The 57671-nt window shown below is 34.4% G+C and carries 56 protein-coding genes, 2 pseudogenes and 1 riboswitch (1 of these 59 running past the window's edge); of the genes and pseudogenes, 37 read left to right on the top strand and 21 right to left on the bottom strand.

Annotated features, from left to right (window positions below; all coding sequences use genetic code 11):
- From MWJ95_RS19885 to MWJ95_RS19875, 3 genes are all read right to left on the bottom strand, one after another.
- Positions 1-197, bottom strand: the 5' portion of a protein-coding gene (locus MWJ95_RS19885) for a carbon monoxide dehydrogenase (RefSeq protein WP_249107068.1). The gene continues 355 nt to the left of window position 1, outside the view; the window shows 197 of its 552 coding nt (coding positions 1-197); its start codon is at positions 195-197; its stop codon lies beyond the left edge, outside the window.
- A 559-nt stretch (positions 198-756) separates the two neighbouring features.
- Positions 757-2184, bottom strand: a complete 1428-nt coding sequence (locus tag MWJ95_RS19880; protein WP_249107067.1) for an S-layer homology domain-containing protein — start codon at positions 2182-2184, stop codon at positions 757-759.
- A gap of 19 nt (positions 2185-2203) precedes the next feature.
- Complete coding sequence (locus MWJ95_RS19875) at positions 2204-2971, bottom strand: hypothetical protein (protein WP_249107066.1); 768 nt, start codon at positions 2969-2971, stop codon at positions 2204-2206.
- Positions 2972-3654: 683 nt separating this feature from the next.
- On the opposite strand from MWJ95_RS19875, the gene MWJ95_RS19870 reads away from it, so the two are divergent.
- Together MWJ95_RS19870 and MWJ95_RS19865 are read left to right on the top strand one after the other, a co-directional pair.
- Positions 3655-4182 carry an RNA polymerase sigma factor gene (locus MWJ95_RS19870; protein ID WP_249107065.1) on the top strand — a complete coding sequence of 176 codons (528 nt, stop codon included), beginning with the start codon at positions 3655-3657 and terminating at the stop codon, positions 4180-4182.
- Positions 4175-5458 carry a hypothetical protein gene (locus MWJ95_RS19865; protein ID WP_249074435.1) on the top strand — a complete coding sequence of 428 codons (1284 nt, stop codon included), beginning with the start codon at positions 4175-4177 and terminating at the stop codon, positions 5456-5458. Before MWJ95_RS19870 ends, MWJ95_RS19865 begins: the two co-directional genes overlap by 8 nt.
- On the opposite strand, the gene MWJ95_RS19860 is transcribed toward MWJ95_RS19865, so the two are convergent.
- On the bottom strand, positions 5402-6010 hold the full coding sequence (locus MWJ95_RS19860) for a hypothetical protein (protein ID WP_249107064.1): 609 nt from the start codon (positions 6008-6010) through the stop codon (positions 5402-5404). The genes MWJ95_RS19865 and MWJ95_RS19860 overlap by 57 nt on opposite strands.
- A 320-nt stretch (positions 6011-6330) precedes the next feature.
- A complete protein-coding gene (locus MWJ95_RS19855; RefSeq protein WP_249107063.1) occupies positions 6331-7167 on the bottom strand; it encodes a DUF3888 domain-containing protein in 837 nt (278 codons plus the stop codon).
- Positions 7168-7528: 361 nt separating this feature from the next.
- Between MWJ95_RS19855 and MWJ95_RS19850 the strand changes: the two genes are divergently transcribed.
- On the top strand, positions 7529-8959 hold the full coding sequence (locus tag MWJ95_RS19850; RefSeq protein ID WP_283175790.1) for an erythromycin esterase family protein: 1431 nt from the start codon (positions 7529-7531) through the stop codon (positions 8957-8959).
- Positions 8960-9274: 315 nt separating this feature from the next.
- Here MWJ95_RS19850 and MWJ95_RS19845 read toward each other — a convergent pair whose 3' ends face one another.
- Entirely contained in the window at positions 9275-9643 is a 369-nt protein-coding gene (locus tag MWJ95_RS19845; RefSeq protein WP_249107061.1) for a DUF2750 domain-containing protein, read from the bottom strand.
- A 258-nt stretch (positions 9644-9901) separates the two neighbouring features.
- On the opposite strand from MWJ95_RS19845, the gene MWJ95_RS19840 reads away from it, so the two are divergent.
- Entirely contained in the window at positions 9902-10726 is an 825-nt protein-coding gene (locus MWJ95_RS19840; RefSeq protein WP_249107060.1) for an RNA-binding protein, read from the top strand.
- 728 nt (positions 10727-11454) lie between these two features.
- Here MWJ95_RS19840 and MWJ95_RS19835 read toward each other — a convergent pair.
- Together MWJ95_RS19835 and MWJ95_RS19830 are read right to left on the bottom strand one after the other, a co-directional pair.
- Positions 11455-11976 carry a hypothetical protein gene (locus tag MWJ95_RS19835; protein ID WP_249074428.1) on the bottom strand — a complete coding sequence of 174 codons (522 nt, stop codon included), beginning with the start codon at positions 11974-11976 and terminating at the stop codon, positions 11455-11457.
- 50 nt (positions 11977-12026) lie between these two features.
- Positions 12027-12506 carry a hypothetical protein gene (locus tag MWJ95_RS19830; RefSeq protein WP_249107059.1) on the bottom strand — a complete coding sequence of 160 codons (480 nt, stop codon included), beginning with the start codon at positions 12504-12506 and terminating at the stop codon, positions 12027-12029.
- A gap of 231 nt (positions 12507-12737) precedes the next feature.
- Here MWJ95_RS19830 and MWJ95_RS19825 point away from each other — a divergent pair, with 231 nt between their 5' ends.
- Positions 12738-13061 (top strand): hypothetical protein, encoded by a 324-nt coding sequence (locus MWJ95_RS19825; protein WP_249074426.1) that lies wholly within the window; start codon positions 12738-12740, stop codon positions 13059-13061.
- A gap of 164 nt (positions 13062-13225) precedes the next feature.
- Here the strand turns inward: MWJ95_RS19825 and MWJ95_RS19820 are convergent, their stop codons facing one another.
- The 4 genes from MWJ95_RS19820 to MWJ95_RS19805 all read right to left on the bottom strand — a co-directional run bounded on the left by MWJ95_RS19820 (position 13226) and on the right by MWJ95_RS19805 (position 14957).
- Positions 13226-13387, bottom strand: a complete 162-nt coding sequence (locus MWJ95_RS19820) for a hypothetical protein (RefSeq protein WP_249074425.1) — start codon at positions 13385-13387, stop codon at positions 13226-13228.
- A gap of 148 nt (positions 13388-13535) precedes the next feature.
- Complete coding sequence (locus MWJ95_RS19815) at positions 13536-13934, bottom strand: hypothetical protein (RefSeq protein WP_249074424.1); 399 nt, start codon at positions 13932-13934, stop codon at positions 13536-13538.
- On the bottom strand, positions 13931-14143 hold the full coding sequence (locus MWJ95_RS19810; RefSeq protein ID WP_249074423.1) for a helix-turn-helix transcriptional regulator: 213 nt from the start codon (positions 14141-14143) through the stop codon (positions 13931-13933). The genes MWJ95_RS19815 and MWJ95_RS19810 overlap by 4 nt, the downstream gene beginning before the upstream one ends.
- A gap of 331 nt (positions 14144-14474) precedes the next feature.
- On the bottom strand, positions 14475-14957 hold the full coding sequence (locus tag MWJ95_RS19805; protein ID WP_249074422.1) for a CcdC family protein: 483 nt from the start codon (positions 14955-14957) through the stop codon (positions 14475-14477).
- 262 nt (positions 14958-15219) lie between these two features.
- Between MWJ95_RS19805 and MWJ95_RS19800 the strand changes: the two genes are divergently transcribed.
- Both MWJ95_RS19800 and MWJ95_RS19795 read left to right on the top strand, forming a co-directional pair.
- Positions 15220-15390, top strand: a complete 171-nt coding sequence (locus MWJ95_RS19800) for a hypothetical protein (protein WP_249074421.1) — start codon at positions 15220-15222, stop codon at positions 15388-15390.
- A 155-nt stretch (positions 15391-15545) separates the two neighbouring features.
- A complete protein-coding gene (locus MWJ95_RS19795; protein ID WP_249107058.1) occupies positions 15546-16193 on the top strand; it encodes a hypothetical protein in 648 nt (215 codons plus the stop codon).
- Positions 16194-16363: 170 nt separating this feature from the next.
- Here the strand turns inward: MWJ95_RS19795 and MWJ95_RS19790 are convergent, their stop codons facing one another.
- Positions 16364-16627 carry a Parvovirus coat protein VP1-like protein gene (locus tag MWJ95_RS19790; protein WP_249074419.1) on the bottom strand — a complete coding sequence of 88 codons (264 nt, stop codon included), beginning with the start codon at positions 16625-16627 and terminating at the stop codon, positions 16364-16366.
- A 204-nt stretch (positions 16628-16831) separates the two neighbouring features.
- Between MWJ95_RS19790 and MWJ95_RS19785 the strand changes: the two genes are divergently transcribed.
- Positions 16832-17878, top strand: coding sequence for a DUF418 domain-containing protein (locus MWJ95_RS19785; RefSeq protein ID WP_249074418.1), 1047 nt, complete (start codon positions 16832-16834; stop codon positions 17876-17878).
- A 198-nt stretch (positions 17879-18076) separates the two neighbouring features.
- Positions 18077-18676, top strand: coding sequence for a nitroreductase family protein (locus MWJ95_RS19780; RefSeq protein ID WP_249074417.1), 600 nt, complete (start codon positions 18077-18079; stop codon positions 18674-18676).
- 352 nt (positions 18677-19028) lie between these two features.
- Here the strand turns inward: MWJ95_RS19780 and MWJ95_RS19775 are convergent, their stop codons facing one another.
- The 3 genes from MWJ95_RS19775 to MWJ95_RS19765 form a co-directional block, all read right to left on the bottom strand.
- Positions 19029-19364, bottom strand: a complete 336-nt coding sequence (locus MWJ95_RS19775) for a 2Fe-2S iron-sulfur cluster-binding protein (protein ID WP_249074416.1) — start codon at positions 19362-19364, stop codon at positions 19029-19031.
- Positions 19365-19636: 272 nt separating this feature from the next.
- Entirely contained in the window at positions 19637-20686 is a 1050-nt protein-coding gene (locus MWJ95_RS19770) for a 2,3-butanediol dehydrogenase (protein ID WP_249074415.1), read from the bottom strand.
- Positions 20687-20794: 108 nt separating this feature from the next.
- A complete protein-coding gene (locus MWJ95_RS19765) occupies positions 20795-21394 on the bottom strand; it encodes a nitroreductase family protein (RefSeq protein ID WP_249074414.1) in 600 nt (199 codons plus the stop codon).
- Positions 21395-21788: 394 nt separating this feature from the next.
- On the opposite strand from MWJ95_RS19765, the gene MWJ95_RS19760 reads away from it, so the two are divergent.
- Together MWJ95_RS19760 and MWJ95_RS19755 are read left to right on the top strand one after the other, a co-directional pair.
- Positions 21789-22478: a hypothetical protein gene (locus MWJ95_RS19760; RefSeq protein WP_249074413.1), complete on the top strand. Its 690-nt coding sequence runs from the start codon at positions 21789-21791 to the stop codon at positions 22476-22478.
- 14 nt (positions 22479-22492) lie between these two features.
- On the top strand, positions 22493-23752 hold the full coding sequence (locus MWJ95_RS19755) for a glutathionylspermidine synthase family protein (RefSeq protein WP_249107057.1): 1260 nt from the start codon (positions 22493-22495) through the stop codon (positions 23750-23752).
- A gap of 46 nt (positions 23753-23798) precedes the next feature.
- On the opposite strand, the gene MWJ95_RS19750 is transcribed toward MWJ95_RS19755, so the two are convergent.
- Entirely contained in the window at positions 23799-24272 is a 474-nt protein-coding gene (locus tag MWJ95_RS19750; RefSeq protein ID WP_249074411.1) for a YbaK/EbsC family protein, read from the bottom strand.
- 592 nt (positions 24273-24864) lie between these two features.
- Here MWJ95_RS19750 and MWJ95_RS19745 point away from each other — a divergent pair.
- From MWJ95_RS19745 to MWJ95_RS19735, 3 genes and pseudogenes are all read left to right on the top strand, one after another.
- Positions 24865-27324 (top strand): InlB B-repeat-containing protein, encoded by a 2460-nt coding sequence (locus MWJ95_RS19745; RefSeq protein ID WP_249107056.1) that lies wholly within the window; start codon positions 24865-24867, stop codon positions 27322-27324.
- Positions 27325-27769: 445 nt separating this feature from the next.
- A pseudogene (locus MWJ95_RS19740) lies at positions 27770-28067 on the top strand (hypothetical protein); the annotation flags it as partial.
- A 408-nt stretch (positions 28068-28475) separates the two neighbouring features.
- On the top strand, positions 28476-28991 hold the full coding sequence (locus MWJ95_RS19735) for a hypothetical protein (RefSeq protein ID WP_249107122.1): 516 nt from the start codon (positions 28476-28478) through the stop codon (positions 28989-28991).
- Positions 28992-29261: 270 nt separating this feature from the next.
- Here the strand turns inward: MWJ95_RS19735 and MWJ95_RS19730 are convergent, their stop codons facing one another.
- A complete protein-coding gene (locus MWJ95_RS19730) occupies positions 29262-29858 on the bottom strand; it encodes a hypothetical protein (RefSeq protein ID WP_249107055.1) in 597 nt (198 codons plus the stop codon).
- 436 nt (positions 29859-30294) lie between these two features.
- Positions 30295-30816 (bottom strand): hypothetical protein, encoded by a 522-nt coding sequence (locus MWJ95_RS19725; protein WP_249107054.1) that lies wholly within the window; start codon positions 30814-30816, stop codon positions 30295-30297.
- A 321-nt stretch (positions 30817-31137) separates the two neighbouring features.
- Here MWJ95_RS19725 and MWJ95_RS19720 point away from each other — a divergent pair, with 321 nt between their 5' ends.
- The 11 genes from MWJ95_RS19720 to MWJ95_RS19670 all read left to right on the top strand — a co-directional run bounded on the left by MWJ95_RS19720 (position 31138) and on the right by MWJ95_RS19670 (position 44210).
- The gene (locus MWJ95_RS19720; RefSeq protein WP_249107053.1) at positions 31138-31653 is read left to right on the top strand and encodes an RNA polymerase sigma factor; all 516 of its coding nucleotides are present in this window, start codon (positions 31138-31140) and stop codon (positions 31651-31653) included.
- Positions 31654-31783: 130 nt separating this feature from the next.
- Positions 31784-32395 (top strand): zf-HC2 domain-containing protein, encoded by a 612-nt coding sequence (locus tag MWJ95_RS19715; protein WP_249107052.1) that lies wholly within the window; start codon positions 31784-31786, stop codon positions 32393-32395.
- 274 nt (positions 32396-32669) lie between these two features.
- On the top strand, positions 32670-33368 hold the full coding sequence (locus MWJ95_RS19710; protein ID WP_249107051.1) for a DJ-1/PfpI family protein: 699 nt from the start codon (positions 32670-32672) through the stop codon (positions 33366-33368).
- A 633-nt stretch (positions 33369-34001) separates the two neighbouring features.
- On the top strand, positions 34002-35498 hold the full coding sequence (locus tag MWJ95_RS19705; protein ID WP_249107050.1) for a helix-turn-helix domain-containing protein: 1497 nt from the start codon (positions 34002-34004) through the stop codon (positions 35496-35498).
- 43 nt (positions 35499-35541) lie between these two features.
- Positions 35542-36837, top strand: coding sequence for a globin-coupled sensor protein (locus tag MWJ95_RS19700; RefSeq protein WP_349294163.1), 1296 nt, complete (start codon positions 35542-35544; stop codon positions 36835-36837).
- Positions 36838-36859: 22 nt separating this feature from the next.
- Complete coding sequence (locus MWJ95_RS19695; protein ID WP_249107048.1) at positions 36860-37816, top strand: HD domain-containing phosphohydrolase; 957 nt, start codon at positions 36860-36862, stop codon at positions 37814-37816.
- Positions 37817-38256: 440 nt separating this feature from the next.
- A complete protein-coding gene (locus tag MWJ95_RS19690; RefSeq protein WP_249107047.1) occupies positions 38257-38451 on the top strand; it encodes a DUF6440 family protein in 195 nt (64 codons plus the stop codon).
- 340 nt (positions 38452-38791) lie between these two features.
- Positions 38792-39094: a hypothetical protein gene (locus MWJ95_RS19685; protein WP_249074401.1), complete on the top strand. Its 303-nt coding sequence runs from the start codon at positions 38792-38794 to the stop codon at positions 39092-39094.
- Positions 39095-39387: 293 nt separating this feature from the next.
- Entirely contained in the window at positions 39388-41088 is a 1701-nt protein-coding gene (locus MWJ95_RS19680; protein WP_249107046.1) for a methyl-accepting chemotaxis protein, read from the top strand.
- A gap of 152 nt (positions 41089-41240) precedes the next feature.
- Complete coding sequence (locus MWJ95_RS19675; RefSeq protein ID WP_249107045.1) at positions 41241-43187, top strand: methyl-accepting chemotaxis protein; 1947 nt, start codon at positions 41241-41243, stop codon at positions 43185-43187.
- 324 nt (positions 43188-43511) lie between these two features.
- Positions 43512-44210 (top strand): polysaccharide deacetylase family protein, encoded by a 699-nt coding sequence (locus MWJ95_RS19670; RefSeq protein WP_249107044.1) that lies wholly within the window; start codon positions 43512-43514, stop codon positions 44208-44210.
- A 512-nt stretch (positions 44211-44722) separates the two neighbouring features.
- Here the strand turns inward: MWJ95_RS19670 and MWJ95_RS19665 are convergent.
- Positions 44723-45620, bottom strand: a pseudogene (locus MWJ95_RS19665) (alpha/beta fold hydrolase).
- 254 nt (positions 45621-45874) lie between these two features.
- On the opposite strand from MWJ95_RS19665, the gene MWJ95_RS19660 reads away from it, so the two are divergent.
- From MWJ95_RS19660 to MWJ95_RS19625, 8 genes are all read left to right on the top strand, one after another.
- The gene (locus MWJ95_RS19660) at positions 45875-46087 is read left to right on the top strand and encodes a helix-turn-helix transcriptional regulator (RefSeq protein ID WP_249074396.1); all 213 of its coding nucleotides are present in this window, start codon (positions 45875-45877) and stop codon (positions 46085-46087) included.
- Position 46088: 1 nt separating this feature from the next.
- Positions 46089-46487, top strand: a complete 399-nt coding sequence (locus tag MWJ95_RS19655; protein WP_249074395.1) for a hypothetical protein — start codon at positions 46089-46091, stop codon at positions 46485-46487.
- 403 nt (positions 46488-46890) lie between these two features.
- Positions 46891-47075, top strand: a riboswitch (Lysine riboswitch).
- A 153-nt stretch (positions 47076-47228) separates the two neighbouring features.
- The gene (locus MWJ95_RS19650; RefSeq protein WP_249074394.1) at positions 47229-47945 is read left to right on the top strand and encodes a cysteine hydrolase family protein; all 717 of its coding nucleotides are present in this window, start codon (positions 47229-47231) and stop codon (positions 47943-47945) included.
- Between the two features lie 13 nt (positions 47946-47958).
- Positions 47959-49302, top strand: a complete 1344-nt coding sequence (locus MWJ95_RS19645) for an APC family permease (RefSeq protein WP_249107043.1) — start codon at positions 47959-47961, stop codon at positions 49300-49302.
- A gap of 397 nt (positions 49303-49699) precedes the next feature.
- A complete protein-coding gene (locus tag MWJ95_RS19640) occupies positions 49700-50128 on the top strand; it encodes a hypothetical protein (protein WP_249107042.1) in 429 nt (142 codons plus the stop codon).
- Between the two features lie 206 nt (positions 50129-50334).
- Positions 50335-50694: a hypothetical protein gene (locus MWJ95_RS19635; RefSeq protein WP_249107041.1), complete on the top strand. Its 360-nt coding sequence runs from the start codon at positions 50335-50337 to the stop codon at positions 50692-50694.
- 151 nt (positions 50695-50845) lie between these two features.
- Complete coding sequence (locus MWJ95_RS19630) at positions 50846-51781, top strand: IS30 family transposase (protein WP_249107040.1); 936 nt, start codon at positions 50846-50848, stop codon at positions 51779-51781.
- 41 nt (positions 51782-51822) lie between these two features.
- Positions 51823-52299: a hypothetical protein gene (locus MWJ95_RS19625; protein ID WP_249107039.1), complete on the top strand. Its 477-nt coding sequence runs from the start codon at positions 51823-51825 to the stop codon at positions 52297-52299.
- Between the two features lie 492 nt (positions 52300-52791).
- On the opposite strand, the gene MWJ95_RS19620 is transcribed toward MWJ95_RS19625, so the two are convergent.
- Positions 52792-53322, bottom strand: coding sequence for a hypothetical protein (locus MWJ95_RS19620; RefSeq protein ID WP_249107038.1), 531 nt, complete (start codon positions 53320-53322; stop codon positions 52792-52794).
- A 542-nt stretch (positions 53323-53864) separates the two neighbouring features.
- On the opposite strand from MWJ95_RS19620, the gene MWJ95_RS19615 reads away from it, so the two are divergent.
- The 4 genes from MWJ95_RS19615 to MWJ95_RS19600 all read left to right on the top strand — a co-directional run bounded on the left by MWJ95_RS19615 (position 53865) and on the right by MWJ95_RS19600 (position 56534).
- On the top strand, positions 53865-54578 hold the full coding sequence (locus MWJ95_RS19615; RefSeq protein WP_249107037.1) for an MraY family glycosyltransferase: 714 nt from the start codon (positions 53865-53867) through the stop codon (positions 54576-54578).
- 143 nt (positions 54579-54721) lie between these two features.
- A complete protein-coding gene (locus MWJ95_RS19610; RefSeq protein WP_249107036.1) occupies positions 54722-55222 on the top strand; it encodes a DUF4275 family protein in 501 nt (166 codons plus the stop codon).
- A 91-nt stretch (positions 55223-55313) separates the two neighbouring features.
- Positions 55314-55658 carry a hypothetical protein gene (locus MWJ95_RS19605; RefSeq protein WP_249107035.1) on the top strand — a complete coding sequence of 115 codons (345 nt, stop codon included), beginning with the start codon at positions 55314-55316 and terminating at the stop codon, positions 55656-55658.
- A gap of 57 nt (positions 55659-55715) precedes the next feature.
- Positions 55716-56534, top strand: a complete 819-nt coding sequence (locus MWJ95_RS19600; protein ID WP_249074383.1) for a CPBP family intramembrane glutamic endopeptidase — start codon at positions 55716-55718, stop codon at positions 56532-56534.
- Positions 56535-57671 lie beyond the last annotated feature (1137 nt).

Below are 57671 nucleotides of genomic sequence, written 5' to 3'. Positions count from 1 at the left end.
TTAGGTAACTTTACATCACATTTAAAATGATTTTCAAATTCTTTTACTGCTGCTTTTACAGATTTATAACCAGCTTCAGTGAACCCTTCCTCAAAAGAAGGTGGAGTGTCGTTCGGATTTGCATTTACTGTTTCGCCATACAACCCATAAATAAATATACTAAATAAAACCAATAGAAGAGGAATATTTTTATTCAATTTTCATCACCCTAAATTATATTTAGGATTAGTGTGTCCTGTTCAGTTAAATTAATGCCTTCTTCGACTAACCTGCTTCGTTAGCTCAATAAGAAAAAAAGAGCTGCTTATGCAACTCAATGATCTTCAAGTAAAGCCCTCGTTAGTTTAGCAACTTGCTTTAAGCATCCTATTTTTAATAGTACAACTGTTATTAGGGTGGAGGTATAACGTATTAAAGGCTTATATGTATCACATTTAGATTATTGATACTTCATTTTAATATTAACACTAATTTCCTTTATTTGAAATTAAAATACAAAAGCACCTAAACTGCTTCATTAGCTCAATAAGAATAACTCCTTTGACTTTCGGTATCTTGATCTAAAACTCTTGCAACCGTTCGTATTATAAGGTCAATCGGAGAAATTTGGTTGACTATTTGTAATTCAGGATATTGCTTTTCAGCAAACTTGATAAAATTTATACAATCCAAAAACCCAAAAATCTTCTATGATTTGGACGGTTGAAATTGAAGAAAAGGCGCATCAGGAAACGTTGATTTCCTTTGCGCCTTTTTTTATTGAGTAATTGTTCGTGCTAAAAATACGGAGAAGTGCTGGCGTGATAATGGTTGATTCGGTTTAAAGTAGCCATTTTCGCCCGTTGTAATACCATATTGAGCTAAAATTTGTACGTATTCATAGTACCAATCCGTTTTTGACACGTCTTTAAAAGTAATAGGGAAATTTCTCTTTGGTTCTAATTCGTAAGCTTTTACTAAGATCTTCGCCATTTGTGCTCGCGTGATTGTTCCATTTGGATTAAAACCATTCGGATTTTCATCGATAATCCCGCCACTGACAAGCTTTTGGATATTCGTGTAATTTGGATGCGTAATAGGAACGTCTGGGAATGCATATGGGTTTAACATTGTTGGGATACTAGGTGCATTCGCACGAGCAATCATTGCTGCAACGTGCTGACGTTGCATTGGATTCGTTGGTTTAAACGTATTATCTTCATAGCCAGTAATAATGCCAGCTCGACGAATATTCATAATTTCTTGATAATAAGTGTGTGTTTTTGGCACATCTTTGAAATTATTCGATAATACATCATTAAATAAAAGGGTATATTCACCATCACTCATTGCAGTAGCTTTAACATAATACGTCCCTTTCTTTAATTCCTTCTCGCCACTTTGTTTAAAACGTCTACCTTCCCAAATTACTTTATTGAAAGAATCAAGTATTTGTATATTCATAGTACTCACTTGAAGAGGGTCCATTACCCAGGAAATAGTTTTTGTTTTATCGATTGTAAATGTGTAATAATCAACGTCATGACGCTGATCAAAATAGCCATACATCATGTTATTGAAGTGAACAGGGGAGGCGTTACTCCTTGTGTCGTTCTGTTCTTGTTCCGCATAGTCACTCTTTGTCGTTACTTGAATTGTATATGGGTTAGATTCAAATGTAGAAATCTCCACATAGTAAGTACCTTTGCCTAGACCTATTGAATAAATTTGTTCGCTTTTTACTTCCCCACGGTTCCATCGACCAATTTGGTAACCGTTTGCATCATAAACCGTTATAAATGCATTTGCCGGAGCGTCTAAATCAATATGGACTTCTTGGTAACCGGCTTTTTCAACATTTAATTTATAGACATTATCATTTCCTAGTCTTCCAGGTGAAATAGCACGCAATGGTGTATTAAAGGGCAGTAGCTGTGCCGTTTCAATTGAATTGTTATCTTCAATATTTGGATAAGCATTCTCTTCAAAAGATAACGTAAGTGCATACTTTTCATTATCCGATCCAGGTTCAACCTTCAAATAATAATTGCCAGGTTCTAAGCCCATTTGGAATGATTTCGCACTGCTGAATTTAAATAATTTTTTGCCACTTTTATTGTAGACGTAAAAGTTATATTCTGTTTGGCTATCTTTTTGTAAATCTATCTTTGCAAAGCCTAGCTTGGGGACTGAAAATGCAAACATATCTTCATCGGAGGAAAAGTTAGCGCTCGCAATTATTTGTTTGTTTGTTTAATGGCAGAGGTGTCGCTGTCTCAATCGTATTATTATATTCGAATTCGCTGTTTTTTGGAGCATCTGTAAATGAATATGTAAATTCGTAGTTATCACCGTGAGCTTCAATATAGTAAGTACCACTTTTAATTGGAACTGTTAAATTACCGTAATGGCCATAGCTTACCAATTTATTGTCATCGCTGTAAACGGCTAAGCTAGTTTTTGTCCCAGAAACATGTAGGTATTGATCTTTTGGTGAAGTGATTTTGAAATAGTCTACGCCAGGACCTAAATTTGTTGTACCTTTAATGGTTGTATTAGCAGGAATTTCTGGAAGTTGAGATGATATTTTATCATTCGGCTCAACGTCATATGTATGACCCGCAGTAAATCTTGCTGTAAAAGAGAAGGGAGCAGAAGGAATGTGTTCCAAAGTACTGATACGCAGTTTATAGGTCCCTGCCTTTACGCCGTATGTTACAGAACGGCCATCTATCCCAATCGTTCCCCTATCTATAAAAAGGTATAATTGTTTACCATACAGTTCAAACTCCGGATACATTTTGTTTTGAGCACCTTCAAAATCAATCGTTAAAAAACCAAGTTCTGGAATCGTAATATCGTATGTAATCCATTGATTTTGTGTTGCCGTTCCAGATATTTTTTCGTCAAGCGAAATCGATGCAGCATCAGCTGATGTAGCGAATATGGCACTAAGAACTGCCACAAGTAAATATGCGTAAATTTTTTTCATAAAATACCTCCGAAAGCCTAAATATACCTAAATATTAGCATAAACTACAAGGGATTTTGAACTGGTAAAAAATACACTTTTCGTTTGGGAATTATGAGAAACTCCTTAATCTCAAATGATTGGATGTAGGATAATTGTTTTAGCATTCCGTGGTGTTCGTGGCTAGATAGTGATAGTAGAATAACTTTTTAAAAAGACAAAAACATCTCAACTCTAAAAATCAATATAGGTGAGATGTTATGAATCAAACTTTTTTATTTAGCTTCAAATAAGAATAATTTCAAAATCGTGGATAGCCCCGCCAAATTCGTGGATAGAACTATTAAAATCGTGGATAGCCCCGCCAAATTCGTGGATAGAACTATTAAAATCATGGATAGCCCCGCCAAATTCGTGGATAGAACTATTAAAATCATGGATAGCCCCGCTAAATTCGTGGATAGAACAATCAAAATCGTGGCATGCAAAACTTTATGATGAATTAGAGGAATATATAATTCAACTTAATCGTTCATGGCGAAGATAATAATGTTTTGAGAAATCCTTCGTAATAAAATTTATTAAAAATTAATTGGAATAATAATAAATGAAATCGTAGGGAGAATATTCTTCCTACTTTTTTTGAGAAAATGTAAATTATTTAAGCTAAATCATGAACTAAATTGTCTAATGTAGAGAAGGGAGTGAGTTACATTATTCGTTTAATTAAAAAAGCTCAAAAAGGAAATGAAAAAGCCTTTTTAAAACTTTTTCAAATGTATGAAGCAGATATATATCGAATGGCATTTATTTATTTGAAGAACGAAGAGGAGGCTCTAGATATTGTACAAGAAACTGCTTATAAAGCGTTCGATAAAATTGAAAGCTTAAAAGAACCTGCGTACATTAAAACATGGCTTATTAAGATTACCATTAGTAGTTCATTGAATCGTTTAAAAAAGATAAAAAAGATTGTGCCTGTGCAAAATGAATACATAGACAATATACCGTTTGAACAGGTTGACCCTACCGTTAAAGTTTTACTAAGACAGCTATTAGAGGAATTGACAAGCGATGAAAAAGGAATTGTATTACTGAAATATTACGAGGGCTATACTTTTCAAGAAATTGCTAACACGCTCCAAATCCCATTAGGAACAGTAAAGTCAGTCCTGTATCGTGCATTGAAAAAATTACGTGTTCAAGTAGAGGAGGCAGATTTTTATGGATAAGTTAAAAGAATCAGTGGAGTCGATTCCATTGCCGAAAGATTTACACAAAAGAGCGAAAATGGGCGTTAGCCAAGTAAAGAAAAAAAAGAAGAAAATGTGGCTCATTCCAGCAGTGGCTACTGTATTTCTAGCTAGCTCTATGACAGTGGGTGCTGTAATGATTGACGATGTAAAAAATTTGCTATGGCATATTAGCCCTGAAATAGCTGCATTACTTGAACCAATAGAAAGTACTGTTGAAAATGATGGCATAAAAATGGAAATCGTTTCAGCGATGCAGGATGAAGATATGGCCGTCGTGTATGTAACAATGCAGGATGTTGAAGGAAACCGTATTGATGAAACATTGGATATTTATGATTATTCTATGTCAAAAGGACGGTCTTTTACAGTTGAAAGAATTGGTTTTGATCCTACAACGAAAACAGCCTTGGTTCGATTCATGTCGTTTAATGGGAGTAGTACCGATAACTTTAAGTTAAAAATCCGTTCTTTTTTAAGTGATAAATCAGTGTTAGAGGATGTAACATTCCCTCTGGATTTAAAAGATGTAAAAGAACAACAAACAGAGCTCTTGCCAGATGATACAATTCGTGGAAGTGGTGGAGAAGGAGCGCTTCTTGAAGAAGATGTATATGTACTACCAGCAGGTATGTTAAATATTCAAACACCACTATACGACAGAATGCGAATTAAAAATATAGGACTTCAAAATGACAAACTATACGTGCAAACAGAGTGGCCCGCCAATAATGCGATTGAACACGGAGAATTTTATTTAGTGAATCAAGCAGGTCAGAAGATTCTTCCTATAGTGGGTTATTCCTACGGGAGAGATGAACAAGGAAAACCAATTTATGCTTATAATTATGAGGAATATATATTTAATGTGAAGGATATCAATATAGCTGAGTATGAGTTGCAGGCAAAGATTTATACAGCTGGTCAATATGTGGAGGGAAATTGGGAAGCAACCTTCAAACTCGAAGAGATGAAAGGGCAGTCGGTGCCATTTGCTATGAACTTTGGTGACTGGAAAGTGAAAGAGCTGAAAGTTTCTCCACTTGGTTTAACGATTATAGGAGAAGGCGATGCGACAGAAACGGAAGAATTAACGGCTACAATTGTTAAAAAAGACGGAAGTCATAAGGAATTAAAAAGTTTAGTTTCCTTCTCTGATGAACATCAAGTGAAACTGAAGTTACTGTCAGAGGAACCATTAAAGCTCGACCAAATTAATTCCATTATGGTTAATGGAATTAAAGTGAATTTTTAATATGAATAGGGAGGTACTGGTATCAATTAGTACCCCTCTTTTAGGATCAAGTCCCACAGGTAGGTCCGTTCTACTCCGGTTACTGTAAGGATTATCGTACAGATGATAATGGTCTCCTCCAAGAAGTACCTTTTGTGTTTCAGCGTCTATTACTACAAATTTGTGCCATTCTTCCTTTTCATTTTGGTGAAAAGAACCCATAAAATATACTTGGCGATTGGGATGAATATGAGGCGAGTTTAGGTTATCCATTTTTTCTGAACCGAGTTTAGTTTTCAATTTGAATGTTAGTTCTGTATCTGCTACTTCTTTAAAGGAAACTTTTTTTCTCATACTGAATGCAGCATCTTTATACTCTTCATAGATGTTTTTATCTAATTTGCTATAGAATTCATCTTCTTCGATAAAAGATTTACTTTGATTATCTGGATATTCTAATTTAAGTGTAGAGGTTTCTAAGGCTGACGTTTTTTGGTTTAACGTTTCAGTTGGTAAAAAGGATATAAGAAGGAAACTGGATAAGACACCCAATGTTAGTAGCGTTGTTTTCATTATTTCACCTCCAGTTTTATAAGATAAACATATTATTACCCAAGCATTGTTTATTATGATAATAATTTTGCGATCACCTATAAATATGCATGAAATATTCACCAGAATTAACTAATTACGGACTTTCTTTAACTAATCTGCGTCGTTCTTCAATAAAAAAAGCCAATCCTCTTCTTGGAAAATAGCACCCGTTCGTTGAATAAGGATTATGACACAATATCTTTCAATTCCGTTAAAAATTCACTTTGAAAGCCTACTTCAAATACTACAAACTGAAACCATACACACAGATTTTATATTATTAAAAAAGCCTAACTGAATTAATCAGTAGGCTTAATTTTTTTCCATATATACCATGGTATTTTATAATCCATCTTCTTACCTTGTTTACTACTTTTGTCTGTTATTATCCAATTACCATCTTTCTTTTGTACTTTATAATTTACATTTGTCCCATCTGACTTTTTAAAGAGTATATAACCTGTGTCGTCTTTTATAAAGGTTACAGGGTCAATAACATTTTTGTCGGGTATCTTTCTCTCCGGAAGCAATATGTTGGTTACTATTTCTTCTACAATTTTAAAAAGAGAGGTAAATTCATTATTTATCTCTGTTTGGTATTGCAATTGATTGTATGTGTAAGAAGAGTATGACTCTAAATTCAAGTTAAAAGACTGTTTTATATCTGACAACGTTGCTTTATAAAATTCATTTATATCCTTTTCTAATTGATCGCCCTCATGTTGGAAGCTAATGGTTTTAACCCCAAATGGGCTTATATTAAAAGTCATTGTTTCCTTACCATAAGGAGGGTCATGTGCATGTTCAAATGTTGTGACTTGGACTTTTGTAATAAAGCTAAACTCACCCTCATGTTCTCTAGTAATACTCAGAATTTTTCCATCCATAAATTGCTTGGGATAGCCATAATAATTATCAATTTCTTTCGCTATAGAGGGGAATAGTGTTGTAATCAAAGTATCATAAATAAGCTTATAATCAGGCTGTTCACTTTGAGCATCATGATTTCCTGAAATTAATGGTAACAAAGCATCTTTGTATAAGTTTTCATTCGGTGGTTTTTCCGCAACCACTTGAAGGTTATTAATATGGATACTAAGAAAAACAAAAGATAATATTACCAGGATTTTCTTCATCGAACACTCCTTTAATAGGTTTAGTTAATGAGTATTTTTCACTGAAATCTTTAAATTATTCTTACTAAACTGCATTGTTAGCCATCCCTGAAGCGCTAAAACCAGCGCTACACCACAGAAGATGGAACTGTACTCAGAAGCATGTTCTTTTTAGTGCCAGGGATTTATTTTCATGGTAGTTGAATAACCGTAGCCAAACCTTCACTCCAATCAACTAATACAGGGCATATATTTAAAAAAAATTCTATTCACAATTTTGGTGATTAACCAAAATTATATTAATAAGTCAAATTTAAACAAAATTTAAGGGGAATTTAAGCATATCTACTTATAATTAGTCTTATACATAGGGGAGGACTGATTGAGAGTGACGAAAGGTAAGAAACGTAAGACTTTATTTTCATTAAGTATTGCTCTAACAAGCTTTGTAGCGTTTAACGGAGTATCAAATGCATCAGCAGCAGTTCCGGCAATAGAAGAGCGCATAGCGTTAGAGGATAATTCGGAAGCAACGCAAGCCCGCACATCTAATGAAGCATTGCAAGATTGGAAAAAGTGGACAAATGACCATGCTTACAGCTTGACATCCATTCAACCGGAGACAATTGGTAAACAAAAAATTCCATCAAGTAAATTTGAAGATTTAGAGATGCTTAAGCCTTTATTGCATGATAAGCGCATCGTTTTTTTAGGGGAAAGTTCCCATGGTGTAGCTGAATTTAACCTAGCAAAAACACGTATTATTCAATTTTTACACCAAGAAATGGGCTATAACGTTCTTGCCTTTGAAAGTAGTTTAGGGAATGCCATGAATGCCCAAGGTCAAATTGATAAACAAACAGCGCAACAAACGATGAAAGATGCTATTTTTCGTATATGGTGGACAAAAGAAACACTACCGTTATTTGAATATACTAAAAAAACACAGAAAACCGATAAACCATTAAAGTTAGCAGGTTTTGATATTCAACAGCAAGGTGCATTCACAAACGGCAACTGGCTACAAAATAGTCAGCTTGCGAAACGGTTAAGTGAAGTAGAGGAGCAGCTTTTTGACTGGAGTTTCGATACGGATCTAAAAGGCTACCAAAAGGCGAAACCAGGCATTATCGAAGTGTATAAACAAGTAAAATCACAAGTACAGCTTAAAGAAAAAGAGTTAAAAGCGGCTTATCCGAGCGAGCCCCATATTGTAAAGCTTATGGAACGCACTTTAGCTGACCGTATCCGTTTAGCAGATGAATTTGTAGAACTATCGATTCAAGAAAATATTGAATATGAACAAAATAAAAATGATTCTTCTTTTAAGACAACGGAATGGCGTGACCAAGCAATGATGGAAAACCTACTTTGGTTAGCAGAGGAAGTTTATCCAACTGAAAAATTCATCGTCTGGGCGCATAACGACCATATTCGTAAAGCACAATCCGAAGTAAAGGGTTCCCCTGGCTCTATAAAGTTAATGGGTGAACTTCTACCAGATATCTACAAAAAGTACAGCTATGTACTTGGTCTTTATATGGCTAGTGGGGAAATTGCAAACAATTTCAAAGAGCCTATGGCCGTTTTACCGCCAGTAAAAGGATCCATCGAGGATATTCTTTCATCGTCTAATAAACCATACACATTTATCGACTTACGAAACCGTCAAAATGAACGAGGAAACTCATGGATGTTTGAGCCACGCTTATCTTATAGCTGGGGAATGATTCAGGAAAGTCTTGTTCCGCGCGATCAATATGATGGCCTTCTGCTAATTGATAAAGTAAGTAAGCCAAATTATATAAAATGAAACTTTAATCAGTGGGGACTTTCTTCATCTCCACTGATTATTAGTTGAACGAATTGGGCATAAAATGTAGAAATAGCAGAGTGAGATAAAGAAAGAGAAGTTTACTTTAATATCAGCTGTGATAACTAAGTGGAAAGCTTAGGAAGGGATTTTAGAAGTATTTTTAGTTTTTTTAAAACAGAGAAACACCATAATAAATGTTTCTCTGTTCAATAAATGCACCTGTTAGTTCAATAAGAGACTGTACAAACTTGTCTTACTTATTATTTTCCGATTTATAGGCTATTCTTATAGTAACAGGGAGTATCCTGCTTGTTATAAATTGCGAATCATTTCCTTTATTTCATCACGTGTTTGAAGGATTGTATCGTTTTCGTTTGGGAAGATCGATATGGCACCACCGTCATTTTCAACATCAATAAGTAAATCGTCTAGAAAAATCGAAAGTGGCATGTTGAACACTTCGAATGACTCGTCTAAATTGGCAGCCATCATTTCAGCAAAGCTTCGGGTTGGCCAAACAGGTAGTATAAATGGATGGCTGTCTTCGTCTTCGAATAGTAACAAGTCGCCGTTTTCTTCGCGTAATAACCACACCTGTTCATCGGTTGCAACCATACCATAAAAATATGCAAGTCGCTTTTCTGCTGGACGATTAAAAATAAATCGTTTAATTAGTTTCATATAGGTCATTCCTTTACGGTATCATTCTAAAAAAGATATCAAATAAAAAAGTAACTATTGATTGCATAACCTTTATTCAACTATCTGATGTGCAGAGATAATAAAGTTGTTTAATTTACAATAAAGTCATTTAAAAAATAATATAGTTGTTTAAAAATCCGTCCTCCACTAACGGTGCAGTTTAGTGCAAGAAGGTGTTACCATATAAAATGGAGAATTTAACAGGAAATAACATCAAAATTGATGAGAGGTTTTGTTATGTATTTTAAATTGTTCAAAAAAAATCTTGCTATTATAATTGCCTTTTTGCTCCTTTTGTTAATGGGCTGCGAAATCCCCAAAAAAGATGTAGAAGAGAATGTTAAAAATCATTTGGAAAACTACGGAATAAAGGACTACAACATACTAAGTGCTAAAAATGATGGTGAGCGTGGTGAAAGTAAGTATGGTTATGTAGAAATCTATAAACCTTATCATGTAAATCTCAAATTAGCCTTTAATCGAGGAACAAATCAATTTATTCCTGACGAAAGTGACGATGTTTATTTACAACTATTTAAAGAAGCATATATTCAACAACATCCTGAACTTATCAAGGCGTCCAATCAGATTATCGAAAAATACCATTTAATGGATGGACCTTCAAAAAATTATTATCTTGATTTTAATATTGAAAAAGATCAAAAAAAAAGGCTAATTGATGACCTTAGAAAGAAAGAAAAAATAGACACCAATTCATTATTACCATCACTAACAAGCGATGAAAATGAATCGTTGTATCCTTTGAACAATGAGTCAGTTATTAATTTCCATTATATATTTAATGTTTACGAAAATAACAATACAATCCCGAAAGCCAGTGATATTTTAAACGATTTTAAAGAAAGTAAAGTGTTGTGTGAAGGGAAGTATTTTTTAAATATACAGGTGGTATCTTACAAACAAAATTCAGTGACTTCTTTAGGTGAAGATTATCCTGAAAACAATATTCTTTTTGTAGTCGGAAAAGATGGAAAATTTAGAGATATAAGAACATTAAAACGTACCGGATGGCTTAAGTATACCGTAGTTCCATTCCCCTAGTAATTGATGTAATAAAGTAGGTAAGAAGATTTTTATAGCTATAACACCTCTATTTAGTAACACAGTATTTTAAATTTTAGTTGTAGTACTAAGTTTAGTTTTTATGTTTCAATCTAAAAAGATAGTCCGATATTTTTTTAGGAAGGATTTTGAAATATTACACTTAAAGAAACAGGTGCTTTAGTTCAATAAGAATTAAACAACTTTATTAATGAATTTTAAGTACAAATACCTTTTAAATGTATGGAAATTAAACAACTTTAAAGAGCCTTACTACACGCTAGAGTGTAGCAAGGCTCTTATATTTTTATAATAATATTAAACAATTTTATTATCGGTTTACATCTGACCCGTTAGTATTTTTTTCTAAATTGAGGTTTTTCTTTACAAACTTTAAAGGCATATCATCTTCAGGTGGCATTACTTATTCGCCATTTAAACGATTTCAATGAGCAAGAATAGATGTTACATATTTCTTTTTTCCTTTTTGTCTTTATCGTATAAATTAAGTTATAGTTACTAGGGTTTAGTATAGTTATTGGTGGAAGTGTTTCGGCATAGTTTAACGAAACTATATTTTCTGCAAAATGTCCGACTTAGTTGGTTTTAATAAATATTATGTTTTAGTTTAGAAAAAGCCACAAAATGTTGATTTAACAACATTCGTGGCTTTTTAATGTGTTTCCAAATTTTCATTTGGGAACGTTATTTTGTATGTTTTGTATAACTTAAATAAATGTATCAATCGAACTAGATGTTGGTTTTACTTGCTGCTGTGCTTCTGCTTTTAATGCGCGCCAAGTTTCTATATAAATAGCATCAAATTCACTTTCACGACGCTGTTCTTCTCTTGTACCGATTGCATGCCAACCATTATGAGGTGAATAGGTAGAAGTAATATTCCCTCTCGCATCCTTTATCTCTAAATAGCTCATATTTCCACGCTGCATGAATGGTAATTGCCTTAACATTTGTGAGATCGAGCCTTTACGGTCAGGTGAGACTACAGATACAAAGCTGTTCTTAAGTGTCATATAGGAAGGATTTTTATGGCCACCACACTTACCATTTTCAAAGTCTTTTTTTGCCTGTGCGATAATCGCTTCCTTATATTTTTCTTCACTCATCGCCGGAGCTGATTTTGTCGGCATCGCATTTATCCCTGAAAAACTTGGCATTGAAATAGGTGTTAATTTATTTTCAACACCTAACAATTTTAATGTATCACTACTAATAGTCGGAAATCTCATCTTTATACCCCCTTTATGAGAGATCAAAAAAACTAGTTATACTATTTTTTCTAATTGTAGCTATAGTAAACGGTTAATTTAGGAGAGGAATATTTCTTCCATGAAGTACCTGCTAAAATACTTACATTTGTCCCATTATAATAAATAGACCATGTACCGTTAGCTAGTTTTCCCATAACTCCAGTAGTTATTTCAGTCTTATTAAGCGAACCCCAAGGCGCAGAAGCATAAGTGCTCATAGAATCATTTTTGATGTATACTTCATTGGAAACAATTGCTCCGTTACCTCCATATGTGAGACCACTATTGGCATCAACTACCACTTTAGTAACTACAGCGTCAGATGGTAATCCAGAAACGTTAAATGTAGCTACACTAGAATCTCCACTTGTTTGTTGAGCAAGTGTTAAACTCATTGTATCCCTAGAAGTAAACGTTTTTGAAGATGATGCAGCTAGTGTTGTAGATGTTGTAAACGAAAACATCATTATTACCACAAGCAGAAAACTAAATAGTTTCGTAAATTTCATTTCAATTATCCTCCTATGTATAAATAATTAGGATACTCAAAAAAATATTGTTATTATTAGTATTTTTTTACAGAATACCTTTTTTATATCGGATGGGTAACTAATATTTTTTAGTTATAAATTATATTTAAAGTAGCACTTGAAAGTTTTTGTAACGTTAGAAGAAATCTATTTCCAAGCATTAATGAGCATTGCTAATGAATAATTAGAGAATGAAAAGGGGATACGTTAGTGAAAAAATTTGCAATAGTATTTTCAATTATAGTCGGGGCACTTCTCCTTTATTTTGTAGGGACTTATGGGTATGTAAAGTACCAGCTTTACACAATCAAAAAAGATACTCATGAATATTTAATAAACAATAAGAATTATAGTGAAGATGATATTTATAAGATAGATTCAAAAATAGGGGTTGGAATAAAATATCAAGCAACTGTAATCTTTGAAGATGAAAAATACCATGTTTATGATTATGAGAAATCGAACGGAAAGATAAAGCAACTTTTCCCTTATCCTGAAATGGAACAGGATGATACTTATAAACATAGAGAATAGAGAAAAGGGGTCAGTTCAAAATAGAACTAGTACCTTTTTTTATGTGCGCCCGGCATGCGTATGAACTATAGGGTGCAAGTCCCGAACCACGAAGACAGAAGTAGAGGTTAGCCAAGAGCAAGGGTGTCCGTGGTGACGCGGAATCTGAAGGCAAAACACGGGTCTCATAATTCAGATTCTTTTACAAATAAGTTTTTAACTTCTTCAAATCTTTTTAAATCTGGCTTTGGTATTCCGTCTATTTCTCCCAATTCACATGCCATTTTGTACCAAGGATCAGCCATAATTGTAATTTCTTCATTGGTAGCCCATCTTGTTTCATACATTCTAACACCCCCTAACTATTAGTATATATGATTTATTTGCACCGTTAGTTCAATAAAGAAAAAAAGAGCTGCCTATGCAACTCAATGATCTTTAAGTAAAGCATCCTGTTCGTTTAAGAAGATTTCATTTTAATGGTATTCCGCAAAATTAACGATATTTTTTTGAAACAACTAATTCAGTAATAGGCATTGTTATCCAAGCAAGTCCAATTACAATAACAAGTGGAATATTTTTTATATCATTCATTGCAGTTACTTTTTCAGATACCATTAGAACAATTAGCATTAAAAACAATAATAAGTAATAGCTTATTTTAGAACTTAAAAGTGTAATATGCTTTTCCATCTCATCTTTTTCACCCTCATGTTTTCCATCCATTTCACCCCAAGTTAAGGATTGAAATAGGAAACCGATTCCTAAAAAAACAAAAAATAGTGTAGAAGCATTAATTATCTCTTTTGTAATCCATTCATAAATACCATAACCACCAATTGAAATAATTAGAACTACAGAACAAAATAGACTAACTTTTTTTACAGTTATCATTGACGCCCATCCCCTTCATATTTAAAAATAAATAATTCTTCAATAGATAGACCAAAAACATGAGACAAAGTAAATGCCAATTGTAAACTTGGGTCATACTTATCATTTTCAATAGCATTAATTGTTTGTCTGGACACTTTACATGTTTGTGCAAGTTCTTCTTGTGATAATCCCTTCGTTTTCCGATAAGCTTGAATTTTATTTTTCAATAGTATTCACCCGCAATATGTAAAGATGATTTTACATTTAATATACCATAAATTGGTGATATGTAAAGAAATCTTTACATGGGATTTGAAATAATTCTCATATGACGCTTTAACAAAATGTTAAATTAAGGGGGGCATGCCATACTCCCTTGGAAAAAGCGATATTTGAGTTTATGTGTTTTTCAATTCAACAGGATGTAGAATTGGAGAAATTGTTTCACTTGATCAGAACACTCTGCAATCGTTAAAGGTAAAGGAGATAAAAATAAATGTTTCTCTGTTCAATAAATGCTTTATTCACAAACTTATACATCTGATATTTTGGAAGGTGTTAGAGGCTGACTGTATTTTTTAGTTTAAGAACCTTTTGATACTTTATATAGCAAGCAATTCTCCAAGGAATTAAATAACAAATAACAAGTAAGAAAATTAGCATACTGAGTGTAGCTGGTTCGATAGTAGAAATATGTTGTCGAAAATAATAACGTAAAGCAATCATAATGGCGAAAGTAATGATAAAAGCAGGACTTTTCTTAGCATAAATTAAACCATCATTTCGTATTTCATAATCTGACCATAAAATAAGAGGAATGGAAAAACCTATTCCTAAAAGAATGGCTATAGATAATTGGAGGTATGTGACGTGCCCAGAAGCGTTTAGAAAAAATGAAAATCCTGGTGTTAAAAATAGAAGCGGAAGAATTATTCGCACGCCTCTTCCTTTGGTTGGTTTGTACATAGAACGGATTCTACGAACTAAAATGATCAATCCAATAATGAGAAACATAGAAGTAGCTGGTATGTCAGTTTGCATAAAAACCTCCCTGAATTATGTTTTAATATTTTTATTATTGCATAAATTCTGATAAAAACCATATTTTTCCTTTAAGAAAAATAATGGGTTGTTTTCCCGAAAATTGTTGCTGGTAAAACTAAAAGGCATAATCCAATGGGTACTTTCGCGCTTTAATTTCTACGTAAGGAAATTTATGGTACTATTGAAATGGAATATCGCCAACAATTGAATAGCGAAAGAACAGGACTGTTATGTTGGCTTTTAAGAGGGGGCATCACATATGAAATACATTAAAGGCTTATATGTATCACTTGTACTAATGATGTTTGTTGTTTTGGTTAATACAACAGTATTTGATGATGAATACTCAGGGATTGCTATGTTCGTTTGTTTAGGCATATTTATATTGGGAACAGCATTTTTTATAAATGCCAAACAATTAAAAAAATAGGATACGTTTAGCGAGTTACTAAACTAACAGGGGTTTAACTTCAAGATGGAATTTCACTGAGATCCCACCTTTTTCTTATTCAACTAACATGGCAGGATACTTTAATAGGTGTTCGAGGTTTTTGTGGAAAATTATTAAATGAGGGAGGAGCTGTTTTGAATAAATATCTTAAAATCTCACTTGGCATTTTAGGTGTCGTATTAGTAGGAATTGGAATACTTGTAGTGGCCTTTATATTAGAAATGAAACCTGATAAAGATAAAGAAGAAGAAATAAGAAATCAAGCTGAACAATATTTAGAAGAAAATTTTAATGATAACTTCGAGATATATGACACTCTGTATGATAATATGGGGAACTTTGAATTTGAATATGCTGCTAAGGTCAGAGATAAGAAAACGAATACTGAGTTTTTAGTTTATTATGATGATGATGAAACAAAACAAATGGTGGACACTTACATTGCGGATAAATGGGCAAATGACTTAAAAAGTGAAATCCGTCCTTTTATAAAAGAGAATTTTGGAGAAACATCTGATTTCTTCGTTTTCTTTACCAATGATACTATCGGGCAAGAATTAGGTATCGACCCTCTTAATCCTAAAAGTTATAAAGAGTTTGATGTTGCACCGATTATTCGTATTACTGTAACCCGTAAAAAGAGTGAAGATGACGAAAAAATCCTAAATGAATTCATAGCATTTCTAAACAGCGAAGATAAATTACAACACGGTTCAATTGCTATGAATTATATCGATGAAAAAGGTGTCATTTTAGATGATGAATGGAATAAAGATTTTTAATTAGATACTTTAATAACGGGGTGCTTTAGTTTTAAATTTTCTATTTCACTAAAATCCAAACAAAAGGCAGATTTATTCTACAAAACGTGTAGAATAAATCTGCCTTTTGTTAAGAGCAACAATCTATACGAAAACAGTCAAAAAAGAATATTGTGAGCTATTTTTACGGCTTAAAAGAACCCATTGCGCATTTCGAAGATATTGTAAAATAATCGGGCATCTCTAGCCATTTTATGATTTGCATTCATTTGGGGCCGTAAGCAATTTTGGAACATTTCATCACAATATCTCGATCTACCATATCGAGCATAACATTCGTCGTGTAATTTGCAGCATGAGTCTACAGCATTAATGGGTCTACCTGGTCCTGAACATCCTGGTCCACAGTATTTATAACCAGGGTAGCAAAAACCAAATTTGCGGTGTCTGTACATTGTCTATTCTCCTTTTTTATAAGAAATAATGGTTACTATAAAATATGAAATTTTTGCATGCAGAAGGGGATTAAAAACTAATGAAGTGAAAAAAGATGATGAAATCTATAAATGTAAGGTTACTGTAAGCTTTTAAAAAAATTTCTGTAAGGATGGGAAGCTATGATAGCCATAGTAAAGTATGAAAGATAAGGAGTTTTAAGAATGAATCCATCTGTTACTCAAAAAGAAAGAATTGTTTCCTTAGATATTATTCGAGGGCTAGCGTTATTTGGCATTTTGTTTATAAATGTAGCGGCCTACCAGGTAATAGTAGAAGGCGGACCGATGCCTGACTATAGTGGAATTAATGGTATTATTGATACGCTTATTGATATTTTTATCGAGAAGAAATTCTTTTCAATTTTTTCATTCCTCTTTGGGGTAGGTTTTTATATTTTTGCTTCACGTGCAGAAGCGCGTGGTGATAAGCCAAGATGGCGATTTGCAAGACGTTTACTAGCTTTATTGCTCATTGGCATTGTTCATATTTTTATTTTCTGGGGATCCATCCTTGCTATTTATGCAGTAATCGGTTTTTTACTGATACCTTTTTATCATGCAAAGATTTCAACAATTAGTAAATGGCTAGTTGGTATCATTACCGTTCATGTCCTTGCTATTCTTGGACAACTATTTATGCCAAATCAAGGAGCCTTTTCAACGGTTTTTGGTCTATTAGGAAATGATGCAGTGACTATTTTTATCATGTTTTTATCTGGTTTTTTAGCAGCAAAAGCTGATTGGATTAGTCATGTAAGTAACTATTCAAAACAAATAAAGTGGCTACAATTTGTGACGTTTCCACTTTTTGTTGGTATTTCAATTTGGATTTGGTTTGCATCTCAAGGTGAATATCAAAATCTAAATTCCGTTATTAGTTTAGGGGTCATTCCGACAACTTATTTATATCTAGCTTGTCTATTTGTGATGTTAGAGAATAAGAAAATTGCGAAGCTTCTTCAACCAATTGGGCGAGTGGGTCAGATGGCCTTTACAAACTATTTAGCACAAAGCTTTATTGGTCTAGCTCTTATGTCGTTCATGGGGCTTGAAGTTGTTTCACCTTCTCATGTAGTGATCATTGCTAGCTTAACTTTTACCATTCAAATTATCTTTAGTGTCATCTGGTTCCGATTCTTTCAAATGGGGCCATTTGAAAAGGTATGGCGCTTTATGACTTATGGAAGAAAAGCAGTGCCGAATAAATAATAGAGACTCCCTGGTGATTGATGTCAATCTACCAGGGAGTTTTTTGTGCTAGGATCATATGTAAAAATTATTGAATTTTATTTTCAATTCACTATTTGTATACTCTAAGATTTTTTTGGATATCATATTTTTTGAACACTAAACAGAGCAAAGATGCAATGTGAGTAAAACAATCCAGTAAATTGGGAGGAAAAAATTATGACTAAAGATTTCTACACTACACTTAAAGAAAGACGTACTTACTACGGAATTAATAAAGAGGTTAAAATATCAGATGAAAAAATTAAAGAAATTGTAGAATTTGCTGTGAAATATACTCCGTCAGCATTCAACTCTCAAACTGCACGTATTGTTGTATTATTAGGTGAGGCACATAATAAATTATGGGACATCACAACTGAAACATTAAGAAAAGTAGTTGGAGATAGTGATTTTTCTGGAACTCAACAAAAAATGGATTCCTTTAAGGCAGGCTATGGCACAGTATTATTTTTAGAAGATGAAGCTGTAGTTAAATCGCTTCAAGAGCAATTTGCTGCATATGCTGAGAACTTTCCAATTTGGTCAAATCAAGCATCAGGTATGCACCAATTAGTTGTGTGGGCAGGATTGGAAGCAGAGGGATTAGGAGCTTCTTTACAGCATTATAATCCACTAATTGATGATGAAGTGAAAAAAGAATGGAATATTCCTAGTAATTGGAAACTTATTGCGCAAATGCCCTTTGGCAATCCGACGGCATCACCAGGTGAAAAAGAATTCCAACCACTTGAAGAGCGAATGAAATTTTTTAAGTAATGTATATATACGATATCTTCTAAGCCAGTACCAAGTGGAACTGGTTTTTTCATGCATAAAAAACTGTAGATAAAGTAGTATCTTTGGCATTCAATTTAATTTTCTTTCGATTTCAAGAATCAGAAGTACAAAATTATTTTATATCCCAAGCTAGTCAGGGATCACGCTATTTGCTGATGGTGGAATGATTTTATATCCATCTTTCCAAGCTGGCCGTGGGTAAGATGCAAAAAATAGCATAAATAAAACTGGCATTGGAAAATGGGCATTTAAACCCTTTCCAATGCCTTTATTTATTCAAGAGGAAAGATTGCAATAACCAGATAACACCGCTTTTTTTATCTAAATATGGTTAATCTGCAGGTCTTGGGCCTCTATCACCCTGTGTATTTTCAGAAGTTAAAATTGGCTTGACGGTAATATCCCCATTGACACGAATTTGACAAGATAAGCGCAAGCAGTCTTCGTATAAATTCTCATCAAGATTTTTAATAGCGAAGGCGTTTTGTTCTATTTTCGAAATATCTTTGTATTCGCCAGCTAAGACTTCCACTCTACAAGTAGTACATTTTGCTTTTCCGCCACATTGATGAAATATTTCTATTCCATTATCTTCAAGTGCTAACACTAATTTTTTTCCTTCTTCTACTTCAAATGTTTTTCCTCCAAATACGGTGACAAATGGCATTTATGAATACTCCCTTCATTTTTTCCTAATTGATGGGTTTAGTATTATCAGTTTGTATTGTTCAGGCTATTTTCATACAAAAAATCATTCATTGACTGAGAGCTTAAAATCTTAGCGATAAATATCTGTTTAGCAGGTTTTTGAATGGTGGATAGCCAAAGAAGGCTTTACATATGGCAGATAACTGCGCATACCTAGCACAAATAAAAAGGGCGTGTTTTGAAAAAATCAAAACATGCCCTTATAGTAGAAAATCTTTAAATGGCAATTAACTATTCAGCTTTTACCAAAATTTTAATATGATTTCTTTCTTTTAATAGTCCTTCGAAACCTTCTTCTATTACTTCATCAAGTTTAATACGTTTCGTTACTAATTTATCAGCAGCGAAGTATCCTTGAGCCATTAAATTAATAACAGCTGGGAAAACATCACGGTATCCAATAATACCAGTAAGATTACGCTCTCTTAACACAAGATCTTGTGGGTGAATGGGTGCTTCTTTTTCGAAGATACTAACAACCATAGTTTCTCCGTTGAATTTTGTAGAATGGATTGCTTGTTTTAATACTGGCGGAACACCAGTAACTTCAAATGCAACATCTACGCCACCATTTGTAAGTTTTTGGATTTGTTCTACCGCATCACTAGTAGCGGGATCGATTGCAATTGCACCAAATTCTGACGCTTTTTCTCTACGTTGTTCAGATAATTCTACAGCATAGATTTCTGATGCACCAGCGGCTTTTAATGCTTCAATTACTAGTAGACCGATTGGACCTGTACCAAATACAGCCGCTTTATCGCCTACTTTTAATTTACTTTGTTTTACTGCGTGAAGTGCTACAGCAGATGGTTCAACAAGTGCTCCTTGTTCATATGAAACACCTTCTGGTAATTTGTGTAGCATGTGCTCTGGAACAGAAGTGAATTCAGAGAAACCACCGCCGCCTCCGGCAAGACCATAGAAGCCCATTTTTTCGCAAAGATTGTATAACCCTTGTTTACAAGGTTCACATTCACCGCAATTATAGATTGGCTCTACTGTAACACGATCGCCAACTTGTACTTTCGTTACACCTTCGCCAATTTCCACAACTTGTCCTGAGAATTCATGTCCCATAATAATCGGTGCTTTATCGCCAGTTAAAGGATGTGGTTGATCAGCAGGTATAAAAATAGGACCTGCTGTATATTCGTGTAAATCACTACCACAAATACCGCACCATTCAATTTTAAGTTTTACTTCGCCTTTATTTGCTGTAGGCTCTTCAATATTTTCTAATCGTAAATCTTTAGTGTTATGCCATCTTAATGCTTTCATTTATATTGCATCTCCTAATGAAAAAATCTTCTACGAGTCTGTTGTATTACGAAACTTTTAAACTTCTTAATCATACTGAATAAGGGTTTCTTTCTACTACTGAAATTATTATTTATAAAACTTTACACGGCCTTCAAGTGGTTGGAACTCTTTTTCACCTGGTTGTGCGATTGGATTACCAAACGGCATTTGTGCAATCAATTTCCAGTCTTTGGAGATATTCCATTCTTTTTTCACTTCGTCATCAATTAACGGATTATAGTGTTGTAAAGAGGCTCCTAGTCCTTCTGCCTCTAAACCAGCCCATACTACTAACTGATGCATTCCTGATGCTTGGTTAGACCAGATTGGGAAGTTTTCAGCATAAGAAGGGAATTGCTCTTGAAGAGATTTAACGATTGATTCGTCTTCGAAGAATAATACTGTTCCGTATCCTGATTTAAATGAATCCATTTTTTGTTGAGTTGCTGTGAAATCTCCTTCTCCAACGACATTACGTAAAATGTCAGTTGTAATATTCCATAATTTATCATGAGCTGCACCTGTTAATACAACTAAACGAGCAGTTTGAGAGTTGAAAGCTGAAGGTGTATGTTGAACAGCAAATTCAACAATTTCTTTAATTCGCTCGTCAGATACTTGTACATCTTTATTAATGCCATAGTAAGAGCGTCTTTCTTTTAAAGCAGAGTAAAATTCAATTGCCATAACTTTTGTTCCTCCTAGTAATTCCTATTCAAGTTGTGATTTCAATCTATCTTGTATGATGCTATTAAATTTACTCAGTCATTCCTGTTAAAATAGTACACAGTACAAATGAACGTTCAATTAAATATCTCTATACAATATATCTCGAACTCAAGATAATTATATTACATAAATTTTCAAAGTCAAAGACTATGCTTACTAATATTCCAAAGCTTCAAAATATTTTTTAAGACTGAAGATAATGGATGGTAAACTAAAAGAAATGGTTAATCAGCTCATTTATTGCTGATCATCGTGCGTGTGGCTTATCTTGTAGAGTAAGTAATTGTAAAAAGTGAAACCTAAAGAAGGAAATATCCGTAAAAGAGGTAACGATATAAAGGAGCGATATGAGATGGCCAAACAAATAAAAAAATACATAGCAGTCACAACAGCTTCATTTATGGCTATGCAATTAGCCGCGTGTGGGAATACAGAAACGGTTGAGGAGTCTTCTTCTACTACTGATCCTACAAATAATGTAACGGAAGAAAATAATACGACAGCAGCAGAGAATGATTTACAAAGTGTCTATGACAGTGATATGGCAAATGCATGTGATGAATGGAAGGAAAGTGATGATGGCTCGTTCGAATGTTTAGATGAGAATTCACCTCATTATGCACAGCATTTCTTTAATGGACTGATGTACGCAACTACCGGGGCATTGCTCGGAAGTGCCATTTATAAAAGTCGCAATTTAAGAAATGGTACAGAACGAGAGGATAGAAGTGGTGGTTCTGGTTCAGCAGTTCCACGTAATCATAGCAATACGAGCGACAGTAAAAATACAAATGGCATCACGACGAACGGCTCTCAAAATCCGTCGGGTACAACTTCGAGTAGCTCGAATAACACAACAACAAATAGCTCAAATTCAACTACAAGCGGTTCCAACTCTTATTCGAGTGGCAAGCGTTCATACTCAAATAGTTCAGGTTCATCTTCGAGTCAAAATTCTTATTCAAATCACTCATCATCCAGCTCAGGGAAATCAGGCTTTGGCTCAGGTGGTGCCTCTCGAGGGGGCTCTTCATCTTCTTAAAAGGAGACATCAATATGGACAATCATTTTCAACACCGCCAAGCATTTTATGCGCAATTTCCTCATTTCTTCCCTGACTTTGAGGACCTTGAGTACGCCTTATACGATGTAATGGATTTACCCAAAGAGAAAATCGATGAAATTAACTATGCATCTACTATACTTTGGAAAATATTTTTGAAGGTTGGGAAACAATTTAAGCATTTATCGGATGAACAACTTTTAGCACTAGGCATTCGTTCTGAAATGCTGCCATATATCCAATTAGATTATTTACAGCAACAATCGGTACTGGCGCGCTTCGATTTTATTTGTACAGAGGACGGACACATAAAATGTCTTGAATTAAATGGTGAAACACCATTTCTTGTCCAAGAAACCTTTGAGATCAATGAAGCGCTTTGTCAGCATTTTGGATATACCAGTCCGAATGATGTTTCGGCTTTACATAAAACGTTGTCTGGAGCACTCTTTGCGGCTATGCATTATGTAAATGATGTGAAAAAACCTAAAATCGTCATTACGGGGAAAACGGCTGTAGAAGATTATGAGGAATATTGTCAGGTACAGTTTTTAAAGAAATGTATACCTTTTGATGTGGAATATGTTCCTATACAAGAGCTAATCATTTTCTCAAGTAACACTGCGAATATAGCCCGAGGCCTTTATACGCCTGCCATGGAGAAGATTGATGTGTTGTATCGTCCTGCACACCCAGTAGAGTTTTTAATAGATGATGTATCTCCCGATGGTGATCGTATTGGTCTACAATTACTGGAACTTGTAAAAGATGGACAGCTTGCGATTATCAACGCACCCGCCGCCTACGTATTGCAATCGAAAATTTTATTATGGCTGATTTGGGAACGAAAAGACGATCCACTTCTTTTTACTGCAGAAGAACGAGCCGCTATTGAAAAGTATATGTTGCCAACATACCTTTCGGCAGAACCATTTGTGCAGGAAAACTTGCCGTTCGTCAAGAAACCAGTCTATTCACGGGAAGGGAATACTGTAGAAATTTATGCAGGGGATGGTACGAAAACAAACGCCTCTGCGTATACCCATTATGATGATAATTTGTTTATTTATCAGCAGTATGTGGAAATGCCTTCTATTACGATCAAGCTAAAGGATGGATGGCGAACAAAGAAATGGTTAATCGGCTCATTTATCGCTGATCATCGGGCCTGTGGCTTATCTTGTAGAGTGGGAAATCAAATTACAGAATGGGATTCGCACTGGTTAGCTGTTGGCTATCGGGAAGAGACCTAAAAAACGGCGAGACTTTTTAAAAAGTTTCGCCGTTTTTTATGCCCTGTTACTCGTTCCAGCCTTTGCAGACGTCCACCCATTCTTGATAGGGAGTATAGGTTTCTAGTTCAGAAATCGTCAGCTCAATGGCGGAGTTGCTGCTACCACATGCAGGGAATACCGTTGTGAAGCGTTTAAGCGATTCATCCAAATAAATAGCAACGCCCTCATTCACACCAAAAGGACAAACACCTCCAACCTCATGTCCAATCTTTTCAAGTACCTCATCTTTCCCAAGCATCTTTGCCTTTGTACCAAAGGCAGCTTTAAATTTGGCATTGTCGACTTTGGCATCGCCAGCAGCGACAATTAATATCGCGCCATCGTTCACTAGAAATGATAAGGATTTCGCAATGCGCTCAGGCTCGCACCCGAGTGCCTGTGCTGCAAGTTCAACGGTCGCTGAGCTTTCGTTTAACTCCTGTATTCTGTGCTCCACATTCCATTGCGCTAAATGTGTACGTACTTTTTCAATAGCCATATGTAGTACCTCCTTCTAATACTCATTTTATTTTAACATAATTTTCAGAATACATGGTTGTGCAAACGTTTAATGTGGAACAGTGATTTTCATGTTTTGTTAGGTATGGCTACGAAAATGAAATCCATGAACAAAAAACATGTTCAAGCGTTACATCAATGGATCAAACATTTTTATAAAAACCTCATACGCTTAATCACTATGCCCAAGTGGCTTCCTTATTAAAGCTTACTTTGCCCCTTCAAACTCTATATGACCCTCTTAAATCTCTCCTTGTCTAGTACATCTTTTAACAGCGTTATTGCTAAAATCCTAAACTAAAGATTTAGGAGTTTTCAGAATATGTCCGAAAGCAAGAAAAAGATGAATTAAGTGATTTTAGAAATGCACGCCATGCTATAATTTTGGAAACTAAGATATAAAGTGGAATTATATTTGGAGCTGTAATGAAGCTTATCAGAATATTTGTTTTGGGAGGTGATTGGTGATCAATGGTCACTTTATTAGCTTTCTTTGTTGCACAGCTGCGTTTTCTTTTACTGTAATAGCGGATGCCTAGATTAAAAGTATTAAAGAGAAGGAATCTACTAACATGAAAAAACTAAGAATAATCATGGTCATAATTTTGATAGTCTCCCAATTAACATTAAGTAATCTGCTTGTTTATGCAAGCAGCGACGGAGCAGTTTATACAACTAGGGATGTGACAAATGGTGTTGTCATAACAGGATATACAGGAGGTGGGACAGATATTGTTATTCCTGGTGAAATCAATGGTAAAACAGTTGTGGAGATTGGCTCGAATGCATTTGCGTATAAACCACTAACAAGTGTAAAAATTCCATCAAGTGTGACAATGATAGGAGAAGGTGCATTTCAGGATAATCAACTAACAAGTGTAAAAATCCCATCAAATGTGACAAGGATAGGAATAAATGCATTTAAGAATAATCAACTAACAAGTGTAGAAATCCCATCAGATGTGACATGGATAGGAATTGATGCATTTGCGGGTAATTCATTAGATTTTGTAACCTTTCAAGGAATGGATGGTTCCAGATGGAAAAGTGCTTTTACTAATCAAAGTAAGAATGGGAAGTCCTTTATGGGATGGTATGCTGATGAAGAGCGGAAGATATTGTGGGGTGACTCCGTTAACAAACCAAGGACTATTTATGCAGGGTGGAGTCCTTTGACTGTCAATTTTGATACTAATGGAGGGAGCATAGATTCATTAAAATCAGTAGTATTTGATAAATTAGTAAAAGCGCCTACCACACCAGTAAAAGAAGGGTACACTTTTACAGGTTGGTATAAAGATGAAGAGCTGACAAAAGTATGGAATTTTGACCAAGATAAAGTGAGAAAGGATCTCACGCTATACGCCAAATGGTCGAAAGAAAGCTATACCGTTACGTTTGAGGCTAATGGCGGGGACGATGTTACACCACAAACAGTGGAATATGACGAATTAGTAAAAGCGCCTGCCACTCCAGAAAAAGCAGGGTACACATTTGCAGGTTGGTATAAAGATAAAGAGCTGACAAAAGAATGGAATTTCAATCAAGATATAGTGAAAGGGAAAACCACGCTATTCACCAAATGGTCGAAAGAAAGCTATACCGTTACGTTTGAGGCTAATGGCGGGAACGATATTACACCACAAACAGTGGAATATGACGAATTAGTAAAAGCGCCTGCCACTCCAGAAAAAGCAGGGTACATATTTGCAGGTTGGTATAAAGATAAAGGGCTGACAGCAGCATGGAATTTCGATCAAGATAAAGTGAAAAATGATCTCACGCTATACGCTAAATGGTCGAAAGAAAGCAATAGCTATATCGTTACGTTTGATACGAATGGCGGGGGAGAAGTTGCATCTCAAACAGTGGGAGATAACAAACTAGTGGAAGTACTAGTTGCTCCTCATAAGGAAGGGTATACATTCGATGGCTGGTATAAAGATAAAGAACTGACTGTACCATGGGATTTCGCAAATGACGTTGTGACAAAAAATGTGACGTTGTATGCGAAATGGATCAATAACACATCAGGAGGAGGAACTGGCGGAGGTTCATCTAACTATAAAGTCACTTTTGACGCCAATAGTGGAAGTGAAGTGCCATCACAAACGGTTCGTTATAACGACCTTGTGAAAGTCCCAACTACGCCAGTAAAAGAGGGCTATACATTCGACGGCTGGTATAAGGATGCAGAGCTTAAAAATGTATGGGAATTTGCGCAAGATAGAGTAACGGCAGACCTAACATTATATGCGAAATGGACAAAGGATCATGTGTCAGAAGGTAGTTATACAGTGACGTTTGATGCAAATGGAGGTAGTGAAGTTCCTTCGCAAACAGTGGCAGATAAAGCTTTAGTGAATGCTCCTGCCAAACCAACGAAGAAAGGCCATATATTGATCGGCTGGTATACAAATAAAGAATTCACAAAAGCATGGGACTTTGCAAAAGATGTAGTCACAGAAGACGTCACGTTATATGCTCGTTGGATGCAGGAGAGTACTAGCTGTGACATTACTTTCAAGGATATTGATCGTAACTGGGCACAAGATATGATTCAAGAAGTAGCGAATCGCTGCATTATTAAAGGCTATCCAGATGGCACTTTCCGACCAAATGATAAGATCCAACGTCAACATGTGGTACTGATGATGGACCGTGCTTTACAACCAACACCAATACGAGGTGCTGTAGCATTTTCGGATGTACCGAAAAGCCATGTCTATTATGAACAAATTACACGCCTGCAACGTGCGGGTATCGTGGATGGTGATAACGGAGCATTCCGTCCAAATGCCTATATTACACGTGCGCAAATGGCGAAAATAATGGTCCTTGCATTTGGCTTAACGCCAGAAGGTAAGAGTAAGTTCAAGGATGTCGATTCATCACACTGGGCAAGTGGATATATTGCCGCTCTAGCAGACCACGATATTGCACTAGGTGATGAAAACGGTAATTTTAGACCAAATGAAAGCTTAACACGCGCCCAATTTACAGCGCTCGTATATCGAGCACTTGGTTTATAAAATGAGACTTTGAGAAAGAGAGAGTGATGGAGCATACATTTGGTCCATCCTTTTTTTGATTAAAAAATGTGAATAAACAATAGGCTCTTCACCTATGCTTTACTTGGGTTCAAGATTGGGGAAAAGTACTGAATCTATTAGTGTCATACAATAGGCGATAAATATCGTTTGTTTAAAAAGGAGGTTACAAATGAGTAAGTATGGTATGTACTTTTAGCTTTATCTTTTTTCTAGCAATTTAGTTTTATATACAAATATTTTACAGGGCAATTAATAGATTTTAACCTTGCCTTTACTTTTTTGGATTACAGTCATGATTGGTGCATACATACTGTTTAAAGTGAGTATTGGTCGATTCGGCAAGATAATTGCTTTGATCGTTATGGTTTTGGGGTTGGTCTAATTGGTCTACTGTTAGTAGCTTAAGTAATATAGTAGAGATGGAATGGAAAATGAGAAAAAAATAGGATGCTTACACGCCCATTATACGAAATACAGAAAATGGATTTTCCCTAAATAACCTTAAATTAATCCATTTTGTTGATCCAGCATTCATGTATCGAGTGACAGCAGATGAAAATTTCCAAGGATCAGATGCCCAAATTAAAGTTCATGAGCAAATAGAATGGATTGCTCAATGTAATGTGGAAGCTATCCTTATCACGTGCACAAACTATATTGCAATTTTACAGGAAAACCCACTCTCATTATCAGTGCCCATTATTAAATACATTAGTACCTTCCATTGTTAATCCATTAAAAGTAGAGAAGAAAAATCAATCATCAACGGTAATGCCCTTCTTCCGCTATCGTGCACGATTGTGAAACAAGGAAAAGGAATGATACCTATTCGTCATGTATGATATGTATCATTCATTTGAAGCATTAAGAAAAGGCAAAGAGCACCATTTATCAGATGCTTTTTTAGATTTTTTGTAAGTAAAAGTGTTGGGGTGGTTAAATGAATTTGATTACTTGGTCAACTATTGCAGCAGAAATTGGTTTCTGGATTGCTATAATACTCGGTCTAACTTTACGTTATATATAACTATAAAAAAATGGGATTGTTCTTTTTACTTCTAATACCTGTGATTGATTTGTTTCTGTTAATCGTAACTGCTACGGATCTATTAAAGGGTGGAAATTTAACTATGGCTCACGCAGTTGCTGCTATCTATTTGATTGTTATAATACTCGGTCTAACTTTACATTATATATATAATTCTAAAAAAATAAGATTGTTCTTTTTACTTCTAATATCCGCGATTGCAGTGTTTCTGTTAATCGTAACTGCTATAGATCTATTAAAGGGTGGAAATTTTACTATGGCTCACTCAGTTGCTGCTATCTTATTAGGTGTGCCGATTGTTTCTGGAATGAGTATCATTCCTGGGGCTGATGATATGTTCTTATACTACATAAAAAAAGAGGGGACAAAATCTGAAAAAAAGACTGGTTTCGCATTAGCTCGTCATTCTTTGAAAGAGTCTTTTCAACATTTATTTGTATATATCATCGGAGCAGGATTTTTATTCATAGTGCTATACCTAGTAAATGTTGCGGACCATATCTTTAATCTTTTTGAAACACTAAAAGTATGGTCTTTAGTACTGGGAATTGATTTTATCATATCTATTTCATATTTCATTTGGCCACGAGGAAAATAGTTATTTTACATCGAAGTAAGTAAAGTATTTTAAAAAACGTTTAATCTTCAACTAACCGGAGCTTTCGTTAAATTTTCGATTCACGAACTATCAAACCGAAAAGACAGATTTTATCCTACACATAGGTAGATTAAATCTGTCTTTTAGTTTCAACTCTGTTTTTATGTTTGCTATTTAAATCGAATATATAATTTTTCTCCTGCATTCACTTTAGATACCACTATAATCGACCAATTAATACTAACGGGCTTACTATAAAAATTAATCTCTTCATTTCAAACTCTTTCTATAATCATTACTAAATTCCCTTAAATTAATAAAACTAACGTTTTGAGTGTTGGATTCATTTAAAACATTGTAAACAGCTTCAGTAATAATTAAATTACCGTACCAGTTATTAAAGTAGAAAATATCACTACCATCCCACTCTTTTTCATCTACGCTTAACCCTTCAGAGATACGTAAAATGTTTAAAAATGCTCCACAAGTCTCACAATGCGGTATTTTATTTCCTAAATGATCTTGGAGAAAACCACCTTTACCTGTAGCTTCAATGCGGGCTATCTTAAATAATTCCTTATCTAATAATCGCTCCTCATTTTTAACTTCAATTTCTATAGGGGATAATTTGAACCCTTTAAAATGATGTCTTATTAGAATATCTTGAATTCCACTTCCAATAATATTACTTCCCAACAGTTTATAAAAGTCACTAGTTTTATCATCTCGTAATTGGACTTTTAAAGGGTTTTTTATAGGTGATCGCACCCCACCACATTTATCACATTTCTTGCTATTATAATCTTCTTCAGTATTCTTGAAGAGTACATTTGTGTCCGATTTTTCCCTTAATAAATAAAAATTCATAGTATAGCTCCTTTTATTTTTTACTGTTTTCTCAAAGATCGTTGCTTTTAAACCAAAAAGGCAGATTTAAGAGGCGTATAGAAGAAAATGAAAAAGATGTTCCTCTTTTTAGTTGTACTTGTTACTTCTTTTCAAACAACAACAGCTTCATCTGCTGAACCCGCCCAGGATTCTTTAACGAGCATTATAGGACATGCTTACTCCTTATATTGAAAAAGATTTCAACTATTATTATCCAAAGATTCTAAGAGATTTTTTACCTGCTGCCACACCCTGAAGTGGTTGAAACGATTAGAGTAAGTAAAGCATAAAAAACTCCCTTTATCGGTTTGATAAAAGGAGTCGATTTGAAAGTAATGAGAAATAGAATATCTATTAAGAATAAGTTCAAAATCTCTTTAACCTTATAAAGCGTTTTTTTGTACTCGCATATGTATTATGCAACGAAAGGTTTCTTCATTTTCATTAAGCCGTAAATATTAAAGAATAGCCCGAGCGTAATGATTGTTAAAATAGTATAAAGCACTGCTTTCCCAGTTCCACCAGTCCAACGATAGAATAGGCGATATGTGAAATAACAAATAAAGCCAATGATAGCGATAGTAGCGATAATATCCACGAGCAGATACGGAATAAATGAAACAGCCGTTAATACAGCATAAATGATAGCATTCCTTTTCGCTGCCGCGCGAACTGTCTGATCATCTTCACCTTTAGCTGTTAACAAGAAAAAGCTATAAATGTTTACAATTGGAATCCAAGAAATATAAGCTACATCGCTAAAACCATTCGTTTTAGATGCATTATAATAAATAAGTGCACCAATAACATAGTATATTGCACTCACTACAAGGCCAATTAACAAGAGAACTAGCAAGAAAGCAAGTACGCCCGGATCGAAAAATTCTGGATCTAATAAGTCCGGATCGAAATCCTCGTAATCATAAGAATCGTACATAAGAGCACCCCCTTTCAAAAAATACTTTTTAACAATAACAATACTAAAGGTATAAGTCTACAGTAAAAAATATCCGGTATTTATTGTTAATAGTATATTTATATCACCTTGTTAAAGAAATGTATTATTTCGTGATAGATTTTTAGCGAAGGCTATTTTTGTAAAAATTGCTCTTTAAATAGCAACAATCTTTGAGAAAAAAGCCTTTAAGAAAGAAATGAATAGATTACACTTTCATTTCAAAAAAATTCAAGATTTTTGTAACGAATTACAGTTTAAATCTATATATATGTATACAGAAAAAAAGAGAGGAGGAAGAAAGTGGAGGATTTAAGTGAGCTGTACAAGTCGTATGCAAATGAAGTTAAGACATTCCTTATTCTTTTAACGTCGAATGTAGATTTAGCTGAAGAACTAACCCAAGAAACCTTTTACCAAGCAGTAAAATCTATTCATCGATATAACGGTGAATGTAAGTTGTCTGTTTGGTTATGTCAAATTGCAAAATATACATATTACAACCATTTAAAAAAGGAAAGAAAAAACAAACACTTAAGTATTGAAAATATAATGCAAATGGGTTTGGATATTCCATCAAATCATGACGGGCCGGATGTAGAAGTAATTAAGCGCAACACTCTTATTTTGATACACCAAAAAATACATCTTTTAAAAGAGCCTTATCGCGAAATTTTTTTACTAAGAACATCAAGTAACTTTAGCTTTAAAGAAATTGGAGAGATATTTGATAAAAGTGAAAACTGGGCAAGGGTAACTTATTACCGCGCTAAAACTAGTTTAGCAGAGAAGATAGAGGGTGATGATTATGAATTGTAATGATATTAAAGATGTATTGTCATTATTCTTACATAGAATTTGTAGTGAAGTTACTATCGGAATTGTTGAATGTAAGACCCATTTAAGAATAATAATGGAAAATTAGCAGAAAGGATACAAGGTGGTCATTATGAAATGTAATGTTATTAAAGATTTATTGCCATCATATGTTGATGGAATTTGTAGTGAGGATACTGTCGAAATTGTTGAAGATCATTTACGCAATTGCAAGGAATGTAAGACCCATTTAACAATGATGCAAACTGATCTTGTTGAACCAATACCAGAGCAAGTTAGAAATGCAATCGCACCCTTTAAAAAAGTGAATAAAAAGCGTCGCATTCAAGTCGTAACAGCCACTGTTTTGACCTTTATTTTAACGGTTATAGGTGCCCTCGTCATTCAAGATGTAGGGGCAGTGAATCAAATCTTTTTTCCGATGGTAAGTGCTAATGTAAATGTAGATTCTGAGGACAATAAGGAAGAATGGGAAAGCTTGTACTTTGAAGGTCAAAAATACCTGATATACGATAGCGTTTTTTGGAAAAAGGAAATTACTAATACCGCAAATAATGAAAATGACATATTACTAAGAGTAAAAGATAAAGAGGGTAAAATTGTAATAGAAGAAATGAAAATACCACCTGGTTCGAGCGTGAAATTGAAAAGGTTAAAAAATAATGAGAAATATTTTTTTGAATTCAAAACTAAAAATGGCCAATATTTAATAAATGCAACTTAAGTTAAACCAGGGTCATCTACCAAGTTAGGTCCAATACTAGGAACCTACACTTTGCAGGCTAATGTTGAAAAAAACGGATTACGCTAATTCTAGCTGGAGTAGAGGAAGAATCAAGGTTTGCCCCCTGTTTAACAATAAATGATCCAACAATAAACCCTTTAAAGTCTATTTTCGAAACGATTGCCGCTATTCAACTGACTGGGCAGTTTAGTTTAAAACAAGAATATTGGTTATTTGTGGTAATCTTATGTTATGGAATGGGAGGAGGGGGAGTATGAAGGTAATCATTTTTTTATATAATGGCGTAACTATGCTGGATGCGATTGGTCCTTATGAAGTTTTAAGGCATATGGACGATACTGAGGTATTATTTGTCGCAGAGAAAAAAGGAGAAATCAAAGCTGATTCAGGCTTTATAGATATTCATGTGAAACACAGTATCGATGATAGTAAAGAGGCAGATATTTTAATAATACCAGGTTCAACTATAGGGTTTATGCAAGAAATGAAAAATGAAAACGTATTAAATTGGATAAGGGAAGTAGATAAAACTACAAAATGGACAACTTCTGTATGTACAGGCTCTTTATTATTGGCTTCGGCAGGTTTACTCAATGGGTTAAAAGCAACATCGCATTGGAAAGCGATCAATTTGCTTAGTAACTTTGGCGCAATTGCAACAAAAGAAAGAGTAATAGAACAAGGAAAATATATAACTTCATCAGGGGTATCTGCTGGTATTGATATGGCTTTACAATTATCTAATAAACTAGTTGGTGAAGATCAAACCAAAGCAATTCAGCTTGCTATTGAATATGATCCACAACCAATATTTAATGCTGGTAATTTTTCAAATGCAGAAGAAAAGGTCCGAAACATAGCAGAGAAGAAATTATCAAAAGGCGCAAAAAAAGAACTCGGATTGCTAGGAATGCTTAAAAACTCAAAAAATATACTTAAATTAATAAAATAAAACCTAAAGCACCGATTCATTGTCTTTTAGACATGGATTGGTGTTTTTTTAATTCTAAGAACATGTACCTCATTCTTGTTCAAAGTTTAATGGTTTATCATAAAGTTTGTTTAAAATCGTCTCACCACTAAGAATTAGTAGAGGTGTGACGATTTACGTAACGAAAAAGTTGATTCGAAAAACGCGAAAAATTCAGCAAAAGTTGATTAGAAAGAGAATTCTAAATGAAAAATAAATGATTTACTCCGCAATTAATTGTTTTTCCTACGTTTATTTAAAAAATAAGCTTTGATACTTTATGCCCGCTCAAACTATATATTGCTGAAATATTGGGTTTTTCTGAAAATTCTGGTAAGTAAGAGTTGTATGTAAACCTAGAAAGTTTAGTTGTTAAAAAACTTTACAAATTTTAGTTTCAAATTATGTTGAGAATGAAACAGAATCTGAATTAAGAAATTGATACACGGGTGATAAAATAGTCATAAGAGGTGTAAGGGCTTAGGTAACTATTACCAAGCTATATTCTCTCCTATAAAAGATTAAAAAAGCGGGGGGAAAGGCATAATATTCAAAATAGGAATTCTTTAACTTTTTAGATGTCAGAATTTTTTAGTAAGTAAGGAAGGTGGGAAAATGTATACTTTTCTAGATCGTTTGACCTTACAAAAGGTGCAAGTATTAAATTATATCAATAATGAAAAACGATTCGTTTCCAGTCATGAGTTAGCTCAAAAAATGGATTTATCTGAAAGGACGATTTTGAAGATTTTATCAGAACTCTCAGATGACTTACGAATATTTGAAGAATTTACTTCTTTAAAGGAAATTAAACATAAGCAATTTAAACTTTTTACTAAAGATTTTTTTTCAATTAAAACAGTAGAAAGATATTATTTACACAATTCTTTAGCTTATAAAATATTTGACAAAATTTTTTATAATAAATTTAACAATTTGGAAAAGTTTTTTTTGGAAAATTTCACAAGTCGGTCCTCGGTTTATCGTAATATTCTTAAAATCAAACCATTGTTAAAACGTTATCAATTGAAGTATATTTCAACGCAGGACTTAATCACAATTGAAGGATCGGAAAAACAAATTCGTTACTTTTACTTTTTATTCTATTGGAATTCATGTTGGGGAGAGCTATGGCCTTTTACGTTCATTTCTAGAGAAGAAGTTCTAGAAATGATGAAAGGAACTAATCGAGATATTCCAGAATATGCATTATTTTGGTTAGCTACTTGTCTAACACGAGCAAATATGGGCTTCATCATTGAAGACGGCCCTGAGTATACAAATTATACAAAGTATCATTATCATTTTGAGGAGTTTTCACAAGAAATTAGTCCTTTATTTCAAAAATATACAACCCTCACTGATCAAGAAATAGAGAAAGAAATACAGTTTTCATTTGCCTTTCTAAATTCTCAATACCGTTATGAGAAAGGAGAAAATTCTATTAGTTTAATGATAAATTTTGCTCAGTATCATAATCAAGAGTTGTTTACGCAAGCTACATTATATTGGATGGAAAAATTCAGAGAGTTCTTCTCTATTACATTAGATCTTGAAGAATATGGCGTTCTGTTTGCTAACTTGTTAAATCTTCATTATTTTAGTTTGCATTTTGATGGACCTCCTTTTTTATTTAAAGAGGACCTTTATAAAAAGAGATTTGATAATCAAGGCACTATTCAAATAGAAATTATGAATCAATTTTATGATTATCTCTTAGAGAATGAAACTTATTATGAAGTATTTAAACATAGAGAACTTCTGATTGGGAGATATCATAGATTATTAAAACAATCAATTGATGTCATGAAAAGAAACACAATAAAAATAAAAATATACTCTGTCATAAAAGATGGTCCCAATTTATTTGATCAGATAAAACGTGCTTTTTTACATGTTGAAAGCTGTTCAAAAGATGAAGAGGCAGAGTTGATCATTACTGATCGTCTATACTTAAGAATTACTAAAGAAAAAAAGGATATATTTGTATGGGGGGATATACCTACTAGAGAAGATTTTGATAGATTGAGCAAAAGGCTTCAAGAAATTTATTTTACGAAGGAACAAAAACCAGAACAATTACTTTTAAAAACTTTATTAAGTCAATCGTAGGCATAGCATTGATTTTAATTAAAAAGATAAATATGAAGGGGGAATTTTTATTTTTTGGATTAAAAGGGATGCGGAGATCAGAAATTTTGCTACCCCAAATCCTAACATACAACTGAATGTTAGCAGTGGGAGCGACATACAGAATCAAATGAAAATGATTGATTTCTCTATTGAGGATTTACAAGTTATTAATAGATTACAACCAATTATTGAAGAGAATATAGATGATATTGTGAATCGTTTTTACAAGAATCTTGAAAATGAGGAATCACTGCTAAGACTAGTCCATCATAATAGTTCAGTTGAGGCGCTAAAAATAACATTGAAAGCACATATTTTAGAGATGTTTTGTGGCGTCATTGATGATCATTATTTTTTGAAAAGAAAGAAAATTGCGCGAATTCATATGGAAATAGGATTGCAAACAAAATGGTATTTGAGTGCTTTTCAAGATTTATTTTCTTCCATTGTAAAAATTGTCGAAAGAGAATTTGATGACAGACATTATGCTTCTTATGTTCTAGCACTTTCAAAATTATTTAATTTAGAACAGCAAGTTGTCCTTGAATCATATGATCAAGAAACAGAGAAAATGAAAGAGCAATCGGAAAAACAAAAAGAAATAACAAGAGCACAAATGATCAACGCATCTGGAAATCTTGTGGCCATTTCAGAGCAAACGAATGCAGCTTATCAACAATTACATGCACATTGCGAGGAAATATTAGAAACGGTTAATACCAGAACTAGCTTGTCATCTCATGCAAAAGAAAAAGCTGAAAATGGGAAAATTCAAATAAAAAAACAAAATAATAATATCGCAAAAATATATAAGGAAATCAATGTTATTTCTAGTGATGTACTAAAGTTATCAACAATCACAAATAGGATGCAAAGCATTATCGATATCGTCACGAAAATAACAGAGCAAACGAGCTTATTATCGTTGAATGCTTCAATTGAAGCAGCCAGAGCTGGAGGCCATGGAAAAGGTTTTGCTGTAGTTGCCAATGAAGTAAAAAAACTATCAGAGGTCACGAAGAATTCAGCCACAGATATTGCTCAACTAATTTTAACAACCGTAGCGAATGTTGAGAGGCTTACAGATTCTCTTAAAGACATTAAAACTTCTATTCAATATGGAAATCATTTAATGGAAGAAACAGATCGAGATTTTGAACTTATTTTGAATACGATGGGAGAGACTCAAGAAAATAATACGCAAAATCAACATGAACTTACTGCCTTCGTACGTATTGTCAATGAACTAAGAAAAGCTTTTGAAGAAGTTGCATTATCTGCTGATCAACTGGCAAATTTTGCTCATGATCTAAACTAAAGAAAAATGAAAGGTGTTAAAAATGCAGATTCCAGAAGAGTTAACATATTATTTGAAATTAGGTGATGCTGTAGCAATTGTTGATGAAAATCGTTTAATCATAGATGTGAATACGAAGTATGAAGAAATTACAGGTAGTAAAAGAGAGTCATTAATTGGTTTGTATGCAGAGTATTTAAATTCGAATGTAGTCCCTATTAATAGGAACAGATCATTAAGTAATGGCGAACCATGGTCAGGGATCATTCCAAATTTATATAAATCAACAGAACGTAAATATTACAGTGTTACAATTACACCCATAAAAATAAATGAAGAGGTGTATTATATCGTAGTGATGCGAAGCGAAGAACAACCAGCTTTAGACCAAGATAACCTAAAGGAGTTGTACAAAGTAATAGCTTTATCGAGTGAAATACGTGATAGAGGAATTGCAGAACATCTTAAAGAAGTACAAAGTCTAACAGAAAGATTCTTGTTAGTTCTTAAAGAAGAGAAAAAGTACAATCTATCTGTGGGATATATTAGTAAAATTATTGACTGTAGTATACTACATGATATTGGAAAATCAGGTATTCCAGAATCGATATTGTATAAACCAGGGCCGCTTACATTTTATGAGAGAAAAATAATGGAGATGCATCCTCTTATTGGGGTTGATGTATTGCTGGATATTTCAAATGGGATGAATATTAGACTTGTAGATGATCTGGATATAGCAAGTAATATTATTAAGTTTCACCATGAAAAATGGGATGGTACAGGTTACCCACTAGGACTAAAGGGAGCACAAATACCACTAGAAGCTAGGGTTATAGCCATTGTAGACGTATATGATGCTTTAACTAGTAAAAGACCTTATAAAGAAGCTTGGCCGCAAGAGAAGGCAACAGCCTATTTAAAGAGCCAGAAAGGCATTCAATTTGATCCTTACTTGATCGATATATTTATTGATAAAGTTGTCAAAATAAATCAATAAAACCGAGTTTACACATTTGTTTAATGTGCATATTATTCCTATTTCTATTTTACTCCAATTAAAGGCGCTTGTAAGTAATATACCATCCAAAAAAAGAAGTTTGAAATCTATTTTTGAGAGAGAGATTTACATGAAAAAAATAGTAATCTTCATATTTTTAGTTTTACTCAATTTGAGTTATCAATATATTTTTATGCGATAAGTAGAGTGAAAAGATTTGATCCTTGGGTCCCTGTTAACGGCAATGATACAGGGAAAGAAGGTACTGAAAAGTTCGAACTCGCCTTTTTATGCAAAATAGCTACATTTAGGGTACATAAAACTTGTAGTACCAAAAATACACCGATTTTGCATAAATTGAATTCAGCTTAATGTTGAGGTGGTTGACATTAAATTACAACAAAAGTGTGATTGTGGATATTAAGAAGGAGGTTTTTATCGTGAACAAATCGTTGTTTAGACATTTTAAAGGTGCTTTAAACGGGGCTTTGGAAGGAACAAAAATTATTACAGATCCTGAAACAGGCGTACAATTCTTATTTGTGTACAGTGGTTATGCAGGGGGATTAACTCTATTAGTAGACAAGGATGGAAAGCCATTGATCGATAAGGATTTTGAGAATTCTCAAGAATAACAAGTATTGAAAGGCAAACGCAATATAGTTTGTTTGTGATGTCATCGGTTCTGTTGACTTTGGGTTATTCAAGTATTTATAAAAAGCGTATTTGGCTTTTATTCATTAACATAAATTTATACTTATTATTTAGACAAAAAATCATAAAAATAGACGGAAATTTCCGAATTTACAAAAATGTTTTGTTCGAGAAATTATCGAAGTTGGACGGAAAATAAGAATCCTTTTTACATCAAGTTAAGGCTGAGAAGTCCTTTTGGGGATGGTTTGAAGATGATGAACATACGATCAATTGTGTTCGAACTCAATGACTATTTATTGTAGAAGAAAGGTTGATAGGATGACGCATCAAGTAACTGCCAAAAGCAATAGTACTCTCTGTACAACAGGCGTTGATGAAATATTACAAAATGTAGCGCTCATAGTATCTACTTTCGTTATATCTTGCCCTATCTATAGAGAATTTGGTTTTCGACCTGAAACAATAGCACCCTTTCAGCTTGTCAAAAGACGAAATACCGCACGCCTTATTGAAAGCATCCAACGCTTCGAGCCACGAGCTGTTGTGGTAGATGTAGATTATCTTGGAGATTTGTATGTAGGGAAATTAGAACCTGTAGTCAAAGTAATTGTCAATGAATGACCCTAAACGATCTCGAATTCTTTGCATCAAGCTAGTAGATTATTTTGTGATCATTTGTGTTATTTAGAATAGCTGCACCTCCATTGTTAGATTGAATCTAACGATTTGGGTGCAGTTCATTTTTCTTATTCGTCTTATACATCATCGGGATAGAAGGAGCTAGTAGTATTTCTTTGTTTTCTGGAAAATAAGACAACTGTTATTTGGTATGACCTAAAAATAGGGTCGAAATGATGAAGAAGAAAAAGAGGAACGTTGGGTCCGGAAATGTGATAAAGAGGGGGAGAGAGAGTTTGCGTACATTTAAAATTAGTACAAAATTTAATTTGTTTTTAGTGGTAATCATTATAGGTTTAAGCATTATGATTGGCGTAACTTCCTATGTGAAAGTGAAGGATATGATGCGCAGTGATTTCGAGCAAAGTATCATACATATTTCAAAGGTCGGTTATAAGCTGCTTGAAGAACGGTTTAAGGGAGACTGGACAATAAAAGATGGAGAACTTTATAAAGGTAAAGCGAAAATAGTTGACCAAATGGACTTTGTTGATGAGGTAGGAGAGAGCATCGAAGGCGGTGTAACAATTTTTCAAGGAACAAAAGGGCTAATTACTAATTTACAGTACAATGGAGATCGCTTAGTTGGCAAGGACGCAGATCCTAAAGTTATTGAAGAGGTAATGAAGAAAGGCAACACATTTATTGGTGAAGCCGATGTTGTTGGGACAAAGTATTTAACACTTTACACACCCATAAAAGATGCAAATGGAGACATTATCGGGATGTGGTTTGTAGGTGAAACAATCGATAAGGTTCAACAAACTATTTTTGGATTTATCGGCGAGCTGTTTATGGTTATGTTTATCGGAGCCGCCATTGCTGTTTTGGGTAGTCTGCTTTTCACAAGAGCAATTGTAAGACCACTTCAGGAAATGAACCGTCAACTGCGAGATATTGCAGAAGGGGAGGGGGATCTAACAAAACAGCTACAAATTAATTCGAAGGATGAAGCTGGTGAGCTCGCACAATCCTTCAATAAAATGCTGGTGAGTTTAAAGATTTTAATGCAACAGATTGCCCAAACCTCTCATCAGGTTGATGTATCCTCCGATACTTTAACGTCTCAATCAGATCAATCTGCAGAAATGACGAGAGCGTTAGCCTCTACTCTACAAGATTTAGCACAAGGCTCTAGAACGACATTACATACAACAGCGGCGAGCTTAACGGCTATGCAGGAAATGGCGATTGGTATTCAGCAAGTGGCCGAAACTTCTTCCATCGTGTCATTTGCTGCGAATGAAATGGGACATGAGGTAGCACATGGAAATGATTCCTTGAATCGTGTTATGTCGCAAATGACAATTATTAATAATTCATCTGATCATGTAGAGAAACAGGTACGGATATTAGGTGAACAATCACAACAAATAGGCAATATTGTTGATGTGATAACGGGCATTGCTGATCAAACGAACTTACTTGCATTAAATGCTGCGATTGAAGCAGCACGTGCAGGGGAACAAGGAAAAGGCTTTGCTGTAGTAGCAGACGAGGTACGAAAATTAGCAGAACAATCGAAGCAATCCGCTGACCAAATTGCGGCCCTTATACTTTCGATTCAACACGACACTACCAATGTGATTACAGCTATTTCAAGTAATACGAAGGAAACTGCTGCAGGTATGGAAGTTGTTGATGCAACAAAAGAGGCATTCCAAAAGATTATGTCATCGATAGAAGGCGTAAGTGCGCAGCTTCAAGACATTTCAGCGTCGACTGAGCAAATGTCAGCAGGCATACAAGAAGTAACTGCTTCCACAGAGGAAATGGCGCGTATTGCTAATAGTGCAACGGAAAGTTCAGAGCATGTAACAGTCACTGCTGAGGAGCAATTAGCATTGATAGAGCATATGGCTTCTTCAGCGAAGGAAATGGCTCAGCAGTCAGACGAGCTTCAGGGCTTATTAAAGAAATTTCATTACGAAGACTAGTGGATGAAAACGGCCATTTTAGGCCAAGAGAAAACTTAACCCGTGAACAAATTGCGGCATTCATGTTTCGAACTCTTGGTCTATTGGCCTTGCCATGAAGTGACTGTCCAAAAGAAAGCTGGAAACTAGATAAATTAAGGAGGAAAACATCTATGCAACGAATTAGCCTAAGAAAGAAACTTATTTTTGCATTTTTAGTCATACTGTTCGTTCCTACTCTTTTAATTGGATATACCGCCTTTCAAAGTATAAAAAATGAAATTTTGAATGAGCAATACGCTAGTTCTACAGAAAGTATCCGTATACTTAATAACGATATTACAAATATGTTTGTTCCTAAAATATATGATATCGAATACCTTGCAACAAAGATATATCAGTCTTCGTTACTAGAAGACAGCAAAGAATTGAAAAATCTATTCCAGGAATATATCAATACGCATCCAGAGGTGGAACTGCTTTACATAGGTACAGCTGACGGAAGATTAATAGATGAACCTGCTCAAGAATATCCCAGTGATTTTGACCCTCGTATTCGCCCTTGGTATAAAGAGGCTATTGAAAATAAAGGGCATGCATCTATTACTACTCCATATATATCAATAGTCTCAAATCACTTGGTTGTCACAATCATGCAGCTTCTTCCGGATGAATCTGGGGTCATTGCCGTTGATTTAAATATATCTGCTCTAAGTGCTATTACACAAGAGGCACGGATTGGAGAAACTGGTTTTGCCTCCATCATAGATGATGAAAAGCTATATGTTTCTCAGCGGGATAAAGAAAGCGGCACTGAAGCAACAGAAGATTATATTCCTAAAATTTTTGAACAAAGTGAAGGTACCATTAAAGAGAGTGACCGCCATTTACAATTTGTCACAAATGAACTTACAGGATGGAAGGTCATTGGAACAGTATTTACTGCAGAGGCGACAAAAACTGCCACATCCACGTTTCATATCGCCTTAATCATCATCGTTGTTTCCATTATTTTGGGTATTATTTTTATAATCTTCATGATTAAATCTATTGTCGGTCCGCTTAAATTGCTGCAAAATAGCGCATTAAAAATTAGTGACGGAGATTTTACCGAGTTTATTGAAGTTCACTCTAAGGATGAAATTGGACAGCTTGGGGAAGCCTTTATTTCTATGAAGGTGAACTTAAAGAAATTAATCCGAAATGTCGATCAAAGTGCTGTGCATGTTCAAAAATCCGCACAAGATTTATCTGGTAATGCAGAGCAAAATATTGAGGCTTCCGAGCAGGTTACAGAAGCTATGCAGCAGGTAGCTATTAGTACGGAAAAACAAACAACTAGTATTGACCAAAATGCTCTTTCTATTGAGGAAATCGCTAAAAGAGTCGTTGACGTTGCTGATAGCTCTATGCAGGTTTCAGACCTATCTAGTAATGCTATTCAATTAGCAGAAGCGGGCGGTCAATCTGTAGAACAAACGGTGAACCAAATGCTTTCTATTCATGAATCTGTTACGCAATCAGATACAATGATCAAAACACTCTATGACCGAACAAAAGAAATTGGCTCAATTTTAGAGATGATCAGTGCGATCTCGGACCAAACCAATTTACTTGCGCTAAATGCCGCGATTGAGGCAGCGCGTGCAGGAGAACAAGGGAAAGGCTTTGCAGTAGTGGCCGATGAGGTTCGAAAATTAGCAGAGCAATCTCAGCAATCAGCTATACAAATCTCCACGCTCATAACAGGTATTCAGCAAGATACCGCTAAATCTGTAGAAACAATGACGAAAGCATCAGTAGATGTTCAAAATGGTTTACAATTAACCGAGGATACGAGTAAAAAATTTAAGAGTATTATAGAAAGTCTTCGAAATATGGCACCAAAAATGGAGGGGATTTCTGCCTCTGCTCAAGAAATGTCTGCAGTGGTTGAAGAAGTGTCTGCCACTGCGATTGAGCTATCGGATCACGCGAAGTTAAATGCTGCTGCATCTGAGGAAGTTGCGGCTTCAACTGAACAAACATTATCCTCCATGCAGGACATGGCTTCTGCAGCCAAAGGTCTACTTGATCTGGCCGATGAACTACAGGGGTATGTTCTTCACTTTAAATATTAAATTTTTCTTTTGTATTCATATGAAACTTAAGCAGTGGGGCTTTCTTCATCCCACTGCTTCTTTCATTTTGCACTAACAGGGTAGGATAGTTTAATAAGGGAATTCTGAAATAGCCTTAATTTCAAAATGATTTTATTTAATACTGCTCAACAAAAAGTAGGTAGGGAGAACAGTATTCGGGAGAGCTTTCTAAATTGGATTTTTGACGAAGAAAAGAATACAGAATATTTTTGACTGTTACTGTTGCCTTTGATTTGGAAGGACTAACGCTTTTTGATAAAATGGTAAACGGTTTTAAAACTCCTGAATGGAAAGAGGATTGCTATGAAAAAGAAGTTGGTATTGATTGGGATAGGGATTCTCTTAATTTTCCTTCTACTACTAGGCACTTATAAATTAATGAATTCTAGGACGTATCAGTTATTTGGGGGCTTAACCAACCAAGTAGAGACGAATCAAAAAGTAGTTGCTTTAACCTTTGATGATGGACCAGCGGATAACACAAATCAGATATTGCCGCTATTAGAAGAGTACAATGCTAAAGCTACCTTTTTTCTTATAGGTGCAGAAATAGAAAAATTTCCAGAGGAAGCAAGAAGAATTGCAGAAGAAGGACATCAAATTGGGAATCATACCTATTCGCATAATCGGATGATTTTCAAAACACCCTCTTATTACAAAGATGAAATAGAAAAGACAGATCAATTGATTCGAAATACAGGTTACGAAGGTGAAATTGATGTTCGGCCACCTAATGGGAAAAAGCTGATAGGGTTGCCGTATTATCTAAATAAAAATAAAAGAGAAACGATAACTTGGAACCTTGAACCAGATACTTTTTACACAACGGTTTCTGACAAAGTAAAATATGTGACTGAGAATATTGAACCTGGTTCGATTATCTTACTGCATCCAATGTATGATAAAACGGGCAAAGCGCTCCAAACAATTGAAGGTATACTACAGGAACTTTCAAATAAGGGTTATAAATTTGTCACTGTTAATGAACTTCAAGATTTATAGTAAAAAAAGAGTTAATTTCCTATCTTCGTTGGATTAACTCTTTTTTTGTTACTGCCGTTTTCTGCTTTAAATGGATGCATCCTTCTCCCAGGAAATTTCTCTTCTTCATCCGGTTAGTTGTCTTTATGTTTTACAGAAACAATCTTTGAGAAAACAGCCTTTATTTTCAACAAGCCGGATTTTACAGGCATTTATCCCTCACCTACCAATCCATTTTGAAGGGACCCTTAGAAGTTAGAAACGATTATTTTATTAGGTAGCTTGTTAAAAATGAGTTCAGTACGGCACTGTACGCATATTTGTATTTGTGCGCCTGACTTGTATATTCAGAACCTTGAAGACAGACGAAGAGGTTAGCCAAGAGCAAGGGTGTCCATGACGACACGGAAGCTGAAGGAACTGGAGGCTTTTCTGTATATGTAATAAGTTCCTGTTCGGTTTATAGAGCATTCCTTACTCAATTGAATGAAGGGGATTCCCTAACTTTTATTTGGAAACGTTTAATTTATATATTATATATGCTTGAGTGTCTTGGTAGTCTCTTTAACAAAATCCATAAATACTTTCTCTTCTTCAACAAATGGATAGTGATTCGATTGTTCAAAGATAGTTAATTCAGACGTAGGAATAAGGTCAACAATTTCGTAACTAAATTCAACCGGACATTGCGCGTCATATTTCCCTCCAAATACATATGTATCTATATGAATTGTCGGTAGTTCTTTACGCAAATCTAATGACTTTACTGCAACTTTTCTAAAGTAATCTAGTGTGCGACCAACAGTACGTCCACTAGTCGGTATTGTCAGAGCATGTTTTAATTTTTCTTTGCTGGTAAATGACATAAGTGCCCATTCAAAATCTAGTTCTTTTCGTTTTTCCTGAGGCGTTTTGCTGTTATTTAAACTTTCCATAATTTCGATAATACGACTGAAATTTTTATTTTCAGGACAGTAAATGCTATTTGGATGACTTGCGTAAGCTTTACTTGCTGCACTGCAACCACAGATACATTTTGTTAGAGATTGTTGTTTTAATACAGCATATTGCAAGGCGAGCATGCCACCTGTTGAATGACCTGCAAAAGCCCATTTAGGAATATGTAAAGCTTCACGAATTGCTTCTAAATCTAAAATAATTTCTTCTAAATTCATTTGCTCATCTGCTTCAACTACAGCTGAATTACCTGCTCCCCGGACATTAATTAAAAAGACTTGGTAATACTCTGTGAACGGATTAGCAAACCAATATTAAAAAGACTTGGTAATACTCTGTGAACGGATTAGCAAACCAATTGCCTTTTTCATTAAAAGCCATGTAAAAATGTGTAATGGCAAGTGGCTCGCCGCTTCCCTTTACAAAATATTCGAAAGTTCCTCTTGGTGTTTCAATTAATTTTTGTTCCCACATCTTTAACACATCCTATTTATCAAAAGTTTGAATTTTCTAACAAATACTATTATACTCTTTTGGATTGCTCAATAGGAGAATTAATATTCCAAGAGCGTTGTTTGGTAGCCTTCCAAAAAAATGTTATTCAATAATATGGACCGATTGCTGCACAATATTGAGGAAACTCAAAATGTAATGTTGACATTACATTTTAGATTTTTTAATATTATATTATGTAATGTATACATTACATTTTAGGAAGGATGTAATTCATGAAGCATGGGGTGCGAAATTCAGTCAAAGAATTTAGGAAAGAAAAAGGCTTAACACAGGACCAATTAGCTGAAGGTATCTCTGTTACAAGACAAACGATTATAGCGATTGAAAAACAACGATATGAACCATCTATTGGTACTGCTATTAAATTAGCAACTGTTTTAGAATGCCCACTTGAAAAATTATTTTGGATTGAAGGAGAAGAATAAAATGAATGTATCGTATCGAACAAACTTTATTTTGCGTATAGGGATTCCATTGTATTTGTTTATTAGCTATTTCTTCATTTCACATTCTAAGTTAACATTGATCATTGCTATTTTAGCAACAATTCACCTGATTACATTTGGTCTTGACGTTCATAGAAAAGGGAAATGGAATAAAATCAATCTTCAGCATGACCAACGTACGCGAGATAATGCCTTATTTGCAGGAAATCTCATATATTGGTTTACCATTCTCGTTTTACTTTTAGGCACGTTATTAATACAAAATTCTATGATTTCCATTACGTATCCGAAGTTGGTTGGGTATCTTATCTTAATTAGTTTGCTCTTAAAATGGATAATACGAGATTACTTAAATAATCGAGTAGAATCTGAGGATTAAGAATGAACAGAAGGTGGTTGTGCGGCTGCTGAGACCTTTTATTACTGTTTAATATATGAATAAAACTGAATATAATTTTAGAGGTGCCTTACTTATAGCTGGTAATATAAGTAAGGCATTTTTTGTGTATTAATAGACTACTTAATTAGAAGCTTGTTTTTCTGAGAAGTTTTTTACTATGTGTTAGATGATTTTTTCTATAGGACAAAATTTTAAAAAAATTGCATGGGGGTATACCTCTCTCTTCATTATTGTAAATAGTTATTGTTTAAAGTGTTTGATGGTCATTTTTTTGTGGTTGTGTGCAGTAAGTCTTATAAAATATAGTAGATTATAAAGTTGACATATAAAAAATGGAATAATATAATTATTTCAAATATTTAAATAAGCCTCACTTTTCTGATAGTGAGGTAGAGGCGCGGCAATTAACAGTACCTAATGGAGTCCGAGAAGATGAGGAAGTTAGATAGAAGGAAGTGTCGCCGAAGTATGTGATGAGTTCTCGCCATCATATACTGGGTCTGTAGCGAATAGTTGCAGGACTGTCTTCGTAAACATACGTGTTTATGAAGTTGTGCTATCTCTGTTTAGACAAACGGTGGGAAGTTTAAATGGTCGATTCATTTTAGTTTCTAGAAATGAGTAGGTCATTTTTGTGTTAGACAGATTCTTTTTGCACGAAGAGTCTGTTTTTTATTTGTCTTTACATTTTGGAATTTGAGGTATTTTGGAGGGGATATTATGGAGAATACATCAACATTATATTATGAATTTTTACCGACTGACGGTCAAAAAATAAACGTGAACCCAGATAAAACAGCATTACTAATAGTAGACATGCAACATCAGTTTATTAGCCGAGACGGATTAGACGCGCAGATTGCAAGAGAAAAGGGCATGTTTGATCAGTGGGAATACTTTTTTGATCGTATCGACAATTTAACGATCCCGAACAATAAAAAGCTTTTAGATTTTTTCCGTACTAATAAATTAGAAGTAACATTTGGTCGCATTGCTTGCCATCATAAAGATGGACGAGATCGTTCTCCTGTACAACGCCGGCCAGGATGGAACAATATTTTATTGCCAATCGGTGACCCAGGAGCGGAGATGGTGGATGAATTAAAGCCTCTTGATGACGAAATTGTTGTAAATAAAACGACAGATAGCGTATTAAGTGGTACGAATTATGAATTTTTACTGCGTAATATGGGCATTGAAACAGTAGTTTGTACAGGTGTTGTCACAGATCAATGTGTTGCTTCAACAGTTCGAAGCTTAGCTGACGCAGGCTTTGAAGTTATTTTAGTTGAAGATGCATGTACAGCTGCAACGCAACAGCTTCATGATGCTGAAATTATGATTATGAATCAAATTTATTGCCAAGTGATGAGTACAGATGAAGTAATTGAGTTAGTAACGGAAGAACTATCAAAACGCGAACCTACGAAAGTGTGAGAGGAAATGGTCTATGAGTCAAACACCAAATGATCATACACCACAGTTAAAGCGTGTTTTAACATTAAAAGATTTAGTCATTTATGGTATTGCTTTTATGACACCGATTGCGCCAGCTTATATTTATGGCTTTGCAGCAGAGTCTACAGGTGGGATGTTGCCATTAGCCTACTTGATTGCGATGGTTGCAATGATGTTTTCTGCATATAGTTACGGTCGAATGGCTGCTGTTTTTCCAAATGGGGGGTCAACATATACATATACCCAACGTGCCATCAATCCGCATTTAGGTTTTTTTGCAGGTTGGGCAATGTTTATGGATTATGTCTTAGTGCCACTCATTGTATTCATGGTAGGTGCTTCCTATGCGAATGCATTAATGCCATCTGTTCCGTATTGGGTATGGGTGTTATTAATTGCAGGTATTATAACTACTGTCAATATTCTAGGTATTGGCATCGCAGCAAAAACAAATCAAATCCTCGTTATGTTTATGGGAATTGTAGTCGTTATTTTTGTGATTTTATGTGTAAAGGCAATTGTCGGTGGGGAAAGTGATACGTCGCTCTTTACTGTTGTGCCGTTTTTCAACGATGAAAAATTCGTTATGTCTGCAATTATTTCTGGTGCAGCAATGGCCTGCTTCTCATTTTTAGGGTTCGATTCGATTACAACACTTTCAGAAGAGGCAGTTAATCCAAAAGAGGATATTTGGAAGGCAGCTATTTTAGCTTGTTTAATCGGAGGACTTATTTTTATTGTGCAAGCTTACGTAGCTCAGCTCGTATGGCCTGATGTTACAAACTTTAGTTCAGCTGATACGGCTTTATTTGATGTAGCGGAAAAAGCAGGTGGTGCAATTCTTGCAACTCTTTATACGGTTGCGATTATTGTATCGACAGTGACAGCTGGTTTAACAGGACAAGCCAGTGCATCTCGTTTAATGTTTAGTATGGGGCGTGATGAGGTACTTTCGAAAAAGTATTTCACACATTTACATCCAAAATATCAAACACCAGTATACAATATTTTATTGTTGTGTGTGATTAGTGTTTTAGGAGCGCTGTTTTTATCAATAAATTTTGTAGCAGAATTAATGAACTTTGGAGGCCTGACAGGATTTATGTTTGTCAATTTGTCAGTGATTGTGTATTACTTCTTCCGTAAAAAAGAAATGAAAATAATTCGATACTTATTAATTCCAGGACTAGGATTTGGTATTTGTTTCTACTTATTTATTAATTTATCACCGATGACATTGAAGGTAGGCTTTATCTGGCTTGCAATTGGTTTTATCTATGTTTTCATTACGACGAAAGGCTTCAAAAAGAAACCACCAACTTTTACGGATTTATAAAATACCGAAAGAGCTTAGCGTAAATTTCTAAGATAAGTCAGTTATTTAACGTTGGTAATTTTTATCGATGTTAGGTAGCTGATTTATTTTAATACAGGAATTCCTTATAAATATTCAGGATAATATAGCTGGTACTGTATATCGAAGGATTTGAGGCGGATGAGATAGCCAAAAAATAATCCATAAGAAGTTAAAGATATAATAAAAACATTTGGGCTCGACAGGGCGTTAGCTGAAGTAAAAAACTGTTTGAAGATAATTCTTCGCTTGAATAGATAAATATGATGTCAATCGGGCGCATTATAATAAGGAATGCGTCTATTTGTATTTAAGGGCCATTTTATGGCAGAAGGATTTTATCTCCTTCTTAGAATGATATCGGGATGAGGGGATTGAATTGCGGAAGATTGTTAGTTTATGTTTACTATTGTTTTTGGTATCCTGCCAATCCGTACAAGTAAATGATAGTTCGCATATTACTGAAGAGGAAGTTGTTAGGGTGTTACAAGAGAATGGTGTTAAACTAGTGGGAGCTGAATCTTCAAGAGAAAACATCTTTGGTTCGAAATTAAAAGATGTGAATCCTGGTGCATATAAGTTAAGTGAAAAACAGCTTTTTATTTATGAATTTGCAACAGAAAACGACCGCGAGAAGGGTACAAAGGAGTTTGCTGAAAAGACTGCGACAATGAATTTGGTGTCTTTCAGTATGTTTAAAAAGAGAAATATACTGATTTTTTATTTACATGGACAAAATTTAAATTCAGAAAGTATACCATTTGAGAAAGAAATAAAAGGAGCACTCGACAGCATTAGTGAAGGATAAAAGGACAGAATGCTAACGTCTTTCTGTTAAAGGGCGCAATTCTTGAATTGAAATTGTGCCTTTTTCAGTAATAGGGTCATATTATTGAAAACAATAAGATATGTTCAAACGACGCTTTGGGTGCTTTTTTTATTCAACTAACGGCGCAGGATAGTTTAACAATTTATGTGGATTTTTATGGTAAAATATTTAGTGAGGTGGGGGATTTGCTCAAAGAAGAAAGAAAATTTATAAATAGTTTATCTATAAGAACTAAATTTGTTTCTTTAGGCGTAATCATAACTCTTTTGAGTATTTTTGTTGTGGATTTTTCCTTTAAATTTTTCTTGATTTGTTATTTGCTTGGAGTATTTTTAATCTTTATCAGTGATCTCATTGGTATAGAGAAGTTTAATAAAAACGCAATAGGAGAGATAACTTCAAGTTTTGGATTTGTATTGATTATGTTAGGGGTATTTGCACCCCTAGGAATTAATCCCAACTTTCATTATGGCATGATAATAGGGCCTTTTTTTATGTTAATTGGAACAACACTAAAGAGGCTAGCGAAGAAAAAAGGTTCTTAAACTAAACCAGCTAATAGATTGTCAATAAAAATCTTTTAAATTGACGGATTGTAATATTAAGTGCAACACCCAGAAGTCAATATAAAGGAAGCCCATAACGACCTCGTGTAGAATGTAGTTACCACACAAACATTCAAACGGAGGAATCGTTATGAGCTATACCCATCTTACCATATCAGAACGTGTAAAAATAGAAACATACCTAGAACTTGATTATCCGATTCGTAAAATAGCGAAACTCTTAAATCGTCAACCTTCTACGATTTCCAGAGAAATAAAACGCCACGCCGGTAGTACGGCTGACGAAGCGCAGGTACGTTACCACCAAAATAAATCTAACTGTAGTGCCAAGTCAAAATGTACACCCGAAGTAAAAGAAGCTGTTCAAGAAAAGTTGTGGGATACTTGGTCGCCTGAACAAATTGTCGGCCGCTTGTATCAAGGACAGCTAAGTTTTAAAACCATCTATCGCTGGATTTACGAGGGTTTTTTAGAAGTGCCTATAACCGTTCTCCGTCAAAAAGGAAAGCGCCAAAAGCCCCGCGAAACAAGAGGAAGATTTAACATTGGTACCCCAATTTCTAAACGCCCAAAAGAAGTACGTAAACGTGAAACCTTTGGACATTGGGAGTTAGATACAGTTGTATCTGGACGTGGGAAAGCAAAAGGTTGTGTAGCAACATTTATTGAGCGAATGACACGATGGTATGTTGGCTTTTTGATACCAGATCGCTCAGCTCAATCAATGGAAAGAGCAGTACGTCTACTTCATACTAAATTACCAAAAGGCGCTATAAAAACAGCCCCAACAGACCGAGGTAAAGAATTTAGCTGCTATAAAGTGTTAGAAAAAGACTTGAAAAATGATGTTTATTTTGCAGATGCCTATTCTTCTTGGCAACGTGGAAGTAACGAAAATGGAAATGGATTACTTCGCGAGTCCTTCCCTAAGCAAACCAATTTCGAAAAAGTATCACCAGAAGAACTAACAGAATCATTAAACTATATCAATAACCGACCAAGAAAATGTCTTGGTTGGAAAACTGCAAACGAGGCTTTTAATGAGCAATTGTTGCACTTAATTTGACAAATCATCAAATAAAAACGTGACGGAAAGTGGTTGATTATATGAATGTGAATTCTATTGCATCACCTCAACAATCATCATTCTATTCCAAAAATATTAGTGTGAAATCGGAAGAGAAATCAGTATTTCCCCTTAGTGAAACGGTAGAGAATATGGAGCAAAAAGATTCTTCTGCTATTTACAAGGAACTTTCGAGTAGATATGATGTCAGAAATGCTACCTTTGAAGAAATCACCGAAATGTCCAAAGCGCTATATGGAGTAGGAAAAATATCTTTTAAGGAGCATGCTGTTTTAACATTTGATTTTGATAAAGCCACTAACTATTTAAAACGGCATGCACCGGGATATATTGCAGCAGATTTTGATATGTATGAAACGTTTGCTAATAGTGCTGGGCAAAGAGATTGGATAGCTGAGTTTGAGGCAAGAGCATCGAAAGATTTTAAGTATGGTAATTTAATTGGTTATCAAAGTAAGATGAAGGTTCTTAATATTTTGGAACGATTATCAAGTTGAGAAAAAAGAGTAGCGAAAACTACTCTTTTAATTTTTTCTTGATATTTATTTGGCGTTGGTAAACATTTCATGATGGGATTTTTTCTTGTAAAATTAAAATAAATATCTAAAAGGGGTAGAATATGAGCGACTATTTCCGAATAAAGAAACGTCCACCATCAGATGAACCAATAAAATACACTATAAACAGGGATTATCTCAATACATCAATAGCTGAATATGAGGAAAACTTGAAGAAATATAATGCCAAGATTGTGTCAGTACGATACATTCGGCTTCTCCAATCCGAAAAAAGCAATACAGGAAAGATGGGGGAAATAACCCAGCGGACCGAGAGTAGTTTGAAAAAGACATAGACAATGTGTAAGGATCGACTGCTCTTTTTTGTTTTAGATGTTTTCGTATAGATAGTTGCTCCTTTGAAAATATCGATTAAAATATGGAGATATGTGAAAGAAGCAGTAAGTAAATGAAAGAAAGCCAACTAGCAAGTCAAAATACAGATATAAAAGAAGTGACGGCATAAAATATCAAAGCAATACCGACAATCATCGACCCTTTATAGGTCTCTCTCAAATCACACGATTCTTTTTTCATCTCTTTGTAAAATTTTATCGTCATAAACATACCACCCATCAATAACACTGCGCAACCGATAGACGGAACGATCTCCAATCCTATGCTTTTACCCATTTCGATGGCAGCTACCGCTATAAAGTATATAAAAGCTACAAACAAATAAAGAGCTTTTTCCTTTCTCTCTAATTTTCTACTTTTCTTTTTCGCTACTTTATACCAATGCTTCAAATCTTCTTGTGACACATACTGCGCAACAATGGCTTCTACTTGTTTAGCACATTTCTGTTGAACTTTGATCATATAAAAACCTTCGTATTCTTCAGACGACCGTTTTAAAATATCTTTGATGCCTATTTCAAACGGAATGTTACTTTTCTCTAGTTGTTCGATAATTGCCAGAATAGCAACTTCTGAATGTCCAACTAATATTTTCTTTTTAAACAAACACGGCACCTCTTACGAATAAATTGAATTACGCTTAATTATACTATTTCATTCGCTCTCTCTTTTAATCCAAAATATACCACTACCTTTTGAATATCTGATTTTTTCGTTTAGTAACAATCTAACTGCACACCACGCTTTTTATATGGCTCCAATTCCTCTTTATAGAACAATTCACAAAGAAGCTAGAATCATAGTTTGCCACTTACCCCTAATCCTCTATGCAGTGTCTTAGCTTCGCTTGTTATACGAGATCTAAGTCCCAACCAGCCTCAATTATGTTTCTGCAAGTAGGGGGCGAACGGTTTAGTTGACGGGGCCAAGCCCCACGAGCAGTTACGTTCTACCCTGGCTACTGCTATAATAAAACCAAATAAAAAATGATCAACCAGAAATATCTGGCTGACCATATAATATGAACGGAGCAGGTTAGTTCAATAAGCATCGCAATTATATTTAGTTATTTTTCCATATGCTGTATAATTTTAGGTAGTGATATTTAACTTTTGGTATTTCTAATGCATTATTTCGGGAGGGAAAACATGTTATATTTAGCTTTATTAATTGGCATCGTTTTAATTGTTATTACGGATAAGCTTACGCAAGCTTTTAAATTATCAAGCATTTGGGGGCTGATTGGTCAAATTTGTGCATCACTTGTAATAATAATGGTCGGCAAACTTGAGGTTAGTGATATTAATCTAGGTAATCACTTTGAATTAGGATATTTGACGATTCCGTTTACTTTATTATTTCTTGTAGGTTTTACAAATGTAATGAATATAGAAAAAGCGCAAAATCTTTCAATATTGCTGTTGCCATTCGTTTCGTTAGTTTGTTTCTCAATGTCTGCTTTCATCATAGGCAATCCATTTGTTTCAATAACGGGAGTTTGTGCCAGTTTAACAATTATGTTTATTCTGCTATACGGCTATTACTCAGGTAAAGCATTTGTAGGAAGAACTCTTACTACGTCAATAGGCTTCGTAACAGCAGTACTTTCAATAGCCCTTATTAAAATATCTATTATAACAATTTATATTCCGATATTTACTTTAGCACTACCATTCACTTTATATTATTTTATTAAAGATAAATTTACGAGTGTACAATCAATTACAGTTAGCACTTTCATAGCTATTTTTTTTGGTGTATTAATATTCATAGTTCCTTTTCATATAATGTGGTATCTCGTTGTTGGGTTATCGATTATTTTAATTATCACGCAATTTTCACGTAAATATCGCTTTATTTAGAAACATAAGTTCTTTTTCAACTAACGAGGTACGTTACTTGAAGATCATAGAGTTGCGTAGGCAGCTCTTTTTTCTTTATTGAACTAACGGTGCAGTTATGTTGAAAAGAAAAAGGATACTATAATTCGTTATTGGAGGAAAAGATGATTAGAGATAAAATTGATAAAATCTTAGACTGTTTACCAGAGGAAGAATTAGAAAATGTTTATTGGTCCATAGTTTTTATCCAAGATGATTATATATATAAACAAAACTTACGTGAAAAAGGTGTAGTCATAGAATTAGTTAATGAAGCAGAGGAAATTATTGATTTATGGGATAAGACATTCGCACAAAACATTAGTGAAGTATTAAAAAAAGAAATATCTTATGAACAGTTTAAATGGCATATTTTCAGTTATGAGAAGCAAGAATGCTTGAAAAAAGAAGTTGCTAGAAAAGCGTTTGATTCTTTATCTAAAGAACAATTTTATGTAATGTATCAAGGTTCATCAATAATATTCCTTTATACAAATGCTAATGAAGTGATATCAAGGGATTTTGATACTCAACAAGATATATATATTTTTGATAAAAACTTTACTTGGACATATGTTCATACACATGAATCAATATGTGGTCCATATCTTTATAAGATAAATTGAAATTAAGATTCACTATTGCTAACGGTGCAGGATATTTGAAAATCAAAAATAAAATGATACTCAAAATAAGTCTTAAACAAAGAGAGGGATAATGATGAACGATAATAAGAAACTGAACCAATTTACGTTGGTAGACATTATTGAAAGGAAGAAACATTTTACAAATACAAATACCATTTTTGATAAAACTGAGTTTCAACATACCAATGAGGGTGCACTCTTAGCATATAATGAAATGCTGGCGGATGTTAAACATATGGATGAGAACGGATTTATAAGTAAGTACCTAAGAATTATAAAACAACTTAAAGTACAGTTCGAAGACGAAGAATTTAAAGACGAAAAAGAAATTGAAAAAATGTCCGGATACAATAACGCAATAGTATCCATTTTGGAGTGTATAAACCCAATTTTTTCATATGATTTAAATGATTAAAACAACCTTAATTGAATAAGATTGTGAAGTATTACACTAATGTGAGGTGAAGAAATCGTGACACACAAAAAAATCACAGTACAATTTACGATGCTGACATTTTACATAGCCTATCTTGTGTCAGGTGTTTTGATTGCCCTGGGGCAATTTGGATATTCGGTTCACAATTGGGTTCACTCGTTACAGCAACTCGGGATGAATATCCCTTTTGCAATCTATATTTTGTCGCCCGCTATTGCTTCATATATCGTTCTGAAGAAAAATAGCAAAATAGTAGGTTTCAAGGAATGGTTGAGAACTGTTTTTTATGCCAAAAATAGCATATCGCTCTATTTGTTCGTTGTTACAGGACTTGCACTGTATTTTGTGATACATATTGCAGTTTCTGGCCACATGGAAATGGTGCTTCCATTTTATGCGTTCTTCCTTTCCCTGCCTGGTAATCTTATTATCGGTGGCTTAGAGGAAGCTGGCTGGATGTACATATTGCAGCCTGAGCTTGACAAAAAATACGGTTTTGTTTTGTCTTCTTTTTTAGTTGGAATCATTTGGATTTTATGGCATATCCCTCTCTTCTTCATTCCGGGGACGAATCACGGAGAGGGACTCATTAACTTTTGGATGTTTGCAGTTCAACTCATTGCGTTTCGGTTTTTCAACGGGGCAATCTACAAAATATCAGGAAAAGGCCATGTGTTTATGTGCGTATTATTCCACACCATGTTCAATGCGGCATCCCCCATCTTCGGCACTATGACTATGACTTGGGTAGGAACAATTGCCGCAAATGCTGTAATTGTTCTTGTTTCAATTGTAACCGTTGTGATATACGACAAAAAGAACAGCCCAACAGTATCTAACATGGGCGCAAATTAACCTATATTTCCCCTCTCTGAAAGAAATGTGATTAACATCAACGTGTAAGATTGTGAAATGTTGTACTTAAAGTAACAGAGTGCTTTACTTGAAGATCATTGAGTTGCATATGCAGCTCTTTTTTTCTTATTGAATTAATGGATCAGTTTAGTTGAAAAAAATGATTACAAAATTGGTTTAGTTATTGTAAATATTTGTATTAGCGATTTTGTTTCTTATACTAAATGCATTTATTAAAGAGTACTAGATTGTTTTTTGGAAAATTTGAGCATTGATAATTGTTAAAAAAATGTATTTAAATTAACAGATGCATAAATAGGACTTGTATAAATGATGGATTATTTTCATATATGCAAGTCCTTTTGTACTTCCTCAATCACTTCTGTAACCCCACACATGGCTCTATTCCTAATTTCAGACACCTCTGTGAATGCTTTCCCGTGCCTCAATATCAAAGCATTTAGGCTCGGTAGACAGCTTCAAAGAGATAGATGACACCACTCCAGCTGCGGAAGATGTAATGTTCTGAGGGACTTAACTTAATGATGTACTACCACAATCTCATCATAACTTTCTTTATAAGCTCACATCTTGCAAGCAAAATAGTTGATGAAGGGTTTATCTATTTTAAGGGGAATTTATATATTTATTGAAGTGAATAGAAGAGTTAAATGCAAAATATTATGAATGTGAGGAGATGATTTTTTGGTTAGTTTATTGGAAAACATATTCCAAGTATCGGCAATAATATTACTTCTATGTTCTTTGTATTACTATAGACACTTCAAGAAAATTAGAAGAGAAAGAAAATTAACTTCATTAGAGTTTTCGATTTATGTTATAACTCAGGTTGCACTTTATCTTTGTGCAGGTAGTTATATGCTTCTGTTTTTGGATAGAAATTTTGGGTAGAAATTAGTATTCTAGAGGTGGGAATACAATCCAATCTTGGCTAGAAAATCGAAAGAGGTAAACATTTATCTTGTTCAACTAACGAGGTACGTTAATTAGAAGGCTTACCAGATCACATTTGAGGCTAACCTGATCATATTCGGAGCGGACCCGATCACATTTGAGGCTAACCTGATCATATTCGGAGCGGACCCGATCACATTTGAGGCTAACCTGATCATATTC

This window comes from Lysinibacillus sp. Bpr_S20, from assembly GCF_023337835.1.
In the GTDB taxonomy this organism is placed as follows: domain Bacteria; phylum Bacillota; class Bacilli; order Bacillales_A; family Planococcaceae; genus Lysinibacillus.
This window is presented reverse-complemented; position numbering and strand designations above follow the sequence as displayed.

Excerpts from the sequence above, each read along its gene's own strand:
- MWJ95_RS19880 (WP_249107067.1), bottom strand. The coding sequence starts at position 2,184 with ATGTTTGCATTTTCAGTCCCCAAGCTAGGCTTTGCAAAGATAGATTTA.
- MWJ95_RS19875 (WP_249107066.1), bottom strand. The coding sequence starts at position 2,971 with ATGAAAAAAATTTACGCATATTTACTTGTGGCAGTTCTTAGTGCCATA.
- MWJ95_RS19865 (WP_249074435.1), top strand. The coding sequence starts at position 4,175 with ATGGATAAGTTAAAAGAATCAGTGGAGTCGATTCCATTGCCGAAAGAT.
- MWJ95_RS19860 (WP_249107064.1), bottom strand. The coding sequence starts at position 6,010 with ATGAAAACAACGCTACTAACATTGGGTGTCTTATCCAGTTTCCTTCTT.
- MWJ95_RS19855 (WP_249107063.1), bottom strand. The coding sequence starts at position 7,167 with ATGAAGAAAATCCTGGTAATATTATCTTTTGTTTTTCTTAGTATCCAT.
- MWJ95_RS19845 (WP_249107061.1), bottom strand. The coding sequence starts at position 9,643 with ATGAAACTAATTAAACGATTTATTTTTAATCGTCCAGCAGAAAAGCGA.
- MWJ95_RS19840 (WP_249107060.1), top strand. The coding sequence starts at position 9,902 with ATGTATTTTAAATTGTTCAAAAAAAATCTTGCTATTATAATTGCCTTT.
- MWJ95_RS19835 (WP_249074428.1), bottom strand. The coding sequence starts at position 11,976 with ATGAGATTTCCGACTATTAGTAGTGATACATTAAAATTGTTAGGTGTT.
- MWJ95_RS19830 (WP_249107059.1), bottom strand. The coding sequence starts at position 12,506 with ATGAAATTTACGAAACTATTTAGTTTTCTGCTTGTGGTAATAATGATG.
- MWJ95_RS19820 (WP_249074425.1), bottom strand. The coding sequence starts at position 13,387 with ATGTATGAAACAAGATGGGCTACCAATGAAGAAATTACAATTATGGCT.
- MWJ95_RS19815 (WP_249074424.1), bottom strand. The coding sequence starts at position 13,934 with ATGATAACTGTAAAAAAAGTTAGTCTATTTTGTTCTGTAGTTCTAATT.
- MWJ95_RS19805 (WP_249074422.1), bottom strand. The coding sequence starts at position 14,957 with ATGCAAACTGACATACCAGCTACTTCTATGTTTCTCATTATTGGATTG.
- MWJ95_RS19800 (WP_249074421.1), top strand. The coding sequence starts at position 15,220 with ATGAAATACATTAAAGGCTTATATGTATCACTTGTACTAATGATGTTT.
- MWJ95_RS19790 (WP_249074419.1), bottom strand. The coding sequence starts at position 16,627 with ATGTACAGACACCGCAAATTTGGTTTTTGCTACCCTGGTTATAAATAC.
- MWJ95_RS19785 (WP_249074418.1), top strand. The coding sequence starts at position 16,832 with ATGAATCCATCTGTTACTCAAAAAGAAAGAATTGTTTCCTTAGATATT.
- MWJ95_RS19780 (WP_249074417.1), top strand. The coding sequence starts at position 18,077 with ATGACTAAAGATTTCTACACTACACTTAAAGAAAGACGTACTTACTAC.
- MWJ95_RS19775 (WP_249074416.1), bottom strand. The coding sequence starts at position 19,364 with ATGCCATTTGTCACCGTATTTGGAGGAAAAACATTTGAAGTAGAAGAA.
- MWJ95_RS19770 (WP_249074415.1), bottom strand. The coding sequence starts at position 20,686 with ATGAAAGCATTAAGATGGCATAACACTAAAGATTTACGATTAGAAAAT.
- MWJ95_RS19765 (WP_249074414.1), bottom strand. The coding sequence starts at position 21,394 with ATGGCAATTGAATTTTACTCTGCTTTAAAAGAAAGACGCTCTTACTAT.
- MWJ95_RS19760 (WP_249074413.1), top strand. The coding sequence starts at position 21,789 with ATGGCCAAACAAATAAAAAAATACATAGCAGTCACAACAGCTTCATTT.
- MWJ95_RS19755 (WP_249107057.1), top strand. The coding sequence starts at position 22,493 with ATGGACAATCATTTTCAACACCGCCAAGCATTTTATGCGCAATTTCCT.
- MWJ95_RS19750 (WP_249074411.1), bottom strand. The coding sequence starts at position 24,272 with ATGGCTATTGAAAAAGTACGTACACATTTAGCGCAATGGAATGTGGAG.
- MWJ95_RS19745 (WP_249107056.1), top strand. The coding sequence starts at position 24,865 with ATGAAAAAACTAAGAATAATCATGGTCATAATTTTGATAGTCTCCCAA.
- MWJ95_RS19735 (WP_249107122.1), top strand. The coding sequence starts at position 28,476 with ATGGCTCACGCAGTTGCTGCTATCTATTTGATTGTTATAATACTCGGT.
- MWJ95_RS19730 (WP_249107055.1), bottom strand. The coding sequence starts at position 29,858 with ATGAATTTTTATTTATTAAGGGAAAAATCGGACACAAATGTACTCTTC.
- MWJ95_RS19725 (WP_249107054.1), bottom strand. The coding sequence starts at position 30,816 with ATGTACGATTCTTATGATTACGAGGATTTCGATCCGGACTTATTAGAT.
- MWJ95_RS19715 (WP_249107052.1), top strand. The coding sequence starts at position 31,784 with ATGAAATGTAATGTTATTAAAGATTTATTGCCATCATATGTTGATGGA.
- MWJ95_RS19710 (WP_249107051.1), top strand. The coding sequence starts at position 32,670 with ATGAAGGTAATCATTTTTTTATATAATGGCGTAACTATGCTGGATGCG.
- MWJ95_RS19705 (WP_249107050.1), top strand. The coding sequence starts at position 34,002 with ATGTATACTTTTCTAGATCGTTTGACCTTACAAAAGGTGCAAGTATTA.
- MWJ95_RS19695 (WP_249107048.1), top strand. The coding sequence starts at position 36,860 with ATGCAGATTCCAGAAGAGTTAACATATTATTTGAAATTAGGTGATGCT.
- MWJ95_RS19685 (WP_249074401.1), top strand. The coding sequence starts at position 38,792 with ATGACGCATCAAGTAACTGCCAAAAGCAATAGTACTCTCTGTACAACA.
- MWJ95_RS19675 (WP_249107045.1), top strand. The coding sequence starts at position 41,241 with ATGCAACGAATTAGCCTAAGAAAGAAACTTATTTTTGCATTTTTAGTC.
- MWJ95_RS19670 (WP_249107044.1), top strand. The coding sequence starts at position 43,512 with ATGAAAAAGAAGTTGGTATTGATTGGGATAGGGATTCTCTTAATTTTC.
- MWJ95_RS19660 (WP_249074396.1), top strand. The coding sequence starts at position 45,875 with ATGAAGCATGGGGTGCGAAATTCAGTCAAAGAATTTAGGAAAGAAAAA.
- MWJ95_RS19655 (WP_249074395.1), top strand. The coding sequence starts at position 46,089 with ATGAATGTATCGTATCGAACAAACTTTATTTTGCGTATAGGGATTCCA.
- MWJ95_RS19650 (WP_249074394.1), top strand. The coding sequence starts at position 47,229 with ATGGAGAATACATCAACATTATATTATGAATTTTTACCGACTGACGGT.
- MWJ95_RS19645 (WP_249107043.1), top strand. The coding sequence starts at position 47,959 with ATGAGTCAAACACCAAATGATCATACACCACAGTTAAAGCGTGTTTTA.
- MWJ95_RS19630 (WP_249107040.1), top strand. The coding sequence starts at position 50,846 with ATGAGCTATACCCATCTTACCATATCAGAACGTGTAAAAATAGAAACA.
- MWJ95_RS19625 (WP_249107039.1), top strand. The coding sequence starts at position 51,823 with ATGAATGTGAATTCTATTGCATCACCTCAACAATCATCATTCTATTCC.
- MWJ95_RS19615 (WP_249107037.1), top strand. The coding sequence starts at position 53,865 with ATGTTATATTTAGCTTTATTAATTGGCATCGTTTTAATTGTTATTACG.
- MWJ95_RS19610 (WP_249107036.1), top strand. The coding sequence starts at position 54,722 with ATGATTAGAGATAAAATTGATAAAATCTTAGACTGTTTACCAGAGGAA.
- MWJ95_RS19605 (WP_249107035.1), top strand. The coding sequence starts at position 55,314 with ATGATGAACGATAATAAGAAACTGAACCAATTTACGTTGGTAGACATT.